Below are 56,157 nucleotides of genomic sequence, written 5' to 3' on the forward strand. Positions count from 1 at the left end.
GGCATCTTGAACTTCAGGCCCGGCTCCGAGATGGCGGATTGAACGGCACCGAAGCGCAGCACCAGGGCATACTGGGTCTGCTGGACGATGAAGACCGAGCTGTAGAGCACGATGGCGGCCAGGGCCACGAGGATCAGGAGGCCCGTGCGAAGAGTCGAACCGTTCATCGCGTAGCTCCCTGCGGGTTCGCGGCATTGCCCTGCGGCTGCGGGCGCTGGGTTTGCTGGTTGAGAGGCAGGAAGGGCACGACGCCTTGGCCGTTCTGGTCGACGATGATCTTGTCGACGCCGCCGTAAACGCGCTCCATCGTCTCGAGGAAGATGCGCTCGCGGCTGACCGCCGGAGCCTTGCGGTACTCCTCGTAGACCTGGCGGAAACGCGCCGCCTGACCGGTCGCGTCGGCGACCGACTGCTCCCGATAGGCTTCGGCCTGCTGCACCGTTCGGGCCGCTTCGCCTCGGGCTTCGGGAACGACGCGGCTGGCGAAGGCACCGGCCTCGTTCTGGACGCGAACCGCATCCTGCTGGGCGGCGTTCACGTCGAAGAAGGCCTGACGGACGTCGGCGGGGGGCTGGGCCGCCTGAAGCTGGACCACGTTGATCAGGACGCCGGCGCCATAGGCATCCAGGGCCTCCTGCATGATCTGGCGCACTTCCTGGGCGACGCTGGCCTGTTCAGTGGTCAGGATGGCCTGGATGTTGCGACGGCCGATCACCTCGCGCATGGCGCTTTCGGCCACGGACTTGATGGTGCCCTCGGGGTTCTGGAGATTGAAGACGTAATCCTGCGGACGCGCGGGATTGATCTGCCAGACCGCATCGAAGTCGATGTCGACGATATTCTCGTCGGCGGTCAGCATCAGGCTCTCCTCGAGCACGTCGCGAGCACGGCCCTGCCCCGTCGGCGTGGAGCGATAGCCGACCTCGACCCGCTGCTGAGCCGTGACGTTGGGCTTCATGACGCGGCCGATCGGATACGGCAGGTTGTAGCGCAGACCCTCGCCCGCAGTTCCCGTGTACTTGCCGAAGATCATGTTGATGCCGACCTCGTTGGGCCGCACCGTGTAGAACCCGGTCAGAAGCCAGACGGCGATCACGCCCAGGACCAGGATGATGAGGCCTCTGCCTCCCATGGAGCCACCGGGAATGAAATCCTTCAGGCGATCCTGGCTGCGGCGCAGGATATCTTCAAGGTCGGGGGGATTTCCATTCCCTTGTGGGCCACCGGAGCCCCATGGGCTCTTGCCGCCTCCCGATCCGCCACGCTGACCCCAGGGGCCACCGCCGCCGCTTTGGTTACTCCAAGGCATTAGACGCCGTTCCTCGCATTATCATGATCGGCCTGGACGGCCGTTGAGAGATCAAGACGGTTGTGGGTGCTGCCTCTTCCGCCTGTCAAGCCTGCGACTTGGGGATTATGCGAGCCTTCGTCAACCTTGGACAAGGTCAACGGCGCCTTTCGAAGTCAATAAAGGTAAACGGATGCTCGTCATCGGGTCCTTTGGGATGATCCTCCCGCTTCGTCTCACGAAACTGTGACCGGTCGAAATCAGGAAAGACCGCATCGCCTTCCGGGGCAACCTGAACCTTCGTCATAAAGATGCTCCGGACATGCGGCAGGGCCAGGGCATAGATTTCCGCCCCGCCGGCGACGGCAACGGAATCGGACCCCATCCGGGCTGCAAGCTCCTCCCCCTTGGCAACCGCCTCGTCCCAGGTGTGGACCACATGCACGCCCTCTGCCGCAAAGCCGGCATCGCGGGTCAGCACGATCGTCTCCCGTCCGGGCAGGGGCTTGCCGATGGACTGGAAGGTCTTGCGGCCCATGATCATCGGCTTGCCCATAGTCAGCCTGCGAAAGCGCCCAAGATCGGTCTTGATGCGCCAGAGAAGCTGGTTGTCGCGCCCGATGGTGCCGTTCTCGGCGACCGCGACGACGAGAATAAGGGGTATGGTCATGGCTCCTCCGCCAGTTGCCTCAGGGCATCACCGGTCATCCGCTGCACGGTCCATTCGTCCATCGGAACGGCGCCGATGGAGCGGTAGACCCGCAGGGCCGGTTCGTTCCAGTCGAGCACCCACCATTCGAGACGGGTCAGGCCCTCATCGAGGCAGCGGCGGGCGAGATGCTTCAGCAAGGCCTTGCCGATTCCCTTGGAGCGGAAGGCAGGCCTGACGAAGAGGTCCTCCAGATAGATCCCGTGGCGCCCGCGGAAGGTCGAGAAATTGTAGAACCAGAGCGCGAAGCCGACGGGCTCTCCGTCCCATTCGGCGATATCCGCGAAGACCCGCCGGTTCTCGCCGAAAAGCGCCTTTGCGATATCGCCCTCGGTGGCATCGACCTCATGGGCCAGACGCTCGTATTCGGCGAGTTCGCGAATGAAACTGAAGATCACCGAAGCGTCGCATATTTCGGCTTTGCGGATGATGAGGCTCATGCGGCTGTTGTGTCGGATGTGAGCGTTGCTGTCGAGCCTATTCGAGCTCGTCTTCGGCCTGGACGCGCCGGGGAGAGCCCCATTCCTCCAGAACGGCATTCATGTCGTCGAGGACGAAGAAGCGAGCGCTCTCCACGTCGTAACCATCATTCAGAAGATCGTCGTAATCGGTCAGCCTGTGCCGGATATATGCCGTGAGGGACAGCCACGCGGCCGTCTCTGGCGCGGCGGCATGCAGGCCGCGGCTGCCCAGGGCATGATCGGTCACCGCCTCGAATTCATGTCGCGGAATGCGCGGGGCAAGAATCCGGACGGCACTTTCGATGGCTTCGCGCCTGCTCATGTCAGGTCAGACTGCGACGGGTGCCTTGATGGCCGGATGCGGATCGTAGTCCTCAATGGCGATGTCGTCGTAGGTAAAATCGAAGAGCGAGCGCACCGCCGGATTGAGCCGTAGCTTCGGCAGCGGACGCGGCTCGCGCGACAGCTGAAGGCGCGCCTGCTCCAGATGGTTGAGATAGAGGTGCGCATCTCCGAAGGAATGGACGAAATCGCCCGGCTGCAGCCCCGTCGCCTGCGCCATCATGTGCGTGAGCAGCGCATAGGACGCGATGTTGAACGGCACACCGAGGAACACGTCAGCCGAGCGCTGATAGAGCTGGCAGGAAAGCCGCCCTTCCGCCACGTAGAACTGGAACAGGCAGTGGCAGGGCGCAAGCGCCATCTTGTCGAGATCTGCCGGGTTCCAGGCGGACACGATCAGGCGGCGGCTGTCGGGGTTGCGGCGGATCTCGTCGAGCACCCAGCGGATCTGGTCGACCGTGCCGCCGTCGGGCTTCGCCCAGGAACGCCACTGCTTGCCGTAGACGGGACCGAGATCGCCGTTCTCGTCGGCCCACTCGTCCCAGATCGAAACGCCGTTCTCCTTGAGATAGCGGATATTGGTGTCGCCCTTCAGGAACCACAGAAGCTCGTGGACGATCGAGCGCAGGTGCAGCTTCTTCGTGGTAACAAGCGGAAAGCCCTGGCTGAGATCGAAGCGCATCTGGTGACCGAAGACGGAAATCGTCCCAGTTCCCGTCCGGTCGTCCTTGCGGACTCCCTCATCCATGATGCGGCGGATCAGATCGAGATAAGCTTGCATGCGGTGCTCCTGCCTTCATCATAGGACAGGGAGAGTGCTCGTCCGAGTCAGATTCCGCCCCGAGGGCGATATGACAGTGGATTATGAACTAACCTTTTCCAATCGCATTGTCTGAACGCCTTTGGCAGCGCAGAATGCGCAATGATGAGGAAGGTCGAAGTTTGGACCTTCGACCTTGTGAGGTTTGGAGCCTCACATCCTTATCATGGTAAAGCCGTCAGTTTTGGAAGCTGACGGCGTCGGCTAGGTCGTAGGGATGGACCCCTATGACCTTCCTTAGTGCAGAGCCGGAGAGACAGGGTGCCGCCGGCAAGCAAATCACCCTGTCTCATCTCTGCTTTAACGATAATACGACAGCCCTTCCGTTCCGCCGAGTCGGCACTTCTCCACTTCTGTGGATCGGTTAACCTCCCCGCGAGTGATAAAGGAACATGCTGTCGGAGCCGGCATGCGCCTCACTTTTCATGGTAATCCCGACGATCGCCACCCTTCCAAAATCCGCCTGTGCCACCTATATTGGCCATGTCGGTCGCAAGACCGACTATGGCGATAAACGGCTATCGGAATAAACCCATCGGACCCGGGGGCGGTACCCGGCGCCTCCACCAAAACCCAGGCTACGCTTGGGTTTCGGCGGGGGCGAAATAGGATCGACGAGGGCGTAAAGGGTGGACTTTCGCTCGGCATGGTTCCGCCGTTATCGGGCCGAATCTATAGTTGCCAACGACAACTATGCTCCGGTTGCAGTGGCTGCGTAAGCGGTCCCTAAAGCCGAATCAAAGCCCTTGCGGGTAGCACCGTAAGGCGGGGTCCGGAGGCACCTGGCAACAGAAGCCTCCACTTTTGTTTCTGCAAGGGCTCGCTTATGGCCGGTGGTAAAGACCTGATCCGTTACGATCTTCTGGTGCAGGACGCGCTCAAGGGCGTCGTGCGCAAGGTGCTGATCGATTCCAAGGACGGGCTGCCAGGCGAGCACCATTTCTACATCTCCTTCCAGACGGATTTTCCCGGCGTTCGCCTCTCGAACCGCCTGCGCGAAAAGTACCCTCAGGAGATGACCATTGTCCTCCAGCACCAGTTCTGGGACCTCAACGTCACCGAGCACACCTTCGAGGTCGGGCTGTCCTTTTCCGGCATTCCGGAGCGGCTGCTCATCCCCTTTGATGCGCTGACCGGCTTCTTCGATCCCTCCGTCCAGTTCGGCCTCAAGTTCGATAGCCAGGACGATGCTGAGGAGGATGAGGACGAGGAGGCTCCTCCCGCGCCTCAGCCGATCCGCGGCAATGCCTCGGAACCGATGGAGCTTAAGCAGCCCCGCAAGCCCCAGCCTGCCCCGGACAGGAACCCCGCCCCCGAGACGGCTCCGGCGGCCAAGGCCGAGACCGAGGTGTCGGCGGAGGACGACAAGGCCGATGCGGCCGAGGGCGGTGCAGGCAGCGCCGAAGTCGTCAGCCTCGACGCCTTCCGCAAGAAGAACTGAGTCCTGCTGCCCCCTGCCTCTTTCAAGCCGTCGCAAATGCCTCCTTCGGAGCGCGTCGCGTCAGGCGCATGGGCAGGCCACCCTGTGGCCGCAGGGTGATCCGCTGCACGGGCGTGACCGCGTGCCCTTCCACCAGATCGAGACGCACGGAGCGAGCGATGGTCGCCAGGACGATTACGGCCTCCTGCAGGGAGAAGCTCGCCCCGATGCAGACCCGCGGCCCGGCCCCGAACGGCAGATAGGCGAAACGGTCGATCCGGCCGCGGTTCTCGGGCAGGAACCGTTCCGGCCGGAAGGCATCCGGCTCGTTCCACAGCCTGCGGTGGCGATGGAGCAGATAAGGCACGATCGCCACCATCGAGCCCGCCGGGATCTCCAGCTCTCCGATCTGGTCATCGCCGATGGCCGCCCGGCTCATGTAGGGCGCCGGCGGATAGAGCCGGATCGCCTCGTCGATGACGGCGCGGGTGTAGACGAGCTTTTCCAGATGATGCGGCTCGAGCGTCCCCTCCCCTAAAACCTCGTCCACCTCCCGCTCCACATGGGCGCGGGCCCGCTCTTCCTGGGACAGGAGATAAAGTGACCAGGAGAGCGCATTGGCCGTTGTCTCGTGTCCCGCTCCGATGAACGTGACGATGTTGGTTCGCACATCGATCTCGCTCAGGCCCTTGCCGGTCTCAGGGTCTGCCGCCTCCAGAAGCAAGGTCAGCAGGTCGCGGGGAGCCGGTTGGCCGCGATCGAGCAGTTCTTTCCGGGCAGCGATCAGTTCGTTGACCGTCTCCTCGAAGAACCGGATCGCCGGCCTCGCGCGCAGACGGCCGATCCTGGGCACCCAATCGGGAAACCCGAAGATATCGAGCGGGTCGACGCGCCCTATGCTGTTGAAATAGCGGGTGATGGCACGTCCCAGCGCATCGGGATCCTTCGGCACGCCTTGCGTGAAGATCGTCCGCTCCAGCACGTCGAGCGTGACGCGGGTCATCTCCAGCGAAGCGTCGACCACCCGGCCCGCCGGACGGCGCTGCCAGCGCCTCACGAGGCGCTCGGCCGCCTCGACCATGGCCGGGAAGAAGCTGCCCACATGGCGCGGCGTGAAGAGTGGCGCGATGGTGCGGCGCTGGAGCCGCCATTCGTCCCCCTCGGCCGTGACGAGTCCCCGCCCCAGGCCCGGGGCCAGGATCCGGATCTGGAGATCGTCCTTCCGGTAGTTGGCGGCGTTGTCTACGAGGATATGCCGGATGGCGGCGGGATCGCTCACCACGGTCATGCGGCCGAGCGCTCCGTCCCCCGTGATGATCGGCTCCTCGAAATGGGCCTCCATCCAGGTGTTCAGGGGGTTCTCGCGCACGGCCCGCAGGAACGCCAAAGTGCCGAGCGGCTCGGTGCGGGGCTTCGGGTGAGGCGGGTGGAACGAGGGGGCTTCCAGGGTGTCGCTCATGCGATTTTACAAGGCCTCCATGCGCGTTCGCAGTTGCGAGCGCCACCATTTGAGATAAGAACACGCAACTCCATCGAAAGAGGTCAGGATGTCGCCCTCAACCCGCATCGAAACAGATACCTTCGGCCCCATCGACGTTCCCGCCGACAAGCTCTGGGGCGCCCAGACGCAGCGTTCCCTCCAGAACTTCCGCATCGGGACGGATCGGATGCCGATTCCGCTCGTTCACGCACTGGCCATCGTGAAGCAGGCCGCCGCTCTGGTGAACAAGGATCTGGGCAAGCTGGAGCCGCGCCTCGCCGACGCGATCGCGAGCGCCGCCGCCGACGTGGTGCAGGGCAAGTATGACGACGAATTCCCGCTCGTGGTCTATCAGACGGGCTCGGGCACCCAGTCCAATATGAACATGAACGAGGTTCTCTCGAACCTCGCCATCGAGCGCCTCGGGGGCGAGCGCGGCAGCAAGAAGCCGGTTCACCCGAACGACCACGTGAACATGGGCCAGTCGTCGAACGACTCGTTCCCCACCGCCATGCACATCGCGGTCGCCCGCGAGATCCACGACCGGCTGGTCCCCGCTCTCAAGCACCTGCACAAGGCGCTGAATGATAAGGCCGAGGCCTTCAAGGACATCGTTAAGATCGGCCGCACGCACCTGCAGGATGCGACCCCGGTTACCCTCGGCCAGGAATTCTCCGGCTATGCTGCCCAGGTGCAGCTCGGCATCGCCCGCATCGAGCAGACGCTTCCCGGCATCTATGCCCTCGCGCAGGGCGGCACCGCCGTCGGCACGGGCCTCAACGCCCATCCGGAATTCGCGGATCGCTTCGCCTCGAAGGTGGTGGAACTGACGGCCCTGCCCTTCACCTCGGCGCACAACAAGTTCGAGGCCCTCGCGTCCAACGACGCTCTCGTCTACACGCACGGCGCGCTGGCGAGCCTTGCGGCCGGCCTGTTCAAGATCGCCAACGACATCCGCCTGATGGGCTCGGGCCCGCGCTCGGGCATCGGCGAGATTTCGCTGCCTGAGAACGAGCCCGGTTCGTCGATCATGCCCGGCAAGGTCAACCCGACCCAGGCCGAAGCCATGACGATGCTGTGCTGCCAGGTGGCCGGCAACCAGACGACCGTGACCTTCGCCGGCAGCCAGGGCCATTTCGAGCTCAACGTGTTCAAGCCGGTGATCGTCAACGCGGTGCTGCAGTCGATCCGTCTGCTGGCCGACGGCGCGATCAGCTTCACGGACAACTGCGTCGTCGGCATCGAGCCGAACCGCGAACGCCTCAACGAGCTGGTGCAGCGCTCGCTGATGCTCGTGACGGCGCTTGCTCCGTCCATCGGCTACGACAAGGCGGCGGCCATCGCCAAGTCGGCGCACAAGAACGGCACGACCCTGAAGGAAGAGGCCCTCAAGGCCGGCGTCGCGGAAGACCATTTCCATGCCGTCGTGCGCCCCGAGACGATGCTTCAGCCGGGCGAGTGATGTAAGTTCGCGCCATGGCTGAGATCATCAATCTGCGCCAGGCGCGCAAGCAGAAGGCGCGGGCCGAGAAAGAAGCCCGCGCCGACGAGAACCGCATCGCGTTCGGCCGCACCAAGGCCGAGAAGAACCTGACGAAAGCCCAGCAGGATCTGGCGCAAAGCCGCCTCGACCAGCACAAACGTGACGACAGCGAGAAGCCGTGAATGGGCTTCGCCGTCGTCAAGCGCTCCGTCTCCATCGCCGGCCATCGGACGAGCATTTCCCTTGAGGAGCCCTTCTGGGCATCGCTGCGGGAAATCGCCGAGCGGGACAGGATGTCCGTCCAGGCGCTGATCGGGCGCATCGATGCAGCACGGGGCGAACAGAACCTCTCCTCCGCGATCCGGGTCTTTATTCTGAACGATCTGCGCCAGCGGCTGGAGACGGCGTCACCGGATCGCGCCGCGTCGGTTTAAACACCTTTCACCCGCCTCCAGTGTCATGGCCGGCCTTGTGCCGGCCATCCCGCTTTTCTGTAGCATTGCGCCTCTCCACTCGAGATCACCGGCACAAGACCGGTGATGACGTAAGCGGGTATGACATCGCGCTGCTTGCCCTACCGTGTCGGCGGAGCCTCATAGACCGATGGCGGCGGGCCGATCTGGACCGGCGGGTTCAGAGGCGGCGCGGAGGTCCGCGATGGAGCCGCCTCAGGCTCCTCCGGCTGGTTCTGCTGCTCGGATTGCAGCCGCTCCGCATCCCGGCGCGCGCGTTCGGCCTCGGCTCTGGCTCGCGCCTGGCGAAGCGCCTCTTCCTCGGCAGCCTTGGCTCTCTGACGCTCGGCCTCCCGCTGCGCATCGATCTGGCGCTGGCGCTCGGCGGCAGCCCGCTCGAAGGCTTCGATCTTTTCCAGCTCGCGCTTAAGTACGATGGCGGCAAGCCCGTTGCGGAAGGGACCGGCATCGATCTGGCGAACGGGAGCCGAAAGGGAACCCTGCCAATTGAGTCCGACCGAGGGTGGCGCGCCCACCCATTCGGGCGGCGATGACTTGGCCGTGAGGGCGCCACGGGCGTCGAGCTGAAGGTTCTTCAGGTCGTAGGTGACGGCCCCCTGCCAGTTGGCCGCCCCACTCTCGGCCACGAAGGGGGAGAGGCGCAGCAGGCCGCCGACAAGCGCTGCCGAGGTCCTGACGGGCGCGGCGTTGAACGGCCCCCGTCCGAGCTCGATCCCGAAGATCGTCTCCACCTTGCCCTCGGCCAAGGGATCATTCTCTGCCAGAGCCCGCTTGAACGCCCGGTCGAACACGGATGGATCGGCCGCGGGCAGGCGAAGGTTCGTGACCTGCCACTCGCCCGCGCCGCCGAGATTGGCCACGAGTTCGGACAGGCTCGTGCCCGCAGCCCCGAACCGTAGCGGACCGGACAGGACCGCCTCGAACGGCGAGGCTCCGGTGAGCGCCCAGAGGGGCACCTTCTCCAGGGCTCCGTCGCCGACGATGGTCGCCATTCCCTCCTGCCGGGTGATGGTGGTCGAGCCCGTGATCCGTCCGGAGCCGATGACGGCATCGAGGTTCCGGATGGAGATGCCGTCCGGTTGCGCGCCGAGCACGAAGGACGCGCGACTGGCCTGGAGACCGCGCCCGAGTTCGAGCGTTCCGACCCGGAAGTTGACCTGCCCGCCGGTCACGAGGCGCCCGCTTTGACCGAAGCGGGCCGTGGACCAGATGGCGGTGGCGGTGGCATCGCCCGGCACGTTCAGCGACAGGGCCGCCACGAGCCATGGCAGCGACAGCCGCCCGAGGGACACGTCGCCGCTGATGTCCGATCGGGACGCCATCACGAGGCGAGCCTGCACGTTGTCGTTCGACACCCTGCCGTTGACATCGAGGAGGGTCGCGCCGCGCTCCCGGCCGAGGGACACGCGTCCGGTCACGGGGACTGGCGGGGCGACGCCCGCGCCGTCTCCCAAGAGGAGCAGGAAGGGGGTGATGTCCGGTGTCGAAACCTCGACCTCGCCGCTGTCCACCACGTCGTCCGCTTCGCTCAGGGCAAAGGGACGCGTCGTCGCCACCTTGGCGCCGGCGATATCGCCGGCGAGCGTGACGTTGAACAACCCGGACCCGACGCGGACCCCGCGCAGATCGACGCGGGAAGGCCGGTTGAGCCCCGCCATGTTCGCCCGGTTGACCCAGCGTCCCGTGTTGTCGGCAGACAGCGTGATCGTGAGGCTCTGGGTCCGCCCGTCGACCGACTCGACCTGCCCTTCGAACGGGCCGCCGGCCACGCGTCCCTTGGCGGTCGTGCGAAGGCGCAGTTCGGTGGAACCTGCAGGCGGCACAACCCGCTCCGACGTGACGTCGAGGTCGAGCGCGCCCTCGCGCACGAAGGTGGGCACGAGCTTGGAGATCCCGCCGATCCACACGCTTCCCATCAGGTCGACCAGGGGGCTGGCGCGCTGAGCGGTGACCTTGCCGGTGATCTGTCCCGAGCCGTCCGGTGCGATGCGTCCCCTTACCCGGGCGTTGGCACCCGCGAGATCGACGATATCCAGTGTCTCGACGAGAAGCGCCGGTCCGTCGGACAGGATCCGGGCCGAGATCCGCCCCGTGGGAGGGCTCTTCCCGGCGCTGACGCCGCGCGCATCGAGGATGAAGCCGACATCGAGATTCTCGGTGGCCTGGAAGACGCTGGACACCTGCGGCAGGTCGTCGAGATTCAGGCTCTGGATCGCAACCTGGGCTTCGAGCTTGCCGCGCTCGTCAGCCTCGGGCGCGGTGTAGCGGGCATTCCCGGTCAGGATCGACTCGCCCGTCTTCAGCCGCAGGCGGTTGAAGGAGAGCACCGGGTTCGAGAAGGCGATTTCCGACGATGCCTCGACCGGACGACCGTCGAGCGCTCTCAACAGGGGCGATTTGATGCCGATGCGGTCGAGATAGCGCGCCAGGCGGTCCGATGCTTTGGAGGCCAGCGCCACCTTGCCGTTGATGCCGCCCTGGCTGGTCAGGCCGAGCTCCCCCTCGAGAGCGACCCGAGTCTCGCCCGGCGCATTGAACTCGATCCGGTCGAGGATCGCCCTGCCCCTGTCGAGCGACAGGCGCAGGGCGGCATTCGACAGGTCCTCCTGGCCGAGGCCGATGCTGTCGATCTTCAGGTTGAGGTCGATCGGCACCCGAACCAAGGGGAGCGACCATTGGTCGATCCGGCTCTTAAAATCCTGTCCGTTTCCGGACAGTATGAAGCTGTCCGCATCAAGCCGGCGGCCTTCGAGCCTGAGGGAAATGCGCGGCTCGTTGAGCCCGACGCGGCCCTCACCAGTCATGCGCAGACTTGCCCCGCCCTCTCCGGCCTCCAGGCTGACCTGGCCGAGCTCGACGGCGCCCGGCACCGTCTTGAACGCGGTCTCGACCACGATGGGGATCGGGATGCCCGCAGCCGCGATTTGCGCCGGTGGGCCGAACAGGACCTTCGCCTTGCCCGAGACCTGCGGCGTCGTAGCCTCCCCGGTTCCCTCGGCAAGCCCGAGCCGGGCGTCGAGATCGAAACGCGGATAGATGTCGCCCCCGCCCGAAAGCTTGACCTGGACGCTCTTGTCCTCGGCGAGTTCTCCCGTCACGAGCCGGAAAGGCACGCCGGAGGTCGTCCCCTCGACCCGCCAGGGGCCGATCAGCTTCTGGCCCTCGATGGTGACGTTCTCGGCGAAGGCCTGGTTCGTGCGTCCCGTGCTCGCGCTCTGGGTCGTCACGAGAAGCTGGGCCACGCTGAGATTTTCGATGGCCCATTCGCGCGCCCGGCCGCTGCCCGACACCAACTCCGGCGGCAGGCGCCATTCGCCGTCGCCGGCAACCGGAATGCGGATGTCGGCCCGCCCGACCCGCGTCTCCGTAAAGCGCACATCGCCCTTCAACAGCGGCGTCAGGGCCACCTCGGCGCGGACCCCATCGGCCGTCAGAACCGGTGAATCCGGCGTCTTGCCGCCGAGCCTCAGGCGCCCGAGGGTGACCTTCGGTGCGGGCAGAAGGCGGATGCGGATATCGCCCTCGGTCCGCGCCTCCGTGCCGGAGGCGCGCGAGATCATCCCGTCGATCGTGTCGCGGTACGCCTCCCAGTTGACGAAGGGAGGGGCCGCAACGGCAATCGCCAGAATCAGGATCACGATGGAGGCGATGATCGTCAGGATGTCGCGCAAGAGGCCGCCTTCTCTCCGTTACAGTAACACTGTCCTTATCTCATGACGCCGGGAACCGGGAGCGCCGATCCATGTGTTCCACCGTCAAAGCGCAACGATCTTGCCCGGATTCATGATGTTGAGGGGATCGATGGCCTGTTTCAAGACGCGCATGAGGTCGAGCGCGGCCTGTCCATGCTCCACTTCCAGGTATTTCATCTTCTTCTGGCCTACGCCGTGCTCGCCCGTGCAGGTCCCCTCCATGGCGACCGCCCGGCGCACCAGCCGGTCGACAAAGGCCTCGCAGGCCTCGATTTCCGCAGGGTCATCCGTATTCACGAGCGGCTGGACATGGAAATTGCCGTCGCCCACATGGCCGACGATGGGCGCCACGAGACCGCTCTCCAGGATGTCCTGCTTGGTGGCATCCACGCATTCGGCCAAACGAGAGATCGGCACGCAGACATCGGTCGCCACCGACTGGGCGCCGGGCCGCAGACCCTTGGCCGCCCAATAGGCGTCGTGCCGGGCCTGCCAGAGGCGTGAGCGCTCCTCGGGCTTCGTCGCCCAATCGAACGGTCCGCCGTCGAACTCGGCCGCGATCTCGCCGAAGCGCTCCGCCTGCTCGTGCACGCCGGCCTCGGAACCGTGGAACTCCAGCAACAGCAGCGGGCTCTCCGGCAGGGTCAGCTTGGAGTGAAGGTTGACCGCCCTCACCTGGACCTCGTCGAGCAGTTCGATGCGTGCCACCGGGATGCCGGTCTGGATCGTCATGATCACCGCGTCGCAGGCGGCCTTCACGGAAGGGAACGGGCAGATGCCGGCCGAAATCGCCTCCGGGATCCCGTGAAGTTTCAGGGTGATTTCGGTGACGACGCCCAGCGTTCCCTCCGAGCCGATGAGGAGGCGTGTTAGGTCGTAGCCCGCCGAGCTCTTCTTGGCCCGGCTCGCCGTCTTCACGATCTCGCCGTTGGGCAGCACGACGGTGAGCGCCAGGACCACATCCTTCATGGTCCCGTAGCGGACCGCATTGGTGCCGGATGCCCGCGTCGCGACCATGCCGCCGATGGAGGCATCTGCGCCCGGATCGATCGGGAAGAACAGCCCCTTGTCGCGCAGGTACTCGTTCAGCTCCTTGCGGGTCACTCCCGCCTCGACCACGCAGTCCAGATCCTCGTCGTGAACGGCGATGATGCGTTTCATCAGGCTGAGATCGACGGAAACTCCGCCATAGGGCGCATTGATATGCCCTTCCAGCGATGTGCCGGTGCCGTAGGGAATGACCGGAACCCCGTGGGCCGCGCAGAGTTTGACGATCTCCGAAACTTCTTCCGTCGTGCGCGGATAGACCACGATATCCGGCGGCTGGTTCTTCACCCAGGTCAAGGTATGGCCATGCTGCTCGCGCACGGCAGCCGAGGTCGCGACCCGGTCGCCGAAACGCCGCGAGAGTTCGCTCGACAGGGCGGTAATGGAGGCATCCGTCGTCTTCAGGCGGGCATTCGCTTGGGGGGCATTCATGGAGGCTTCAGATCCGGTTGTGATGCTCGTTCCACCCATAGCTACCAGAACCGTTGCAAAGGCAACACTCCGGATGAGAAAGATGCCGCACCCCTGCTGCACAAGCCATACGAACGTGCTAACGTTTATTCCTTTTCGAGGAAAGGACAGTCATCTGAGCGGCATCGAGGGACGAGCCTGACCATGGAGAAGCGGACACCCGTCTTTTTCTTTGCACCCTTCGTATCGTCCACGATGCGGGTTGAACCCGCATGGATCGACTATAACGGCCACATGAACATGGCCTATTACCATGTGCTCTTCGACCGTGCCGTGGAGGAAGGCTTCAGCCTCGTTGGACTAGGGCACGAATACCTGGAGAAGCACCAGGCATCCTTCTTCGCGGCCGAGGTTCACACCGTCTACAAGCGAGAACTGAAGCTGCATGACCGAGTGCGCGTCACGCTCCAGCTCGTCGATTTCGACGAGAAGCGGATCCACTACTACCTGGAAATCCGTCACGCCAATGAGGGCTGGGTTGCCGCCTCGATGGAAGGCCTTTCGCTCCATGTGGACATGGAAACACGGAAGGTCTGTCCCTTCCCGGACGATATTGCGGCCAATCTCGCCGTCATGAAGACCACACATGCCCGGCTGTCGCGGCCTCAAGCGCTGGGCCGCATCATCGGCATCCCCCACAAGCCCGAGTTTCAGGACGCCTTATCGGCATCGGGCACGCGCCATTAGCAGATTCTCCCGGGCCCGCAGCCGGAGCGCGGCATCGGAGGGATATACCGGGGAGCGAAAAGCCGATCCCGGTCCACGTTCTGCCGGATCTGGTTGCTTTTGCTCTGAACATCCTGCTCGACACCCAGGATGCGCTGATCCTGCTGGATGCGCCGGTTGATCTGGTCCGTGCTCTGCTCCGCAGGGCTCGTGCGCGGCAGGCGGGTCTGCGCCTCGGCCGCGACAGCCATTGGCAGGGAAAGGCTTGAGACGACGGCAAGGGCCACCATAAAACGCATGGAACATTCCTCTTCAGGCCTATGACACCCATATGGCGATCAGCGCCTTTTTCGACAATGAGGTCGAAGCCTGGAAGTTGGCCCCTGCGGCAGGATCGACAGGACTTCAGGCTCGACGCCGTTCGCCTTTTGATCCATGGTCCCGCTGATGAATCACTCCGATAACCGCCCCGACCCGCAGGACAGTCTCGCCCATGAGCCGGCGTCCGGCTCCTTGAGCGCCCGCGCCCGTGCAGCTGTCGCGCCCCAATCGCCTTACCTGAACGGCCTGAACCCGGAGCAGCGTGCCGCCGTCGAAGCCACGGAAGGGCCCGTTCTGGTGCTGGCGGGCGCCGGCACCGGCAAGACCCGCGTGCTGACCACCCGGATCGCGCACCTGATCGCCACCGGCAAGGCCTATCCGTCCCAAATCCTTGCCGTGACCTTCACCAACAAGGCCGCGCGTGAGATGCGGGAGCGCATCACTTCCGTGATCGGTCCGGTAGCCGAGGGGATGCAATGGCTTGGCACCTTCCACTCCATCGGCACCAAGATCCTGCGCCGCCATGCGGAGCTTGTTGGCCTGCGCTCCGACTTCACGATCCTCGGAACGGACGATCAGCTGCGCCTGATGAAGCAGGTGATCGAAGCCGAGGGGATCGACGAGAAGCGGTGGCCCGCGCGCCAGCTCGCCGCCCATATTGACGGCTGGAAGAACCGAGGCCTCGGGCCCGATCAGGTTCCTGCCGGTGAAGCCGGCGCCTTCGCCAACGGCAAGGGCGGGCGGCTCTACCGCGCCTATCAGGAGCGGCTGAAGGTCCTCAACGCCGTCGATTTCGGGGATCTCCTGCTCGAATGCCTGCGTCTATGGCGCGAGCACCCGGACATTCTGGAGCAATACCAAAACCGGTTCCGCTACATGTTGGTGGACGAATACCAGGACACCAACGTCGCCCAGTATCTCTGGCTGAGGCTGCTCGCCCAGGCACGCAAGAACCTGTGTTGCGTCGGCGACGACGATCAGTCGATCTATGGCTGGCGCGGTGCGGAGGTCGACAACATCCTGCGCTTCGAACACGACTTCCCGGGCGCGACCGTGATCCGCCTGGAGCGCAATTATCGCTCCACCGGCCACATTCTCTCCGCCGCCTCCGGTCTCATCGCCAAGAACCAGGGCCGTCTCGGCAAGACCCTGCGCACGGAGGACGAGGCCGGTGAAAAGGTGACGATCACCGGCGCCTGGGATTCCGAGGACGAAGCCCGCCTTATCGGCGAGGAGATCGAGGCCTTCCACGCCAAGAAGCACCCGCTCTCCGAGATCGCGATCCTGGTGCGCATCTCCGCCCAGATGCGCGAGATCGAAGACCGGCTGGTGACGCTCGGCGTCCCCTATCGCGTCATCGGCGGTCCGCGCTTCTACGAGCGCGCGGAAATCCGCGATGCGCTTGCTTATCTTCGAGTCGTCAACCAGCCGGCGGACGATCTCGCCTTCGAGCGGATCGTGAATGTGCCCAAGCGTGGCCTGGGCGATGCCACCATCCAGGTGCTGCACAACCATGCCCGCGCCGCCCGCGTGCCGCTCATGGAGGCCGCGCGCTTCATCGTCGAGACCGACGAGCTGAAGCCGAAGCCTCGGGCCACTTTGCGCGACCTTCTGATCTCCTTCGGCCGCTGGTCGAAGCTCTCCGAGACCATGACGCAGTCGGAGGTCGCGCAAACCGTGCTGGAGGAATCCGGCTACACCGACATGTGGCAGAAGGACAAATCGGCCGATGCCGCGGGACGCCTGGAAAACCTCAAGGAGCTCGTGCGCTCCATGGAGGAATTTCCCGACCTGCAGAGCTTCCTCGAGCATGTGTCCCTGGTCATGGAGGCCAACGAGAGCGACACGACCGAGCGCGTGAGCCTCATGACGCTTCATGCGGCGAAAGGTTTGGAGTTCGACACGGTCTTCCTGCCCGGTTGGGAGGAAGGTCTGTTCCCGAACCAGCGCGCGCTCGACGAGAGCGGCCGCGCCGGCCTCGAAGAAGAGCGTCGCCTCGCCCATGTAGGCCTCACCCGTGCGCGGCGCCGGGCCAAGATCTACTTCGCCTCCAACCGTCGCATCCATGGCCTGTGGAACTCGACCGTTCCCAGCCGCTTCGTCGACGACCTGCCCGAGACCAACGTGGAGATCGTCGAGGCTCCTGCGAACTTTTCCTATGGCGGCTACGGCGGCGGCTCACGCTTCGACCGCATGCAGCCTTTCAGCGGCTCGTCGTACCAGACGCCCGGTTGGCAGCGCGCCCAGGCGCATCGCGCCTCGACCGACGATGGCGGCTATTCCGCGCGTCGCTCGGGCGACAGACGTGGGCCCATGCTGATCGAGGGTGAATTGGTGGCCAAGTCCACCGGCGGTTCGGGCTTTGCCGTGGGCGGGCGCGTCCTGCACACCAAGTTCGGCCCGGGCACCATCGAAGCGGTCGACGGCAACAAGCTCACGGTCGAGTTCGACAAGGCCGGACGGAAAATGGTGCTGGACAGCTTCGTCGAGGCATTGGGGTAACACCCTGGGCCTCCGTCATCACCGGCCTTGTGCCGGTGATCTCGACAGAGGTTTGAGGCGCAGCGCTTCATGGAATCGGGATGGCCGGGACGAGCCCGGCCATGACGTGATATCACGTTGGTACTTTACTCCGCAGCCGCCGGCGGCACCGGCGCAGGCGGCGTGCCGTAGGTACGCGGATCGATCGGGTTGAGCTGGCCTTCGTCTTCCGTGTAGGCCGGCGGGCGGTCGACATAGGTGAAGGTGCCCTTCCCGTCCGGCGCAGGCCCCTGCGCCCAGCGGCCCTGCTGGCTCTCCACGCCCTCGGAATGGTTGAGGAATTGGTAAGCGACCTCGGTCTTCTCCAGGCCCTGCGGGAAGTTCGACGGGACCGGGGTCGTTTCGAGGCCGTCCTCCTCCAGTTCCTTGATCGCCGCGAGCCACTGGTTCTGGTGCATGGTGTCACGGGCGAGCATGAAAGAGAGCATGTCGCGTACGCCTGTGTCGTTCGTCATGTTGTAGAGGCGGGCGACCTGCAGACGTCCCTGGCTTTCGGCGGTCACGTTGAAGCGGAAATCGGCGAGGAGGTTGCCGCTTGCAATCGTATAAGCCGCATTCCAGGGATTGCCGACGCTGTCCGACGGACGGGATCCGAGGCCGGCCACAATGTATTGCTGCGGGTTCATGCCGGCCACGATGGCATCCTCGACACGGGCTCCGCCCATGACGGCGCCGACCACGGAGTTCTTGGCCATCTCTTCCTGCTGCTCGATCGGAGATGTTTCGAGCAGGCGCGCAATCATGGTGGCGAGCATTTCGACATGGCCGATTTCCTCGGTGCCGATGTCCATGATCATGTCTTTGTACTTCTGAGGACCGCGACAGTTCCAACCCTGAAACAGGTAGGTCATCATCACGCTCATCTCGCCCCATTGGCCGCCGAGGGGCTCCTGCAGCATCTTGGCGAAAAGCGGGTCGGGTCTTTCGGGCTTGGCATGATACGCCATCTGCTTCTGACGGAAGAACATCGGCTGCTCCTGTTCGATGGATTGAATGGCGGCGCTCGGCCCCACGAGCGTCAGGCTTCCAACAAGAGCGATTCCCGGTTGTTCCCGAATTCGGCTGTCTTTCCTGTACTTTAGACTTATTATGATTTGGCCTTTTAGCCTCTAGCCACCCGCGCGCAACTGTGGAACCATCCGCGCCCGACGAACAATCATCAGAGATGCCGATGTTCCCGTTGTCCCATATGCTGAAATCCTTCATTCGCACCGGCACCTTAAAGGTCGTCGATGCGGAGGGCGGCGTGCACGTGTTCGGCGGCGCCAAGCCAGGGCCGAGCGTCACCATGCGCCTGACGGACCGTTCGCTTTACCATAAGCTCTTCCTCAATCCGGAGCTGCATGCAGGCGAAGCTTATATGGACGGGCGTATGAGCTTCGAGGACGGCTCGACCTTGCGGGACTTCCTCAATCTCTTTTCGATGAATCGCTCGACCCTGGCAAACTACCCGCTCCAGAACGTGCTGAAGCGCATCTCACGGACCGTGAAGCGCTTCCAGCAGGCGAACCCGGTCGGCAAGGCGCAGCAGAACGTGGCGCATCACTACGATCTCGGAAACGATTTCTACAGGCTCTTCCTCGACAAGGGCATGCAGTATTCCTGCGCCTACTTCGTCAACGATGACGACACGCTGGAAGAGGCGCAGCAGAACAAGCTTCGGCTCATTGCCTCGAAGCTGCAGCTCAAGCCCGGCTTGAAGATCCTCGATATCGGCAGCGGCTGGGGTGATCTCGCCCTCTATCTTGCCGCAATGGAGGACGTGGACGTGACAGGCGTCACGCTGTCGAAGGAGCAGTATGAACTCTCCAACGAGAAGGCACGGCGCGCCGGCCTCTCGAACCGCGTGCGCTTCGAGCTGCTCGATTACCGCAAGGTGGAGAAGAAGTTCGACCGCATCGTATCAGTGGGCATGTTCGAGCATGTGGGCGTTCATCATTACGGCGAGTTCTTCAAGAAGATCAACGCACTGCTCGATGATGACGGGCTCATGGTGCTGCACTCCATCGGCAAGATGAGTCCGCCCGGCACCGCGAGCCCCTGGCTGCGCAAGTATATCTTCCCCGGCGCCTATTCCCCTGCCCTGTCGGAGGTGTTTCCCGTCGTCGAGCAGAACCAGCTATGGGTGACTGATTTGGAGTTCCTGCGTCTTCACTATGCCAAGACGCTCAACCATTGGCATCGGCGCTTCGAGGCCAACCGGGAGAAGATCGCTGCGATGTACGACGAGCGGTTCTGCCGGATGTTCGAATTCTATCTCATCAGCGCCGAGACCATGTTCACGACCGGAAGCCAGCTGGTCTTTCATATGCAGCTGGCCCGCAAGCGCGATGCCGCGCCCATCGTGCGCGATTACATCACGGATACCCAGCGTGCCTACAAGGCCAAGGAAACCGAGAAGCTGCATGTGCTCGCACCTGCAGAGACGGTTCTGCAGGCCGGCTGACGAGGCTATTAAGCTGGCGTTTCTACCGAGCTGGAGAGTCGGCCGGATTCAGCATGACAGGTTTCCCCTCTCGTGCAGCTTGGTACACGGCCTGCAGGATGCGGATATCGCGCAGGCCCTCCTCGCCGGGTGTCTTGCGTTCGCGGTTGTCCATCACGGCTTTGAGGCAAGGCGAGCCCGCCTCCTCCGCTTTGCGCGAAAGCTGGGCGCGGCGGCAAGTGCGGAGTCCAGGAGGAGCCCTCCGCCCGTGCCGCGCAGGAAGAGCCGGCGGGACAGGTCCGCATCGAAATACATCGTCATGGTACATACCCGAAACGCGGTCAGGTGAGGGTCTCGTAATCCTTGTTCTTCAGGCCGTCATGGGAATGGCGCGTCGGCAGCTTACCCTGTGGCTGCTTCTTGAAGTTCGATGCGGCTTTGGTGCCCACGGGCCCCTTTGAGATCGTGATGCCGCCGTCCACCATGTAAAGCGCACCTGTGACGAAGCTTGCTTCGTCCGATGCCAGGAAGCAGAACACGTTCGCGACTTCCTCAGGCGTGCCGCGCCGGCCCATGGGAGTGGCCTGGGTGATCATCGTGGCAAGCTCCGCATCCATCGGGCCCGTGGATTTATGCGTCCAGGCCGTATCGATAGGACCAGGGCACACGCAATTGGCTCGTACGCCATACGGCACCTGCTCGGCCGCGACGCCACGGATGAAGGAATGGATGAAGGCCTTCGTGCCGCCATAGGGTGTATTCTTCGGATGTCCGAGCACACCGGCTTCGGATCCTGTAGCGATGATGTTGCCGTGCGTCTCCTGGAGATGAGGCAGGGCGAACTTCGTCATCAGGAAGACCGAGCGCACATTCGAGCGGAATGTCTCGTCGAACTTGTCGATGGGATAATCCTGCGTCTCGGCCACAGCGAGAAAGACGCCGGCATTGTTGACGAGGACATCGATCCGGCCATAGGCGTCCACGCAGGCTTCGACGGCCGCCTGAGCATGGCGCTCCTCGGCGATGTCGCCGAGGTAGATCTCCGCGAAGCCGCCGGCCCCATTGATTGTCCGGGCCACATCCTCCACCGGATCGTCCGGCAGACCGACGAGGAGAAGGCGCGCGCCTTCGTGGGCGAACTTGAGCGCAATGGCTTCGCCGATACCGGTGCCGGCACCCGTCACGATGGCAACCTTGTCGAAAAGACGTCCAGTCATGGGAATCTCCTGGAAGAACAATCGCAGCCGCCGGCGGGGGACCGCGGCCGACATCAGGTGAGGGCACAACGGGACGCCATCCTGCCGGTTCCAGACAAAGCCCGATCTCACGGACAGGTGACCTCGGGCACGAGGGATGCTAAGGCGACGGCATGCTTGAAGGTCTGCACCCCAATCGCCCCACTCACGTGTTCCGCATCACCACGGACGAGCGCTCCGCGCGCGCCATGACCGACATGATCGGCGAGATCTTCGATCCGGCCGAGACGGCGGTCGCCTCCTTCGAGACGGAGGATGGCGGACCCTGGATGCTGGAGGCTTATTTCGCCCACCAGCCCGATGAGGCAGCGATCCGCAACCTGCTGCGCCCCATCGTCGGCGCGGAGGCGGACAAGGGTGTGTTCCTGCCGCTCGAGCAGAAGGATTGGGTGAAAGCTTCGCTGGAAGGCCTCAAGCCCGTCCGTGCGGGCCGGATCTTCGTCCATGGCTCGCACGACCGTCACGAGCGTCGCCCGAGCGACGTCGCCATCGAGATCGAGGCGGGCTTGGCCTTCGGCACGGGCCATCACGGCACGACGAAGGGCTGCCTGCTCGCATTCGTGGATGAGTTGAAGACGCGCACCCCTCGCCACGTGCTCGATGTCGGCACCGGTACGGGCATCCTGGCTTTTGCGGCCGCGAAGACCCTGAAACGGCCCGTCGTAGCGGGCGATATCGATCCGGAAGCCGTGCGCGTGGCGCGCGAGAATGCGCGGCTGAACGGGATCGGGTCTTTCATGAAGCTCTATGTGGGTCCCGGCATCCGTCATGCGGAAGCGGACCGTGCAGGCCATTTCGACCTGGTGTTCGCCAACATCCTGGCGAGGCCCCTTCGGATGCTGGCGCCGTCGCTGGCGCGCGTGGCGAGCCGGGACGGTACGATCATCCTGTCAGGGCTGCTGGCCCGGGACGTTCCGGGAGTGTTGTCGACCTACGCCCATCAGGGCTGGTACCTGCAGCGCCGCTACGATCTCGACGGATGGGCCGCGCTGGTCCTGAAGCGGGGCAGCGCACGTCCGCAGCCCCGCTGATAGTGATCTTACTCGGCCAGAACGCCCGGATAGCGCTTGGCGAGTTCGCGGCGCAGCTCGATGCTTTCGGCCCAGATCTCGCGGATGGCCTTCATGGCGGTGATGATGATCATGGTATCGTCTCGCTTTGGAAAAAGTGTTGGTCAGATCTTGGCAGGCAACAGGTCGGCTTGATCGAGGAACTCTGCTGAATGATCCTGCCTGCGGCTCAGGTCGCTGATGAAAGCCTCGTGGCGGCGCAGTTCCTGGGCAGCGCTTCTGGCGCGGCTCTCGACGAGCGCGCTCACGAAACGGTTGACCCACTGCGAAAGCCTGGACGGAGCTTTCTCGTGGCTGAGGAGGGCGGAAGACAAAACAGCTGTGATCATGGGCTCATCTCCAACAGATTGGTGCTGAGACCCTTCAGCGTTCCTCTGTTATCGTTGACAGGAAGATACGCATGATCCGACTTTAGTTGGAGTCACAAGATCACATGCTCGCCATGCACCAGTTGCAGAGCGTCATCACAAAGCGTTAACTTCCAGGCACTCGGCGCATATTTCCTGAGCAAGCTGCCGCGGAGCGCGGCAGCCCCTGTCGGAGATCTCAGCAGCCGCCGCCCCAGACGCGTCGATCCGAAAAGTGGTTTCCCGTTCTGGTCCGATGCTCTAGCGTGACGCCGTTTTCACGCTCGACCTTCGGTGACCGTTTTCCATGGCTCAGTTCCAGTTCTTCGACGATACGACCTCCCCCGCCCAAGGACCGAAGCACATCGCCAAGCTGCGAACCGAGATGGCCCGGCGCGGATTCGACGGCTTCATCGTTCCTCGCGCCGACGAGCATCAGGGCGAATACGTGCCGAAGAGTGCCGAGCGCCTGTCATGGCTCACCGGCTTCACGGGCTCGGCCGGCACTGCCGTGATCCTCCAGAGCGAAGCGGCTCTCGTGGTCGACGGGCGCTATACGGTCCAAGCCGCCGAACAGGTGGATACCTCGGTCATCACTCCGGTCCAACTGGCGAACTCCACGCCCGAGGACTGGATCGCCGACCACCTGCCGCCGGGCGGGATTATGGCCTACGACCCATGGCTCCATACGAGCGACGGTTTGAAGAAGCTCGAGCAGGCCGTGAGCCGTGCCGGGGGAAAGCTTTGTCCCGTCGACATCAATCTGGTCGACGTGATCTGGATCGACCGCCCGGCTCCGCCGCAGGCTCCCGTCAAGCCGCATCCCCTCGAATACGCAGGCGAGGCCGCGACCGCTAAGCTGGAGCGCATCCGGAAGAAGATGGCGGAGGCGAAGCTCGACGCGCTGGTCATCTCCGATCCGCATAATCTCGCCTGGGCCTTCAACCTTCGCGGCGGCGACGTGGGGCACACGCCTCTGCCCCTCGGCTATGCCATCCTTCCGAAGGAAGGTCGCGCCAGCCTGTTCTTCGATCCCGCGAAGGTGACGAACGAGGCTGGTGCGGCGGTGGGCGATCTCGCCGACTTCGCTCCCATCGCGACATTCCAGGGCGCCCTCGACACGCTGGGTCAGAGCGGCGGCAAGATCCGCATCGATGCGGCCACCGGAGCGGTCGCCCTGATCCGGCGGATCGAGGCGGCTGGCGGCACGGTCGACGTCGGAACCGATCCGATTGCCCTGATGAAGGCCATCAAGAACGAGGCCGAGATTGCAGGCTCCCACGCGGCGCATCTGCGCGACGGCGTCGCCGTCGCCCGCTTCCTCGCCTGGCTCGACCGCGAGGCTCCGTCGGGCCAGCTGACGGAAACCGACGTCGTCGAGGCTCTGGAGTCCTTCCGGGTCGAAACGGGCGCCTTGAAGAACGTTTCCTTCCCAAGCATCTCGGGAGCAGGCCCCAATGCCGCTCTCCCCCATTATCGCGTGACGACCTCAAGCAACCGCACCCTTGAGCCGAACCAGATCTTCCTGATCGATTCCGGCGCGCAGTACGAAGACGGCACGACGGACATCACCCGCACCGTCATCGTGGGCGAGCCGACGGACGAGATGAAGGACCGCTTCACCCGCGTCCTCAAAGGCCATATCGCCATCGCGCAGGCCGTGTTCCCGAAGGGCACGACGGGTGCGCAGATCGATGCCTTCGCGCGCAAGCCCCTGTGGGACGCCGGCCTCGATTTCGATCACGGCACGGGCCATGGCATCGGCAGCTATCTGTCGGTGCACGAGGGCCCGCAGCGCATCGCCAAGACCGGACACACGCCGCTGGAAGTGGGCATGATGCTCTCCAACGAGCCGGGCTTCTACAAGCCGGGCGATTACGGCATCCGCATCGAGAACCTGATCCTCGTGGAACCGCGCGCCATCCCCGGTGGAGACCGCGAGATGATGGGCTTCGAGACGCTGACCTTCACGCCCATCGACCTGCGTCTCGTCGAGCCCGCCATTATGACGGCCGACGAGATCGCATGGCTCAACGCCTATCACGCCGAGGTGCGCGAAAAGATCGGTCCGAAGCTCGATGCCGAGACGCGGACGTGGCTGGAGAATGCGACCCGGGCGATCGGTTAGAGCACGCTCCGCAGCAGCACGACGGATATCACGCCGACCGCGACCGTTGCGAGCAGCGGCAGCCTGAAGGCCGCCAATGCCGTGATGGCGGCCGCGATGGCTTCCGCCCAGCCTGTCGTGAGTGCCGTCGGCGCAATCACGGCAACCAGCACCGCCGGTGGAATGGCGTCGAAGGCGGCCTTGGCCCGGCCCGTGAGCACGAGGCGGTCGGCCACGAACAGGCCCGCGATGCGGGTGAAATAGGTCACGACCGCCATACCCAGGATGGCGAGCAGGGTCGTTGCATCGAGGTTCATGTACGCGCCTCCTCGGGAGCGGCCAGATAGGCGGCGGCGATGCCGGCGAGGGCTCCCGAGGCCACGTGCCAGGGCGCACCGATGAAGTGATGCACGAGAGCCGCCACGACGGCGCTGACCGCAACCGTGATCAGGGTCACCCGGCTCCGCCCGAAGCCTGCGACGAGACCGATGAACAGGGCCGTAAAGGCGAAATCGGCGCCGATGCGGGCCGGGTCGCCGAGGAACGAGCCGAGGATGGCTCCGAGGCTCGAGAAGATCGTCCAGTTCGCCCACAGCACGATGCCCATCGCGGCCCAATAGGCTCCTGTCACCGGACGCTCCAGGGCCCGGCGCTCGGACAGGGCCCAGGCCTCATCGGTCAGAAAGAAGAAGGACAGGAACTTCTGGACCCGCGACATCCGAACCTTGGGGGACAGGGACGCCCCCATCAGCACATGGCGCGCATTGATCAGCAGCGTCGCGAAGGCGAGCGTGAGGATCGGCGCGGGCTGGATCCAGGTCTCGATGGCGGCGAACTGGGCGCCGCCGGCGAACACCAGGGCCGACATCACCGTGACCTCCAGCGGCGACAGACCCTTGGCGGCCGCCACCGCGCCGAAAAGCAGGCTGATCGGAATGGCCGCCACGGTGACGGGCGCGATATCGCGCAGGCCCGCTCGGATTTCGCGGCGGTAGCTGACAGTGAAGGGATTTGCTTGATCCATGGCAATGCTCGTTTTCACGCCTTATGCAGGACGGATCGCAAGCAGTCTTGGATGAAAGTGCGGTGTCAGGCTGCGCGATATGCCCCTGGCGTCACGCCCATGCGGGCCTTGAAGACGCGGTTGAGATGACTCTGGTCGAAGAACCCGCAGGCGGCAGCCACGTCGCCTGGGGCCTGTCCCTGGCTCAGCAGCTTCGTGGCCGCGCGGAAGCGTCGGTCCAGCAGATAGGCATGGGGCGTCAGGCCCGTTTCCTTGGCAAAGGCGCGGATGAAATGGCTACGCGAGAGCCCAGCCATGGTGGCGAGATCGGCCAGGTCCGCCTCCTCGCTCATGTGGGCATCGAGATAATCCCGAACCCGCAGGATGCCCTTGGAGCCATAGCGCAGGGTCGGCAGGGCATCGAGATCGGCCCAGCGGGCGATCAGGCGGCTCAGGAAATCGATGAGCCGGGTGTCCTGCTCCATCTCGGAAGTCCAATGCCCATCCTGGGACAGGCAGGCATGGAGCCTGACCTGGGCCTGGAAAAGCTCGGGATCGTGGATGACCGAATGCGGGAACCAGGGGGCACGGGCGAGCGGCCGCCCGGCCACGTCCTCGGCGACTTCCTGCATCAGCCCGGACGATGGATAGAAGGTGCGGTACTCGAACCAGCCGCCATGGGGCTCGCCGTCATGGATTTCGTCGGGGCAGACGACGGCGACCGAGCCGGGCGGAGCATAATGCTGCTCGCCGCGATGATAGAAGGTCTCGCAGCCCGTCAGGATCGCCGCGATGGCATAGGTATCGTGGCTGTGGCGGGCATAGGCGTGACGGCGGAAGGTCGCGCGCAGGCAATCGAGGTCGCGGTAGCGCGGCACTCGCCAGAAATGCGTCACGTCACCCGCTCCGACCTGGGCACGATCGAGCGAGATCTCAGGAGGGATCACCGTCATGCGCGCCACCATGCCACATCATTGCGTCCAAGTCTTGGACAGGAGTCTCACCGTCGCCCGACGAGGGCGAACCAGCCGTCCTCGTCCATGACCTGGAGCCCTAGCTCGGCTGCCTTGGCGAGCTTGGAGCCGGCACCCGGCCCCGCCACCACGATGTCCGTCTTCTTCGACACCGATCCCGCCACCTTGGCCCCGAGCCGTTCGGCCATGGCCTTGGCCTCCTCGCGGGTCATCTGCTCCAGGGATCCCGTGAACACGACAGTCTTGCCTGCCACCGGCGAGTTCGCGGCAGCGGGTGCCTCCATCGGCTCGACGGTGACTTCGCTAAGGAGTGCATCGAGCATCTCCTCGTTGTGCCCCTCCTTGAAGAACTCGACCACTGCTTCCGCCACCACCGGCCCGATGCCGCCGATGGCGGTGAGTTCCGCATGGGCCTCCGATGTCGCATCGGCCGCGGCCTTCGCGGTTTCGCGCAGGTGTTCGAAGGTGCCAAAATGACGCGCGAGGAGGCGCGCCGACGTCTCGCCGATATGCGGGATGCCGAGCGCGAAGATGAAGCGGTTCAGCGCGATCGAACGGCGTGCCTCGATGGCGGCGAAGAGATTCTTGGCGCTCGTCTCGCCCCACCCTTCGCGGTTCTCCAGGCGCTTGAGGCTGCGTGCATTGCGCGCCTGCAGGATGAAGATGTCCTGCGGCCGCTGCACGAGGCCCTCTTCATAGAACTCGTCGATGCGCTGCTCGCCCATGCCCTCGATGTCGAAGGCGTTGCGCGACACGAAATGCTTCAGGCGCTCGCGAGCCTGCGCCGGGCAGATGAGGCCGCCGGTGCAGCGGCGCACCGCATCCTCCTTGCCGGTGCGCGGATTGACCTCGCGCACCGCGTGGCTGCCGCAGGCCGGGCACGTGGTCGGAAACTCATACGGCTTCGCGTCGGCCGGGCGCTTCTCCAGCACCACGTCGAGCACCTTCGGGATCACGTCGCCTGCGCGGTTGATGACGACCGTGTCGCCGATGCGGATGTCGACGCCGTTGCGGATCTTCTCGCCGTTGCCGCCGATGCCCTTGATGTAATCCTCGTTGTGCAGGGTTGCGTTCGACACGACGACACCGCCCACGGTGACGGGCTTCAGACGCGCGATGGGATTGAGCGAGCCGGTGCGGCCGACATTGATCTCGATGTCTTCGAGCACCGTCACGGCCTTCTGCGCCGGGAACTTGTGCGCGAGCGCCCAGCGCGGCGAGCGCGACACGAAACCGAGGCGCTGCTGCAGGCTCAGGTCGTCGACCTTGTAGACGACGCCGTCGATGTCGTAGCCGAGATTGGCGCGGTCGGTCTCGATAGCGTGGTAGTGCTCCAGCATCTCGGCGACGCTCGTGCAGCGGCGCGTGAGCGGATTGACCTTGAGGCCGAAGCTCCGGAAGCACTCCATCATGCCGTGTTGCGTATCCGCCGGCATTGCGCTCACCTCGCCCCAGGCATAGGCGAAGAAGCGCAAGGGACGCGAGGCGGTGATCGCCGGATCGAGCTGGCGCAGGCTGCCCGCCGCCGCGTTGCGCGGATTGGCGAAGAGCGCCTTTCCGGCCGCCTCCTGGCGCGCGTTGATGGCGGCGAAATCCTCGTGCGACAGATAGACCTCGCCGCGCACTTCGAAGATCTCGGGAACCTTAGACCCTTTCAGCCGGTGCGGAATGTCGCCCACCGTGCGGGCGTTGTTCGTCACGTCCTCACCCACCGTGCCGTCGCCGCGGGTGGCGGCGGATACGAGCCTGCCGCCCTCATAGCGCAGGCTCAGGGAAAGGCCGTCGATCTTCGGCTCGGCCGTGAAGGCCAGAGGCGCATCGGCCTTCCATTGCAGGAAGCGGCGGATGCGCTCGACGAATTCCTCCACCTCCTCGTCGGCGAAGCCGTTGGCGAGCGAGAGCATCGGCACCCGGTGCCGGATCTTGCCGAACTTCTCCGACACCTTGGAGCCGACCTTCTGGGTCAGGCTCTCGGGGGTCTTCAACTCGGGAAACTGGTCTTCCAGCGCCTCGTAGCGCTTGCGCAAGGCGTCGTACTCGGCGTCCGAGATGCTCGGCGCATCCTCTTCGTAATAGCGCCTGTCGTGCTCCCTGATCTCGGCGCCGAGCGCTTCGTGCTCGCTGCGCGCCTCATCGGGCGTCAGGTGGTCGACGGGGGTCTCGGAGAAGGATTTGCGTGGGGGCATGGTCGAATCGTGTTTGAGGGTGCTTGAACCATAGCGCTCCGGGACGGAGTCTCCAGGGGTCGAGCCGCCATTCGCCCCGCCCGTCCACTGTCATACCGGCGCAGGCGGGGATCCGGAAGCGATGAGGGTTTCGTCATGAGCGAGCAGCGTTGGCGGTGATGGATCCCAGGCTCCGCGAAAGCGGCCCTGTCTGACAACCCGTGAGAATTCTCCCCGTCATGCCCGCGCTTGTCGCGGGTATCCACGTCTTCTTCTGCGCGAGGGGATAAGACGTGGGTGGCCGGGTCAAGCCCGGCCATGACGCGGCGGTGGTGGCCCGGGATCGGGTGCCAGCTGTGGCACCGGCACCTGCGCCTTGTCATTCCCGCGAAGGCGGGAACCCATGACCGCCATGTCTCAAGACAGGGCGAGCCGCGTCGCGTCTCCTCCTGCATCGTCGGCGGCTCTGGATCCCGGATCTCCGCTGCGCTTCGTCCGGGATGACATTTCATGTCAAAGAGCCAGCACCTGCGGGCCCGCAGCTTGCGCTGCGGGCCGTCAGGGTTCGAGGGTGGCGCGTCGGGCAGCCCGGCTCGCTACTGGTGTGTTGATGGAAGAGCCGGACGGCCGCTTCGCGCACGGTTCTTTTCAGGTGGACCAACTGGCAGGGCCAAGGTCGACCTCCCGCGACCACAGGATTGCGAGGCCTGCGGCGGGACCGTGCCTGCTCCCACACTGCGACGCCTCGCGAGCGCGCCCCTCGTCAGGAGCAGATCTGCGCAATGATATAGCCAAGGTTGATGCGCCTGTCAAGAACAAAGCAAGAACATAACATTGCCCTCACCACCCCCGCGACGTCATCACCGGCCTCGTGCCGGTGATCCCGATCCGAAGAGCGCCGCGCGTCAAACAATCGAGATGGCCGGGACAAGCCCGGCCATGACAAAGAAATGCGCCTCTCTACCGAGCAGGAGAGGGATGGACGCGGCGTCGTTCTCATCAGGATTGGGTATCCGCCTCCACCTTACGCCGAAGCCGCAGGCTTCGTTCTCGAAAGCCCCGTCAATGCGCCGCGCAGATCGTCGGGATCGAGGCCCGACATGCCGGCCTCGATAGCGGCGTGGAGGCTCGTCCAGATCGGAATGGCCGAGGCCAGGATTTCCCTGCCTTTGTCGGTGAGGCTCAGGAGGCGGTTGCGGCGGTCGCCGGGATCCTTGGTGACAGCAACCAGGCCGTCGCGCTCCAGCGGCTTGAGGGCGGCCGTCAGGGTGGTCCGGTCCATGGCAAGGAGCTGCGCCACCGGGGCAATGGACGGCGGCGCGGGACGGTTGAGCGCGTTCAGCAGGGAGAATTGCCCGGACGTGAGCCCCACCGGCCGCAGAGCCTCGTCGAAGAGGCGCGACAGGGTTCGGGCGGCGCGCTGGACATGCAGGCACAGGCAGGTGTCGCGCACCAGATGGGTTGTCTCGTAGGGAACGTCTCGGGGGTTTGACATGGCCTAATTATGTTGATATCAACTCATTTGTCAAGAAGAACAGGCGTGCCAGGCGCCATGCGATCGAGCTCACCCGACTCAAACAAACCTTGGGAGATACGCGATGAAGTATGTCGATGGCTTCGTGCTCGCCGTGCCGGCGGACAAGCAGGAAGAATATCGCAAGCACGCCGCCGAGGCAGCGCCCCTCTTCAAGGAGTTCGGCGCGACCCGCATGGTGGAGTGCTGGGGCGACGACGTGCCGGACGGCAAGGTCACGGATTTCCGCCGCGCCGTGGACGCCAAGGACGACGAGATCGTGGTGTTCAGCTGGATCGAGTACCCGTCGAAGGACGTTCGGGACGCCGCGAACCACAAGATCATGACCGATCCGCGCATGCAGGCCATGGGCGAGCTGATGCCCTTCGACGGCAAGCGCATGATCTTCGGCGGCTTCATGCCGATCCTCGACGTCTGAGGTGCACCATGGCCAATCATCATGGCGATTTCATCTGGTACGAACTCCTGACCACGGATGCCGACGCGGCCGCGCGCTTCTACGGCGCGGTGATCGGGTGGCAGACACGCAAGGCGGAAGGCACCGATCGCGATTACAGGATCTTCGGGATCCGCGGCGACGATGTCGGCGGGCTGATGCCCCTGCCGTCGAACGCACAACGCGCGGGCATGCGCCCGACATGGCTCGGATATGTCGCGGTCGACGACGTCGACGCCACGGCGGACGCAATCGTTCGGGCCGGCGGCACGCAGCACATGCCGCCCGCCGACATTCCCGGTGTCGGCCGCTTCGCAATGCTCGCCGACCCGCAGGGCGTCACGTTCTACGTGATGCGCGGCGCATCGGACGGAACCAGCACGGCCTTCGACCAGAGCCAGTTCGGCCATTGCAACTGGAACGAACTTGCCACCTCCGATCCGGCGGCAGCACTCGCGTTCTACCAAGCCCTCTTCGGCTGGGAGAAGGGCGATGCCATGCCGATGGGCGAGATGGGCGAGTACCGGTTCCTGCAGCATGGCGGCCAGACCATCGGGGCCGTGATGAAGCGCATGCCGGAGGGCCCTCCCCCGGCCTGGACGTTCTACTTCGGCATCGAGGACATCGACGCGGCTGCCAAGGCCGTACCGGGCAATGGCGGCACCATCCATTACGGGCCGGCCGAAGTGCCGGGCGGCGTCTTCATCATCGTCGCCAGTGATCCGCAGGGCGCGCTGTTCGGCCTCGTCGGCCCGCGCAAGTCGTAAAGCGATGAGGAGCATGCCATGACAAAGGACCTCGTCCCTGCGGCGGAACTCGCACGGCGTTCCCCCGTGCGGTTTCCGAACGAAAGCGCGGAGTACCGCGCTGCGCGCACGGCCCTGCTGGCGGAGGAGATCGAACTGCGGCGCCACCTGGAGCGCGTTGCGGCGCAGCGGCGCGCCCTGCCGCCAGGCGGCGAAGTCATCGGCGATTATCGCTTCGAGGGTGAAAACGGCCCGGTGAGTTTCGCCGATCTCTTCGGCGACAAGCAGACGCTTGCCGTCTACAGCTACATGTTCGGCCCGCAGCGCGAGCGCCCCTGCCCCATGTGCACCAACCTGCTCGGCGCACTCGAAGGCAATGGCGCCGATATTCAGCAGCGCATGGCGCTCGCCGTCGTCGCGCGCTCGCCGGTCGAGCGGCTGATTGCCTGGAAGAAGGAGCGTGGCTGGAAAAACCTGAAGCTCTATTCGGACCTCAACGGCCATTACTCCCGCGACTATCACGGGGTGCTGCCGGACGGCTCGGAGATTCCGAGCTTCAACGTCTTCACCCGGCGAGATGGAACCATCCGTCATTTCTGGAGCGGTGAGATGACCGGCGATTCCGCCGATCCCGGTCAGGATCCGCGCGGCGCTCCCGACCTCGCGCCCCTCTGGAACGTGCTCGACATGACGCCGGAAGGACGCGGCACGGATTGGTATCCCAAGCTCACCTATGCACCATGATGGCGGCAAACGGCGCCTTAAGCATCGGATCGATCCGAACCGTGTGATAGTGGAAAGAGAGGAAGATCGACCTTCGCGATCAGGCCACTTCGATCGGGCCTGTTGCACAGCGAAAGGCGTCCTCCGGCCCGAAATGTGAGGGCCTTGACGATGGAGAGGCCGAGGCCCGTTCCTTCCTGCTCATGGTTCCCACGCACGAAGGGATCGCACACCCGCTCGAGCAGGTCGGTGGGAAGCCCCGGACCGGTATCGGCGATCTCGACCTCGGCCCTTCCCGCCGTGCATTGCGCGGTGACGACGATCCGCCCACCTGGAGGCGTGTAGCGAATAGCGTTGTCGAGAAGGTTGGAAAAAATCGTCTCGAGATCGTGCCGCTCGGCACGCACAGGAACGCTCGGCAGATCCGCCGTCGCGAGGGTGACGGGCTTGCTCTCGGCCAGGGGAGCGACACCGCGCAAGGCATCCCGCAGCACGTCGGCCAGATCGACCGGCTGCGGCGTCTCCGCCGCCGACGGCGCTTCGGCCCGCGCCAGGGCAAGAAGCTGACTCGTCAGGCTCGACATCCGCCGGAATCCGAGATCCATGTCGTCGAGAATCTCGGCCGTGACTCCAGGACTGGTCGTATGACGCAGATTGCTCGCCTGGATCCGAAGGGCCGTGAGAGGCGTGCGCAACTGGTGAGCCGCGTTGGAGACGAAGCGCCGTTGCGATGCAAGCATGTCCGCGACCCGCACGAGCGCCTTGTTCATCGCCTGGATGAGCGGCACGATTTCACCGGGCACGTCCGCCAGGGCGAGCTGCTGCGTGCTGTCGGGCTGGCGGGCCATGAGCTGGAGAGCCAGCTCGTCGACCGGCGCGAGGATCCGGCCGACGAGCCAGCGCACGAGCAGGGCCGAGATCGGGATCAGGAGTAGCGTTATGATGATCGCCGGCAATGCCGCCATCAGGGCGAGCTCGCGACGAACGCTGGACCTTTGGGAGACCTGAACGGTGCCGTCGTCCAACACCCAGGTGTAGCTGCGCCACTGCCCGCTTGGCGCATTGAAATTCGAGAATCCGGTTTGTGCCTGACGCGGCAAGTCGATGCCCGGAGGAAAGGATTTCAGCAGGTGCCCATCTTCGTCCCAAGCCTGAACGACAAGCATATCCTCGGCCTCGAGAGGCGGCGCGGGCATCTGCGCCAGATCGTCGACCGAGCTGACCACATTGAAGGCGATCTCGCGCATCTGGTCGTCGAGGAGATTATCCGGATCCTGCTGGGCGGCTATGTAGGCTCCCACACCTCCGAGCAGGCCGACGAGGATCAACAGGGCGGTGAACCAGACCGTGAGGCGCGTGCGGAGCGAGTTGCGGCGTTTCATTTCATCACCATCCAGCCGACACCACGGACGTTGCGGATGATGTCGTTGCCGAATTTGCGGCGGATGTAGTGGATCAATACGTCCACCGCGTTGCTCTCGACCTCTTCGCCCCAACCGTAGAGCGCGTCCTCGAGCTGCTGACGCGACAGGATCGTTCCGGGCCGTTCGATCAGGGCCTGCAGGAGCGCGAATTCCCGTCCCGGAAGAAGCTGCGTCGAGCCCTTGTAGGTGACTTCATGAGTCGCGAGATCGAGAACGATTTCGGAGGAGCGGATCTGCGATGTGGCATGTCCCGCATGGCGGCGGATCACCGCCCGGATGCGTGCCGCAAGCTCGTCGAAGTCGAAGGGCTTCACGATGAAATCATCCGCTCCGAGATCCAGGCCCGCCACGCGGGTCTCGATATCGTCGCGCGCCGTGACGATGAGCACCGGCGTTGCGTCCTTGCCGCCGCGCATCTCCTTGAGCACGTCGAGGCCGGCCTTGTCGGGCAGGCCGAGATCCAGCAGGACGATGGAATAGTGGTTCGCCCGTAAGGCGCCGAGCGCATCGTCTCCGGCTCGCGCCCAGTCGATCGCGGCTCCCGACCCTTCGAAAGCCCGTGTCAGACTGCGTCCGATCAGAGGATCGTCTTCGACCAGGAGAACCCGCATGATGGCCGCTCTCGATGCAGGACGAGTTCAATCCTGCGGCCGATGAAAGGCAATCGCGCAATTTGCCGCTTGGGGTGGCCATGGAGAGGCCGGGCGTTCCGCGGTCCTCATTCTCCCCTAATTCAAGCGCCGTAGGATCCACGTCAGGTACCCGCAGGTACTGGCATTGAATGGAGACGATCCATGAAGCATCTGTTGATTGCGGTGTCGACCCTGGCGTTCCTCGCAGGCGCTCCGCTGGCCGCGCAGGCGGCGACATCGTCGACGGCCAATCCCCCCAAGCACTCCACCGTCCGGCATCATACGGCTTCGAAGAAGAGCCATATGAACCAGGCGAAGAGAAACGTCTCGTGCCCGGCCGGTTCGACCAGCGCGGCCTGCCATCCGACATCGACGGGTTCGGTCCGTTAGAGCTTATACGATCGTTCGCTGACGAGCGTATCGCACGGACCCGAACGATGCGCCCGTTGACGGCATCGGGATGATCCCGGAGGTGGCGAGCGTTTGCGGGCCCGATGCGACAGAGCAGGTTCCGGCAAAAGGGGCTGGTTCGCCGGGACATGCGCCGAAGAAAAGTGGAATGCTGCTTTCGCGCAGCCGGAAACGTCACCAGTCTCGTTCCTCCGCTGGTGTTCGTATGGTGCTCCCTGAAGCGCTTCCTCTTCGGGAGCACCCTTTTTCCGGTGCCCGGCTGCGAGCAAACAAGCCTCGATCATCTGCATGGCGGCCCAATGCGCCGTGGGCAATCTTCATGGAAACATTGATTGCCACGATCGCCCTGACGATCACTCCCCTGATGCTGACCGTCGTCGTCCATTACGAGGCGCTCAGCGGGCTGTCGAAGGTGCTGCAGAAATCCACGATCCAGTCACGCCCCAAAGTTCTCGTCGTGGTGTTCGGGGTCATCACGGCGCATTTCATGGAGATCGCCATTTACGCGCTCACATACTGGATCGCGGATGTGGGCCTGAACATCGGCGATTTCGGCGGCAACAGGGCCGTCAACTTCGCCGATTACCTGTTCTTCTCGGCAGAGACCTTCAGCACGCTGGGCATCGGGGACATCTTCCCGCTCGGGATGATGCGGCTGATCGCAAGCCTCGAATCCCTGAACGGCATCGTTCTCATCGGATGGTCGACGTCCTTCACGTACCTGACCATGTCCCATTACTGGGCGGGCAACTCAGCTGAATGAGGAGGTGAGAGATTCAATGCGCCGCCGCTTCGAGCAGCCGCGCGGCGGCTGCGCGCGCTTCCTCGGTGATCGTCGCGCCGGCCAGCATGCGGGCGATCTCCTCCCGGCGCGGCGCGGCCTCGAGCGGAATCACGCGGGTCGCGACCCGGTCCTGCGCTCCGCGCACGCCTTCCTTTGCGATAAGGAAATGACTGCCGGCTTTCGCCGCGACCTGCGGCGCATGGGTCACGGCCATGACCTGCACCTTTTCTGCCAGGCGGGCGAGACGCTGGCCGATGGCGTCGGCCACCGCGCCGCCGACTCCGGTGTCGATCTCGTCGAAGACCAGGGTCGGGGCCGAGCCCTTGTCGGCCAGAACGACCTTGAGGGCCAGCATGAAGCGGGACAGCTCGCCCCCGGAAGCCACCTTCATGAGGGGACCCGGTCGGGTGCCGGGATTGGTCTGCGCCCAGAACTCGACCCGCTCGAAGCCGCTGGGGTCGCGGCTGGTCTCGTCGATCTGGATGTCCGTGATGAAGCGAGCCCGCTCCAGTTTGAGGGGCGGCAATTCGGCCTGAACCGCCGTATCGAGCGCCTGAGCGGCCTTCTTCCGGCCCGACGAGAGCGCCTTCGCGGCCTTCACATAGGCGGCATCCGCTTCCTTGAGGGCCTTTTCCAGACCGCCGAGCTGCTCCTCACCGGCATCGATGGCCGCGACATCCTCCTCGAAGCGCTTCCGCAGGGCCGCGAGTTCGTCCGCCGGAACATCGTATTTGCGGGCCGCGGCGCGCAGAGCGAAGAGGCGCTCCTCCGTCTGCTCCAGCTCGCGCGGGTCGTATTCGGTGGCGTGGATCGCCTCTTCGAGAGCCTCCCGTGCCTCGTCGATGGCGACGAGCGCGGCATCCAGCGCCTTCACGCTGGGCTCCACAAGCGATGGCGCCTGGGCCCCGCGGCGCTCCAGCTTGCGCACGGCCGCCGAGAGCTCGTTGACCGGGGACGTGTTGCCGGCGACGACCTCATAGGCTTCGTTGAGGTCCTGGGCCACCTTCTCCGACTGCATCATGACGACCCGGCGCCCGGCGAGAGTTTCCTCCTCCCCGGCCAGCGGATTGAGCTTGGTCAGCTCCTCCACCGCGTGGCGCAGGAAATCGGCCTCCTTGCGGGCCTTCTCGATACGGTTGCGATGCTCGTGCAGGGCATGCCGCGCCTCACGAACACGACGCGAGGCATCGCCCACGGCCTGGATTTCACCCGATAGGCCTCCAAAGGCATCGAGGATCGCGCGGTGCGTGGCGGGATCGACCAAGGCGCGGTCGTCATGCTGGCCATGGATCTCGACCAGGGTCGCGCCGATGGCCTTCAGCACCTGCACGCTCACGGGCTGGTCGTTGACGAAGGCGCGGGTCCGCCCGTCCGCCACCTGGACCCGGCGCAGAATCAGATCGCCGTCGACGTCGATATCGGCGTCGGACGCGATGCGGCGGGCCGGATGGTCGAGGGGGCAATCGAAGACGGCCGTCACCTGCCCTTGGGCCTCGCCATGGCGCACGAGGGAGCCGTCGCCACGGCCGCCGAGGGCCAGGGCGAAGGCATCGAGCAGGATCGATTTGCCTGCGCCTGTCTCACCCGTGAGGACGCTCAGCCCCTCATGGAAGTGCAGCTCAAGCCTGTCGATAAGGACGATATCGCGGATCGTCAGCTGGATGAGCATGGATGGTGAGGCTTAGCCCGTACGCTGACCGACCTGCGGGACGCCACGGAAGGCCTTGCTGATCCAGGACTGGGAATCCTCGCGCGGCTCGACGCCGCCCTTGGTCAGCAGAGCATGGGCGTCCTTGTACCAGGGACTGTCAGGGAAGTTGTGGCCGAGAACGGCGGCAGCGGTCTGCGCCTCGTTGACGATGCCCATGGCCATGTAGGCCTCGGTCAGACGCTCGAGGGCCTCTTCCACGTGGCGGGTCGTCTGATAGCGCGCAACGACGGTGCGGAAGCGGTTGATGGCGCCCGCATAATTACGCTTCTGCAGATAGAAGCGGCCGACCTCCAGCTCCTTGCCGGCGAGCTGATCGCTGGCGACCTGGAGCTTCTTCTTGGCGTCGGCCACGTATTCGGAACTCGGATAGCGCTGGATCAGCTCCTGCAGGGCCAGGATGGCGCGCTCGGACTTCTCCTGATCGCGGGTGATATCCGGGATTTGATCGTAATACGACGACGCCATCAGGTACTGGGCGTAGGCCGCGTCTGACGTGTTGGGGTAGCTCTGCAGATAGCGCCTGGAAGCCGTGATCGATTCCTCATAGAAGCCGCCCTCGTAATTGGCATAGGCCTCCATGATCAGCCCCTTCCGGGACCAGTCGGAATAGGGATACTGCTTGTCGAGGCTGCTGAACTTCTTCACGGCGCCGTCGAAATCGCCCTTCTGCACCCGGGCAAGGCCGTCATTGTAGATCTCTTCCGCAGGCGCGTTCGCCACGATCTCGGGCTTGTAGGTTTCGCCCTTGTCGAACGGGTTCAGCGAAGAAAGGGATTCGCAGCCCGCGAGCCCCAAGGCGCAGACGCCGAGGATCAGGGCGCGGGCGGACGCGCCTTTCATACCTGAATAAGCCTTCGCGAACGACATGCCTCGCGGTCCTCCAAAAATCGTGCCCGATGTTTTAACGATGCACCAGGGTTCTTTAGCCCAAGCATGGGGCCAGAGCCAAGCCCATACATGCGGGTTTACCCAATAGGAATTAAGAAAGCCTGCATGAAATATGCGGCCAATGGGCGCTTGGATCTGCGGCCGACATGAGATGGGCCCTGAAGTGCCTGAACTTGTCCTGCAGGCCTTGGCCGCCGAGCGATATCCAAAGACGCAAGCCCCGTTCCGGGGCCGCCGCTCAGTGCATCTCGGGGGAGAGAACGGAAGCGGCCACGCTGCCGAGATCGGCATAGGCCGGCTCGCGACGGGGAATGGCGTCCACGATGGCGTAGTTGGACCGGCTCGCGAACAGGGCCTCGAGCACCGAGAAGTTCATGCGGTGACCGCCGCAATAGGACCGGTAGGTGCCGAGCAGGGGCAGCCCGGCGAGGGACAGGTCGCCGACCGCGTCGAGCAGCTTATGACGGACGAACTCGTCCGCATAGCGCAGGCCCTCGGGGTTCATGACGCCGTCGTCACCGATGGCGACCGTGTTCTCCAGGGAGGCGCCGAGGGCGAAGCCGGCGCTCCAGAGCTTCTCCACATCGCGCATGAAGCCGAAGGTGCGGGCGCGGGAGATTTCACGGCGGAAGACGGAGGGCGAAAGGTCGATCGCCTTGCGCTGGCGGCCGATCACCGGCGTGGGGAAATCGATCTCCACGTCCAGGCGGAAGGCGCGGTCGTTGGGAAGAAGCTCGGCAAAGGCCTTGCCCTGGGTGATCCGGACCGGCTTGAGAACCTTGAGGTAGCGGCGGGTCGCGCCCTGAACCGCGACGCCGACCTGATCGATGGCGTCGATGAAGGGAGCCGAGCTGCCGTCCAGAATCGGAACTTCCGGCCCATCGATCTCGACAAGAACGTTGTCGATGCCGAGGCCGGACAGCGCCGCCATCAGGTGCTCGATCGTAGCCACCGCGCCGGTGTCGCGATCACCGATCACGGTGCAGAGCTCGGTTGCCGTCACCGCCAGATGGCGGGCATCGATCAGCCGATCCAGGCCGCCGGCCAGGCCGGTGCGCAGGAAAGCAATCCCATGGTTCGCTTCAGCCGGATGAAGGATCATCTTCACTTCATCCCCGGAATGAACTCCGGTTCCAACGAGGGTCACGGCAGCGCGAAGCGTGGTTTGCTGGCTTTGCTTCATTATTCCTGAACCTCAACTACCCTTGTCGCCAAACTGAGCCGATTTCGCCGGGGAAGCTGCAGTTGCTGCTTTTGACTTCCGACCGGCAGGCTTCTCATTAGCGCTGCCCCTTTAAACGTTGAGGCACCTTAGTCCTGCAGTCAGGCTAGGCCAAATCACGCTTTCTTACTTTGTGTTACAATTTGGATAACTCTCAAGCCATTGAAATTAATACATTTTTAACGAATAAGGCCCCCAGCCGGATGCGGCTGGGGGCCTTTTCTGTGACGGTTCTTACAGGCCGGTCAGGTCAAATCAGTTGGCCTGCCGGCGCAGGAAGGCGGGAATCTCCAGCTGGTCGTCTTCCGAATGGGCCCGGGGAGCGGGCGCCATCGGAGCCTGCTGGGGACGCTGCGCCTGAGCCGGCATGGGCCGGCGGGCGTACTCGGCATGGACCGACGACATGGCCTGACGCGGGGCTTCCTGGCGCTGCTCGACGGGAGCATGCTGAGGCTCCTCGCGGCGGCCGAAGCCGATAGTCGCGAGACGCTGGATCAGCGACGGCTTGTGCTCATGAGCCGGCTCCTCGCCACGGCTGGCGCGAATCTGGTTCTGAGCCGGCATCGGCAGCTCGTCGATTCGCGGCATCCGGGCCGGGCGCATGGCGCGCTCTGCCTGCGGCGGAATGAAGGCGCCCTGCTCCACCGGCTCCTCGTAGACCGGAGCCTGGGGGGCCGGAGCCTCGTAGGCCACGGCCTGGCGGGGCTGAGCCGGCGTGAGGACCACGTCGTCGCGGATCATGGGCTGCGGCGCGGGCTCGACCGGCTGGGCCGCGGCGATGGGCGCCGGAGCCGCAACGGGGGCCGAAGCCATGACGGGGGTGCCCTGGCTCAGGATCGGAGCCGCCTTCACCGGTTCGGCTTGGGCGGCGGAGCGAAAGGTGGGCGTTGCCTGGGGAGACGTGGCGCGGGCGCGCGCCTCGGCGCGCAGGCGCTCGGCCACCTCGGAGATGCGCTGCTCGGTGGCCGTCAGGTCGCCGCCGTTCTCCAGCATGGCGTGGTCGATGCCCGTCGCCACGACGGACACGCGGATGATGCCTTCCAGGCTCTCGTCGAAGGTCGCGCCGAGGATGATGTTGGCATCCTGGTCCACTTCCTCGCGGATGCGGGTCGCGGCTTCGTCGAGTTCGTAGAGCGTGAGGTCGTTGCCGCCCGTGATCGAGATGAGCAGGCCGCGCGCGCCCTTCATCGACACGTCGTCGAGGAGCGGGTTCGCGATGGCCGCTTCGGCCGCCCGGATGGCACGCTTCTCGCCGGAAGCCTCGCCCGTGCCCATCATGGCCTTGCCCATGCCGCGCATGACGGAGCGCACGTCGGCGAAGTCGAGGTTGATGAGGCCTTCCTTCACCATCAGGTCGGTGATGCAGGCGACGCCGGAATAGAGCACCTGGTCGGCCATGGCGAAGGCGTCCGCGAAGGTCGTCTTCTCGGTGGCGACGCGGAACAGGTTCTGGTTCGGGATCACGATGAGCGTGTCCACCGCCTGCTGCAGCTCGTTGATGCCGGCCTCCGCCAGACGCATGCGGCGCACGCCTTCGAACTGGAACGGCTTCGTGACGACGCCGACAGTCAGTATACCGAGCTCGCGGGCCGCCCGTGCCACGACGGGAGCAGCACCCGTGCCCGTGCCGCCGCCCATGCCGGCGGTGATGAACACCATGTGCGAGCCGGCGAGCTGATCGCGGATCTCGTCGATCACCTCTTCGGCGGCCGCGCGGCCGACTTCCGGCTGCGAGCCGGCGCCGAGGCCTTCCGTCACCTGAATGCCCATCTGGACCACGCGCTGTGCCTTGGACGAGGCCAGTGCCTGCGCGTCGGTGTTGGACACCACGAACTCGACGCCCTCCAGACCGGATTCAATCATGTTGTTCACGGCGTTGCCGCCGGCACCGCCGACGCCGAAAACCGTGATGTGCGGCCTGAGTTCCCGGATGTCCGGAGCTTGCTGATTGATAGCCATGACCTGTGCCTCTTCTGGCCTTATACTGATGAGCGTTTGGCGGACGCTGACCCTTGTTAACTTGAACTCATCACGATGGCCCGCCGCGCCAACGCGTTACTCGGTTTAAAAACTCTCGCGAATCCACCGGCCCACTCGCGAGAAGTAGCCGTCGGTTCCCGTACTCTGAAACAAGCCGCTGGAGCGCGGCTCGAAATACTCGATGTGTGCCACCTGCGGATAAACCAGGAGGCCGACCACTGCCGAAAAGGCAGGACCCTTTGCCGCTTCAGGCAAGCCCTTGATGCCGAGCGGACGCCCGACACGAACCTGGCCCTGCAAGATGCGGCGCGCCGTTTCCGGCAGCCCGACGAGCTGGCTCGCGCCGCCCGTCAGCACGACCCGCCGTCCGGCCTGGGCCGCAAAGCCCGCGCCTTTCAACCGGTCACGCACGAGTTCGAGGATCTCCTCGACCCGCGGCTTGATGATGCGAACGAGGTGCGACTTCGGCAGATGATTCGGAACGTCGCGTTCGTCCTCATCGACCTGTGGCACCGCGATCATGTCCCGGTCATCCGCGCTCGACGTGATGGCGGAGCCGTAGAGAGTCTTGAGCCGTTCGGCTGCGGACACGCGGGTCGTGAGACCGCGCGCGATGTCCATGGTCACGTGGTGACCGCCGACCGCGATGGCATCGGAATGAACCAGATGCCCGTTGGAGAAGATGCCGACGCTGGTGGTGCCGCCGCCCATGTCGACCACGGCGCAGCCCATGTCGGCCTCGTCGTCGACGAGAGCGGAAAGGCCCGCGGCGTAAGGCGTGGCAATCACGGCCTCGACGCCGAGATGGCAGCGCTCGACCGCGAGCATCAGGTTGCGCGCCGCCGCCGCCTCGGAGGTGACCACATGCAGGTCCGCGCCGAGGCGCTCGCCGATCATGCCGGCGGGATCGACGATGTGCTGCTGCCGGTCGAGCGAGAAGCCGGTCGGCAGGGCGTGCAGAACCGTCCTGCCGCGACGCAGGTCGTAGCTCGACGCGGCATCGAGCACGCGATGGATGTCGCCGGAGCTCACCGCGCCGCGCACCGGGATATGCGCCTCGAAATGCTCGGACGCGAGGCGTCCGCCGGTGAGGTTGACGATCACCGACTGGATCTCGACCTTCGCCATCCGCTCGGCGGCGTGAACCGCCTGACGGATCGCCGTTTCGGCCGCTTCCAGATCGACGACCACACCGCCCTTGAGGCCCATAGAGCGCTGGTGGCCGATGCCGAGGATGCGCGCCACGTGGGTGCGGCTGCGCAGCGATTCGACCTCGTCGGCCGGCTTCAGTTCCGCCACGACGCAGACGACCTTGCTCGTTCCCACGTCGAGGACCGACAGGATGGCGCTCTTGCGCGCGGAAAGCGGCTTCAAGCGTGGCGTCAAACCGTGACCCGAGAGACTCATGTATCGACCCCCTTGCCGCGCATTGGTTTCTTCTTGAGCGCCTCGGCGCGGGCCAGGGCTGCCTCTTCCGTCAAGCGGACGACGACGCGATCCGCCATGCGCAGATCGATCGCCAGCACGTCCTTTTCCAGAATCTTCTGCTCGTTCTCGAGCTTCACGAGACGGGCCAGCGCATCGGCGGCCCCGAGCTCCGGCAGGCGCACGTCCATGCCGTTATCCATCTTGAGCGTCCAGCGCCGGCCGGCCACGAGGGTGCCCGCGCGAATGCGACCCTTGAGCGGGCCCGCGGCCTCGAGCAGCGCGAGATAGTCCTTGCTGCGGGCGTTGGCGCCCTCGCCCACCACGAACGGCAGATTGAGATAGCGCTCGTCCTGCATCAGGTCGATCACCGTGCCGTCGGCGGCGATCACGAACAGCTCGCCGTTGTTCTGCCAGACCCCGTGCGCCTCGCGCTCGGTGAGCGTGATGACGAGCTCGTTCGGATAGAGCTTGCGCACGGTCGCGGTCTTGACCATCGGCACGCGCTCGAGGCGCTCGCGCAGGTCGTTCACGTCGAGAAAAGCGAGCGACAGCTTCGAGTTGATGCCTGCGGCGGCGAGAACTTCCTTCTCGGTCATCTGCGAGATGCCGGAGATCGTCACCTGATCGAGACCGAGGCCGACCGCTCGCGCCAGGGCGTGGTGCGGCTCGCCGTATTCACGGATGAAGCCGTCGATGTGGCCACCCTGCCAGAGGCCGAAGCCGACGACGGCGCCGAAGAAGCCGAGAGCAAGACCCGTTCCGAGGAAACGGGGAAGGCGCCGCTCGAGCGGAACGCCAGCCGAGCGACGGCGCACGCTGCGCGAGGGGCCGAAGAATTTTCTGATTCGCGATGGCTTCTTGAAGGGAGCGGAGCCCGCCTCCCGATGACCGGAGGCCGGGCGCGCAACGGCGAATCCGGCCGGGTAGGCCGTCATCGGTTGCAGGTAGCGTCCTCCACCATCCATTGCACAAGCTCGCCAAACGAATAGCCCGCGTGGGCTGCCAGTTCTGGCACCAAGCTCGTCTCGGTCATGCCGGGTTGGGTGTTGACCTCGAGAACGACGAGTTCTCCGGTCCCCCCGGGAGTATCGTCGTACCGCAAGTCGGCACGGCTGATTCCCCGACAGCCGAGCGCTTGATGCGCCGTTAACGCCAACTCTTGGACCTTTTGGTAAATATTCGGTTTAATTTCTGCCGGGAGGACGTGAATGGAGCCGCCCTTCACATATTTCGCATCGTAATCGTAGAAGACCCCGGTGGCGGGCTGGATGTCGATGACCCCGAGCGCCCTGTCGCCCATGACCGCGCAGGTGAGCTCACGGCCCGCAACATATGATTCCACAAGGACTTTTTCGCCGAAGGCCCAGTCCTCTCGCATCAGTTCCTGAGGCGGATGGGAGCGGTCCTCACGGACGATGATGACGCCGACGGACGAGCCCTCGTTGACCGGCTTGACCACATAGGGAGCCGGAAGAACGTGGCTTTTGGCCGCCTCCGAACGGTTAACGACTTTCCCCTGAGGCACGGGAACGCCGGCTGCGGCCATGACCATTTTGGCCTTGTCCTTCTGCATGGCGAGCGCCGAGGCGAGGACGCCGGAATGGGTATAGGGAATTCTTAAGACTTCCAGCAGACCCTGGATGGTTCCATCCTCGCCGACCCGGCCGTGGAGCGCGTTGAACACCACATCCGGCGCGACCGCCTGAAGCACGGTGGCGATGTCGGGCTGCACGTCGATGGGAGTGACCTTGTATCCGAGCCCTTCGAGCGCCTTGCAGCAGGCCCGGCCCGAATTGAGGCTCACCTCGCGCTCCGCCGACCAGCCGCCATAGAGAATGGCCACGTGCTTCGCCATGGGTCTCTCCCCGTCATGCACCCGGCGCTTCCGGGATTTTCAAAGAATGATGCGAATCAGGTCTAGAGCATCGGACCCAAAAGTGGATTTGCACTTTTGGGTCCGATGCTCATCCATTCAATGGCGCATCGCTTTGGCGGAAAACCGGATCCACTTTTCCGCGCGATGCGCTTGCGAGCCCGACCCGCTTGATTTCCCATTCAAGCTCCACGCCCGTCATCTCGCGGACGCGGCGGCGCACTTCCTCGCCTAGGCCCTCGATGTCGGCTGCGGAGGCGGAACCGTGGTTGATGAGGAAGTTGCAATGCATCTCCGACACCTGGGCGTCGCCGATGCGAAGACCACGGCAGCCCGCGGCATCGACCAGCTCCCAGGCCTTCTTGCCCGGCGGGTTCTTGAAGGTCGAGCCGCCCGTTCGCGTATTGACCGGCTGGGTGGAGGATCGCGCCTCGGTGATCGCGTTCATCTCGGCAAGAATCTCGTCCGGATTGCCAGGCCGGCCCTCGAACAGGGCTTCGGTGAAGATCACGTCGTCCGGCACGCTCGAATGGCGATAGGTGAAACCCATGTCCTTGTTCTGAAAAGTGATGGTCTCACCCATCCGCGTCACTGCATTGGCATAGACCAAACAATCCTTGACCTCACCTCCGTAAGCGCCTCCGTTCATGCGCAGCGCCCCGCCGATGGCGCCGGGAATGCCGCGCAGGAAGGACAGACCGGCAATGCCGGCCTCGGCGGCCGCCCGCGCCACCTTCACGTCGGGCGCACCGGCCCCCGCGCGAACGCGCAGGCCGGGCTCGACCGTGACGTCGGCGAAGCCCTTGCCCAGGCGAATGATCACGCCTTCCCATCCGCCGTCGCGGATGAGCAGGTTGGAGCCGAGACCCACGACGAGAACTGGAACGGCGCGGTCGAGACGCTGTAGGAAATAGGCTAAATCGTTCTCGTCCGCAGGCGTGAACAGCACCTGCGCCGGACCGCCCGTGCGGAACCACGACAGCGGCGCCGTCGGCGCATTCGCCTCCAGCTTGCCACGCAGTTCGGGCATGGCGGATTTAAGCTCGGGAACAAGATCAGGAAACATCAGCAACCCCACAGACCTCCTTCTGAGGAGCGAGCCCGGCTCGCGTCTCGGGGTCCCGGACAATGTCCGGGCACGAGGGCGTCTCCAGAGCCCACTGGAAGCGGTTTCCTCGTCCTTCGAGATGAGCGCGATGCGCTCTCCTCAGGAGGAGGAAACCTTGGGCCGTACCACGAATTATCAAGCCGCCTTCTCGCCCAGCCCTTCGAGCTCGCCCGGAAGCGCGTAGGCCCATTGGGTGATGTTGCCGGCGCCGAGGCAGATCACGTAATCGCCCGGTTTCGCAATCCCCTTCACGAGGCCCGCGAGTTCCTCGGACTTTTCGAGCGCCATCACGTTGCGGTGGCCGCGCGCTTTCAGTCCCGACACCAGGCTGTCGCGGTCGGCACCCGGAATGGGCTGCTCGCCCGCCGCGTACACGGGCGCGACGATGACCGCGTCCGCATCGTTGAAGCAGGTGCAGAACTGATCGAACAGGGAGGACAGGCGCGAATAGCGGTGCGGCTGCACCACGGCGATGACTTGGCCCTCCGTCGAGGCGCGCGCAGCCTTCAGCACCGCCGCGATCTCGATGGGATGGTGACCGTAATCGTCGAATACGGTGACTCCGTTCCAATCGCCGGTACGGGTGAAGCGGCGCTTCACACCGCCGAAGCCACCGAGCGCCTTGCGGATCGCGTCGGGCGTGACGCCGAGCTCGTGCGCGACCGCGATGGCCGCCGTGGCGTTGAGCGCGTTGTGCGCGCCCGGCATCGGTAGAACGAGATCTTCGAGTTCGAGCCGGAAGCCGGGACGGCGGTCGCGGATCATGACGCGGAAGCGGTTCTGCCCCCCGCGGGAATCCACATCCATCAGGCGCACGTCCGCCTGCGGGTTCTCGCCGTAGGTGATGATGCGCCGGTCCTCGATGCGGCCCACGAGGTCCTGCACGGTCGGATGGTCGATGCACATCACCGCGAAACCGTAGAACGGGATCGAGTTGATGAAGGAATGGAAGGCGTCCTTGATCGCGTCGTAGGTGCCGAAATGATCGAGATGCTCGGCGTCGATGTTGGTCACGATGGCCACGTCCGCCGGGAGCTTCAGGAAGGTGCCGTCGGACTCGTCCGCCTCCACCACCATCCACTGGCCGTCGCCCATGCGGGCATTGGTCCCGTAGGCGTTGATGATGCCGCCGTTGATGACCGTCGGATCGAGCCCGCCCGCATCGAGCAGCGTCGCGACGAGGGAGGTCGTGGTCGTCTTGCCGTGGGTGCCCGCCACTGCGACGCAGGACTTGAAGCGCATGAGCTCGGCCAGCATCTCGGCCCGGCGCACGACCGGCAGGCGCTTCTCGCGGGCGACGATCAGCTCCGGGTTGTCGCGCTTGATCGCGGTCGAGACGACGACGATCTCGGCATCCTCCACGTTCTCGGCCTTGTGGCCGATGAAGGTCTTGATGCCCTTATCGGACAGGCGCTTGACGTTGTAATTGTCGGCCGCGTCCGAGCCCTGAACGGTGTAACCCAGGTTGTGCATGACCTCGGCGATGCCCGACATGCCGATGCCGCCGATGCCGATGAAGTGAATGGGACCAAGCTTCGGCGGCAGTTTCATGGGTTTTTTCCGTTATTGTTCGAAGGGACAAGGGTGAGAACGGCCTGCGCCAGACGTTCCGCCGCATCCGTGATGCTGGCGCTATGTGCGGCGGCGGCGGCTTTGGTCAAGCGGTCAGGCTCTTGAAAAATGAGCCGAATTTCCTGAGCCAGTCTCTCAGGGGTGAAGTCCGATTGCGGACAAACGATGGCAGCGCCCAGATCTCCGAGGGTTCTGGCATTGGCCGCCTGGTCCTGGTCGAGGGAGCCCGGCAGGGGCACGAGGATCGACGGACGACCGATCACGGCGAGTTCCGCCACGGTCGACGCGCCGGAACGGGACACCACCAGATGAGCCTGGGCCAGCCGGTGCGGCAGGTCCTTGAAGAAGGGCTCGGCCTCGAACTCCACGCCCAGCCTCCGGTAATGCTCGCGCACCCGCTCCAGGTCCTCGCCCCGGGCCTGCTGGGTGATGGCGAGACGGGCCCGCAGGTCCGGCGGCAGGAGTTCGACGGCCGGAGGAACCACGTCGCTCATCACGCGAGCGCCCTGGCTGCCGCCGACGACGAGAAGACGGAGCTTTCCGTCCGGCTCCAGGCCCGCATAGGGCTGCCGGGCGGCTTCGAGCACCGCGGGACGGATCGGGTTGCCCGTGTGGAGGCTCCTGCCCGGCACATTCGCCGGAACGCCCTTGATGCCGGAAAAGCCCGTGGCGATCACGGTGGCGCGGCGGGCGAGCAGCCGGTTGGCGCGCCCCATGACGCCGTTCGCCTCATGGATCACCGTCGGCACCTTGAGGAAGGACCCGGCCAGCACGGGCGGCACGGTGGGATAACCGCCGAAGCCCACGACCACGGCCGGCTTCATCGCACGAATGAGAGACGCGGCCTTCAGCGTCCCCTGCCCCAGCAGCAGCGCGGCTTTCGCCATCTGCGGCAGCGACCGGCCGGATGGGGTGGCGGAGGGAATCTCGACGATCTCGTCGGCCGGGAACGAGCCCGCATAGGCATTCGCCCGTTTGTCGGTGGCGAGAGCCACCCTCGCGCCGGAAGCCTTCAGGGCATTCGCCAGCGCCTCGGCCGGAAAGAGATGACCGCCGGTCCCGCCGGCGGTCAGGAGGATGAGAGGAGCTTTCATCCGCGCGGCCAATCCTGATTGTAGGTGTCCATCATCTCGGAGCGCGGACGCCGCCGCGTGAGCGCGATGAGGAAGCCCATGCCGAGCGCGAGCGAGAGCAGCGACGAGCCGCCATAGGAGATGAAGGGCAGCGTCATGCCCTTTGCGGGCATGAGGTGCACGTTCACCATCATGTTGATGCAGGCCTGCAGGCCGAACATGAAGATGAGGCCGGTGGCCGCGAGACGGCAGAACGTGTCCTCGCTGCGGCGCGCGAGCGTCAGGCCGCGCAGCACGATGAAGGCGAAGATCAGCAGCAGCGCGATGCACACGATGATGCCGAATTCCTCCGCCGTGACGGCGAAGATGAAGTCGGTGTGGGCGTCGGGCAGGATGCGCTTGACCGTTCCCTCGCCCGGACCGCGTCCGAGCCAGCCGCCGCGCGCGAAGGATTCCATCGCGGTGTCCACCTGGAAGGTGTCGCCGGAATCCTTGTCGAGGAAGCGCTCGATGCGGGCGCGCACGTGCGGCAGGAACTCATAGGCCGCCACGATGCCGACGAGTCCGGCGCCGCCGAGTCCCATCACCCAGAACCAGTGCAGGCCTGCGATGAAGAACAGCCCGCACCACACGATGGTCACGAGCATGGTCTGGCCGAAATCGGGCTGGAGGATGAGCGGAACGATGGTGGCGGGCAGGAGAAGGAGCGCCAGGAGCGTGCCCGGCACGTCCTTGCGCCGCGCGCCTTCCGAGAAGGCCCAGGCCGAGAGGACCACGAAGGCGGGCTTCACGAATTCCGACGGCTGCAGGCCGAGCGGTCCAATCATGATCCAGCGGTGGGCGCCCTTGATCTCGGGGCCGTACTGGAACGCCAGCAGGATCAGCGCCATGCCGATCGCATAGACCAGCAGTGCCAGACGGCGGATGTGGCGCAGCGACAGGAACGAGACCGGGATCATGATGAACAAAGCCGGGATGAGGAACATCACCTGCCGGTTCACGAAGTGGAACGTGGAGAGCCCGAGGCGCTCCGCCACGGGCGGGCCGCCCGCCATGAGAAAGACGAGGCCTGCCAGCATGAGGATGGCGAGGCCTGCGAGAAGTAGGCGGTCGACAGTCCACCACCAATCGCCGAAAGCCGAGCGTTCCGCGCGTGACACCATCTTCAAGCCCCCTTGGCTTCGATGCCGGGTAATGCCCGGACCAGATCGCGGAAATGGTTTCCGCGCACTTCGTAATTCGGAAACTGATCGTAGGACGCGCAGGCCGGCGAGAGCAGGACGACGGCGTGACCGCCCAGTGCCTGCGCATCCGCGGCCGCCTGGGCCACGGCCTTGTCGAGGGTGCCGCAATGGACATGCGCGACGTCATTGTCGAGCGTCCTAGCAAACTCATCCTCAGATGCGCCGATAAGATAGGCTTTACGGATCTTCGGGAAATAGGATTTTAGCGGCTCGATGCCGCCTTCCTTCGCCTTGCCGCCGAGGATCCAGAAAATATCGTCGAAGGATTTCAGCGCCTTCTCAGTTGAATCCGCATTGGTGGCCTTCGAGTCGTTGATGAAGAGGGCATCGCGGATGCGGCCGACCTCTTCCATGCGATGCGGCAAGCCGGGGAAGGTGTGCAGACCGGAACGAATTTGCTCCGGAGAAACATTCAGGGCCAGGGCAACTGCAACCGCCGCAGCGGCGTTCTGCGCATTATGGGCGCCGCGCAGCGAGCCGATGCCCGCCAGATCGGCAATGGGCGCAGCATCGGAATCCATCACGCCGACGAGCGTTTCTCCATCCGCATAGACGCCCCTCCTGCCGAGCGGATCGACCGAGATCCGGGCCACGTTCACGCCTCTCGCCTCGCAGGCCTCAGCAATCGCGCGGCTCGTCGGATCATCGACGCCGATGACGGCAAGACCCGCCTTCGCAACCAGCCGCTCCTTGATGGCGGCATAAAGCTCCATTGTCCCATGCCGGTCGATGTGATCGGGCGAGAGGTTGAGATGAACGCCGATGGTGGGAGCCAGCGAGGGTGCGAGATCGATCTGGAACGAGGAGCACTCGATCACGTGAATGCGGTCGTCTGAGGGTGGCTCCAGCGACAGGATCGCCGTGCCGATATTGCCGCCCATCTGCACGTCGCGGCCAGCCTCGCGCAGGATATGCGCGATCAGGGCCGTCGTGGTGGACTTGCCGTTGGTGCCGGTGATGGCGATGAACGGCGCATTCGGGGCGATCTTGGCCCGCTCGCGGCAGAATAGTTCGATGTCGCCGATGATCTCGACGCCTGCTTCCTTGGCGAGCTTCGCCGACCAATGCGGCTCGGGATGGGTCAGCGGCACGCCCGGCGAGAGGATGAGGGACGAGAAGCGCGACCAATCCGCATGGCGCAGATCGGCCGTCTCGATGCCCTTCGCGCCTGCCTCCGCCATCTTCGCCGGATTGTCGTCGCAGGCGATCACATGCGCCCCGCCCGCCCTCAGGGCAAGCGCCGTCGCCAGCCCCGATCCGCCGAGGCCGAAAAGCGCAACCGTTTTGCCTGCGAACGTGGTGACGGGAATCATGCGCGTTACCGCAGCTTGAGGGTGGCGAGGCCGGTGAGCGCCAGCACGACGGCGATGATCCAGAAGCGGATCACGACCTGCGGCTCGGTCCAGCCCAGCTGCTCGAAATGGTGGTGGATCGGCGCCATCTTGAAGACGCGCTTGCCCGTGAGCTTGAACGACGTGACCTGGATGATCACGGACATGATCTCCAGCACGAAGAGGCCGCCCACGATCGCGAGGACGAATTCGTGCTTGGCCGCCACCGCGATCGTGCCGAGAAGCCCGCCGAGAGCGAGCGAGCCGGTATCGCCCATGAAGATCTGGGCCGGAGGCGCGTTGAACCAGAGGAAGCCGAGGCCTGCGCCGATGAGTGCGCCGCAGATGACGGCAAGCTCGCCGGTGCCGGGCACGAAATGGATCTGCAGGTAATTGGAGAACACCGCGTTGCCGGTCAGATAGGCGATGAACCCGAAGGTGCCGGCCGCGATCATCACGGGCACGATGGCGAGACCGTCGAGACCGTCGGTGATGTTGACCGCATTGCCGGCGCCGACGATCACGAAGCCTGCGAAGACGATGTAGAACCAGCCGAGATTGAAGATCAGTTCCTTCGAGAACGGGAGAGCCAGCTTGTTCGCGAGTCCCGGCGTCGCCATGTAGGAGATCGCCAGGCAGGCAACCGCCGCAATGAGCGCCTCGATCGCGAGGCGCGACTTGCCGGAGAAGCCCTTGTGCGACTGCTTCGTCACTTTCAGGTAATCGTCGTAGAAGCCGATGGCGCCGAAGCCCACGGTGACGAACAGCACCACCCAGACGTAATGGTTTGCGAGATTCGCCCACAAGAGTGTCGAGATCAGCACGCCCGCCAGGATCATCAGGCCGCCCATGGTCGGCGTGCCGCGCTTGGTCAGAAGGTGCGATTGCGGCCCGTCTTCGCGGATCGGCTGCCCCTTGCCCTGGCGCAGACGCAGAAGAGAGATCATCCACGGGCCGAAGAGGAAGACGATCAGCAAGGCGGTCGCGGTCGCGCCGCCGGTGCGGAACGTGATGTAGCGGAAAATATTGAGCGGACTGAAATAGGGGCTGAGCTCAGCCAACCAGGTTAACATCGATCATCCTTTCAGCGCGTTTGCCAATGGGCTCGCGCCGTAACGTTCTTTCAAAACTTTGACAACCAGGGCCATCTTCATGCTGAGCGAGCCCTTGACCATGATGGCATCACCGGGCCGGACTGCCGCGCAGACGGCATCGACCAGCTCGGCCGAGGTTTCGGCGTGGGCGGCGACCTTGGCTTTCGGCAGCGCGTCGACGAGGTTCTGCATCAGGGGACCGGCTGCGAACAACAGGTCGATCTTGTTCGCCTCGATGGCCTCCGCGAGTTCCGCGTGCAGGCGAGGTCCCGTTTCGCCCAGCTCCTTCATATCCCCCAGAACGGCGATCCGCCGCGCGCCGCGGCCGAGTTCCACGGCGCCCAGGTTGGCGAAGGCCGCGCGCATCGAGGCCGGATTGGCGTTGTAGCTCTCGTCGATCAGCAGCGCCTCATGATCGCCCATCGTGAGCATCGTCCGCTCGCCACGCCCGACCGGCGGCTTCAGCTCGGCGAAGGACAGCGCCACCAGCGCGAGGTCGGCACCCAGCGCATGGGAGGCGGCCAGCACGCTCAGGGAGTTGAGCGCGATATGCCGGCCTGCCGTGCCGATCCTGTAGGTCAGGGGCTGGCCGAAGATCGTCGCATCCACGACCGAATGATCCGGCTTCACGATGATGCGGTGCGCGCGGATGTCGGCCGCCTCATGCTCGCCGAAGGTGACCACGCGGCCCGCCGCGGACGCATAAGCATGGGCGCGCATGCGTTCGAAATAGGCGTTGTCGCGGCTGATGACCGCCGTGCCGCCGGGCTCCAGCCCTGAAAAGATCTCGCCCTTCGCATCGGCGATGCCCCAGAGCGAGGGGAAGAACTCGATATGGACCGGCTCCACGGTGGTGATCACGGCCACATGCGGGCGCACCATGCCGGTCAGCGGCAGGATTTCATACGCATGGTTCATGCCGATCTCGAACACGCCGTAGGCGGTCTCGCGCGGCATGCGGGCAAGGGTCAGCGGGACGCCCCAATGATTGTTGTAGGATGCAACCGAGGCATGGGTCGCGCCCTGTCGGGCGAGTGCGAGGCGCATGGCCTCCTTGGTGCCGGTCTTGCCGACGGAACCGGTGATGGCGACGATCTTTGCATCCGTGCGCTTGCGGGCCGCGCGCCCGAGCTGGCGCATGGCTCCGAGCACGTCCGGCACGACGATGAGCCTGTCGGAATCCTTGAAGGCAGGAGCCTTCTCGTCCGACACGACAGCCGCCGCTGCGCCTTTGTCCAGCGCCGCCGCCACGAAATCGTGCCCGTCGTGCACATCGCCCCTGATGGCGAAGTAGAGATCGCCGGGCTCCAGCGTGCGCGTGTCGATGGACGCGCCTGTCGCCTGTGCGAAGCCACCACCGACGCGGGCGCCGGTGGCGGCTAGGATTTCATCCAAGGTCCAAAGGGGCGAATTCATCCCTGCCTCTCCGCAATGGCCGCCCGGACCTCGTCGTGGTCCGAGAACGGCAGGGTCCGGTCGCCGATGATTTGGCCCGTTTCATGACCTTTGCCGGCCACGACCAGAATATCGCCTTCCCGAAGCTCCTTCACGGCCGTGCGAATGGCCTCGGCCCGGTCACCGATCTCCCGCGCGCCGGGCGCGGCCTTCATGATCTCGGCCCGGATGGCGGCCGGATCCTCCGAGCGAGGATTATCGTCCGTGACGATGACCATATCGGCCTTGTCGAAGGCGATGCGTCCCATGAGCGGACGCTTTCCCCGATCCCGGTCGCCGCCGCATCCGACGACGCAGAAGAGACGTCCCTTCACGAAGGGGCGCAGGGCGTCGAGCACATGGGCGAGCGCATCGGGCTTGTGCGCGTAGTCGACGATGCAGATCGCGCCATCGACCTCTCCCACCTGCTCCAGGCGACCCGGCACGCCCTTGAGGGACTCGAAGCCTCCGAGCACTTCCTCGACCCTGCCCTCGCCTTCGACGGCGAGAACGAGGCCCGCCGCCACAAGAGCGTTCTCGACCTGGAAGGCTCCAAGCAGTGGAAGCGTCGTCCGGATGGTCCTCCCGAACGCCTCGACGGTGAGCGCCTGCGTGAAACCCTCAGTGCGGGCCTCGACGAGACGGATGGTCTCGCCCATGCTGCCCGTCGTGATGAGCTTCAGCCCGCGCTCGCGCACGCCCTGAAGGAAGACGTCCGCATAGGGCCCGTCCGCATTGATGATGGCAGGCGCATCGTCGGGCAGAAGCGTGTCGAACAGGCGCATCTTTGCCTTGGCATAGGCCTCCGTCGTGGCGTGGTAGTCGAGATGATCGCGCCCGAGATTGGTGAAGCCGGCAGCCTGAAGACGCACGCCGTCGAGACGGCGCTGATCGATGCCGTGCGAGGAAGCCTCCATGGCAAGCCGCGTGACGCCGTCCTGGGCGAGGCGATCGAAGCTCTCGTGCAGGGAAATCGGGTCCGGCGTCGTGAGAGAGCCATAGGCGGCGCCGTCGGACGTGATGATGCCCAGCGTGCCGACGCTCGCGGACTTGTAGCCCAGATGTGCGAAAAGCTGGCGCGTGAAGTCGGCCACCGAGCTCTTGCCGCTCGTCCCCGTGACGGCGACGACCTTCTCCGGCTGTCTCGGATAGAAGCGTGCTGCCGCGAGAGCGAGCGTGCGGCGCACGTCGGCGACCTGAACATAGGCGACATGGCCCGGCAGATCGGACGGGCGCGCCGCCTCGCCGACGATTGCGACCGCGCCGGCCACTACCGCCTGCGGCACGAAGCTCATGCCGTCCACCTTCGTGCCGGGCACGGCGAAGAACAGGGTTCCCTGCTCCACCTTGCGGCTGTCGGAGGCGATCTTCGAAACGGCGAGAGGGGCATGCTCATGCCCCCGTGCTTCAACGATCAGGTCGCCGAGTTGCTTGGTCTGTGCGCTCATCGGTTGCTGCCCCAGGCGCCGAGGCGCGACATCAACGGGAAAGGCTGCGACGGCGGCTCGAAGCGCGGCGGCACGCCGAGCAGCGGTGCCACACGCTCGACGATGTTTCCGGTCACGGGACCGGCGTTCCAGCCTGCGGTCGAGAAACCGTAGGTTCCCTCCACCGCCTGGGGTTCGTCCATGATCGTGAGGAACACGTATTTCGGCTTGTCGGCCGGCACCACCGCCGTGAAGGTGGTGAGGTTCTTGTTCTTGGAGTAGCGGCCGTTGATCACTTTCTCGGCCGTACCGGTCTTGCCGCCCACGAAGAAGCCCGCGATGGCTGCCGCGCTCGCCGAGCCTTCCGGCACCGATGCGTTGAGACGCATCACGTAGCGCATGGCTTCGCTCGTCTCGGGCTTGATCACCTGAAGGGCGTTCTGGCGCGCTTCCGCCTCCGTGCGCTTCAGGAAGGTCGGCTTGATCATCACGCCGCCATTGACCAGAGCGCCGACGGCCATGAGTGCCTGCAGCGGCGCGACCGCGAGGCCGTGGCCGAACGCGATGGTCATGGTGTTGAGTTCGCCCCAGCGCGGCGGAATGATCGGAAGGGCGTTTTCCGGCAGCTCGGTTTCGAGGCGCGAGAGCTGCCCCATCTTGCGCAGGAACGCCTTGTGTCCATCGACGCCGATGCCGAGCGCCATGCGCGCGGTGCCGATGTTCGACGAGTGAACGAAGACTTCCGGCGTGGTGAGCACCCGGTGCGTGGCATGGTAATCACCGATGGTGAACTTGCCGTAGCGCAGGCCGGAACGCGCATCGAAGCTCGAATTGATGTTGTACTTTCCGGAATCGAGCGCCATCGCGACCGTCAGCGCCTTGAAGGTCGAGCCCATCTCGAACACGCCGACATTGATGCGGTTGATCCGGTCCTTGTCGAGCGCATCCACCGGATTGTTCGGGTCGTAGTCCGGCAACGACACAAGGGCGATGATCTCGCCCGTGTTCACGTCCAGGATCGCGCCCGCCGTCGCCTTGGCCTTGTACTTGGCCATGCCCTTCACGAGCTCGTCGCGCAGGGCGTGCTGCACGCGCAGGTCGAGGGACAACTGGACGGGCTTCAGATCGGCGGCGGAAATGTTGAAGCCTGCGCCGTTGAGATCCTGCAGGCCCATGCTGTCGATGTATTTTTCCATCCCGGCGATGCCGACGTTGTCCACGTTGGCGAAGCCGAGCACGTGAGCGGCGGCTTCCGCATTGGGATAGATGCGCTTGTTCTCCGGCAGGAACCCGATTCCGGGAATGCCGAGGCGATGCACTTCCGCCTGCTGGCGCGGCGTGATCTCGCGCTTGACCCAGACGAAGCCCTTCTTGGTGCCGAGCTTGTTGCGAAGATCCGTGGCGTCGAGATCGGGCAGGACGGCGGTGAGAAGTTCGACCGCCTCGTCCTTGTCGATGATGTTGCGGGGCTCCGCGAAGACCGACACCATCTTCACGTCGGTCGCCAGGATCTCTCCGTTG

The 56,157-nt window shown here is 64.8% G+C and carries 50 protein-coding genes and 1 other RNA gene (2 of these 51 only partly in view); 15 read left to right on the plus strand and 36 right to left on the minus strand.

What is annotated here, in order from left to right; all coding sequences use genetic code 11:
* The 6 genes from hflC to DDF70_RS00760 all read right to left on the minus strand — a co-directional run.
* Positions 1-167: the 5' end (the start) of a protease modulator HflC gene (hflC, locus tag DDF70_RS00735; RefSeq protein WP_114942954.1), read on the minus strand. Its footprint begins 769 nt before the window's first position; only the first 167 of its 936 coding nucleotides appear in the window; the start codon lies at positions 165-167; its stop codon lies beyond the left edge, outside the window.
* Positions 164-1,309, minus strand: coding sequence for an FtsH protease activity modulator HflK (gene hflK, locus DDF70_RS00740; RefSeq protein WP_114942955.1), 1,146 nt, complete (start codon positions 1,307-1,309; stop codon positions 164-166). The genes hflC and hflK overlap by 4 nt, the downstream gene beginning before the upstream one ends.
* A 136-nt stretch (positions 1,310-1,445) precedes the next feature.
* The gene (locus DDF70_RS00745; RefSeq protein ID WP_114942956.1) at positions 1,446-1,958 is read right to left on the minus strand and encodes a dihydrofolate reductase; all 513 of its coding nucleotides are present in this window, start codon (positions 1,956-1,958) and stop codon (positions 1,446-1,448) included.
* The gene (locus tag DDF70_RS00750) at positions 1,955-2,437 is read right to left on the minus strand and encodes a GNAT family N-acetyltransferase (RefSeq protein ID WP_114942957.1); all 483 of its coding nucleotides are present in this window, start codon (positions 2,435-2,437) and stop codon (positions 1,955-1,957) included. Before DDF70_RS00750 ends, DDF70_RS00745 begins: the two co-directional genes overlap by 4 nt.
* Before the next feature lie 37 nt (positions 2,438-2,474).
* A complete protein-coding gene (locus DDF70_RS00755) occupies positions 2,475-2,780 on the minus strand; it encodes a DUF2293 domain-containing protein (RefSeq protein WP_114942958.1) in 306 nt (101 codons plus the stop codon).
* A 6-nt stretch (positions 2,781-2,786) separates the two neighbouring features.
* On the minus strand, positions 2,787-3,581 hold the full coding sequence (locus tag DDF70_RS00760) for a thymidylate synthase (RefSeq protein WP_114942959.1): 795 nt from the start codon (positions 3,579-3,581) through the stop codon (positions 2,787-2,789).
* 485 nt (positions 3,582-4,066) lie between these two features.
* On the opposite strand from DDF70_RS00760, the gene ssrA reads away from it, so the two are divergent.
* Positions 4,067-4,423, plus strand: a transfer-messenger RNA (tmRNA) gene (gene ssrA / locus DDF70_RS00765).
* 23 nt (positions 4,424-4,446) lie between these two features.
* Positions 4,447-5,061, plus strand: coding sequence for an SspB family protein (locus tag DDF70_RS00770; RefSeq protein ID WP_114942960.1), 615 nt, complete (start codon positions 4,447-4,449; stop codon positions 5,059-5,061).
* A gap of 22 nt (positions 5,062-5,083) precedes the next feature.
* Here the strand turns inward: DDF70_RS00770 and DDF70_RS00775 are convergent, their stop codons facing one another.
* Positions 5,084-6,499 carry a cytochrome P450 gene (locus DDF70_RS00775; RefSeq protein WP_114942961.1) on the minus strand — a complete coding sequence of 472 codons (1,416 nt, stop codon included), beginning with the start codon at positions 6,497-6,499 and terminating at the stop codon, positions 5,084-5,086.
* Between the two features lie 88 nt (positions 6,500-6,587).
* Here DDF70_RS00775 and fumC point away from each other — a divergent pair, with 88 nt between their 5' ends.
* From fumC to DDF70_RS00790, 3 genes are read left to right on the plus strand one after another with little or no spacing between them, the layout of a single operon-like run.
* Complete coding sequence (gene fumC, locus DDF70_RS00780; RefSeq protein ID WP_114942962.1) at positions 6,588-7,982, plus strand: class II fumarate hydratase; 1,395 nt, start codon at positions 6,588-6,590, stop codon at positions 7,980-7,982.
* A 14-nt stretch (positions 7,983-7,996) separates the two neighbouring features.
* Entirely contained in the window at positions 7,997-8,185 is a 189-nt protein-coding gene (locus DDF70_RS00785) for a DUF4169 family protein (protein WP_114942963.1), read from the plus strand.
* Positions 8,186-8,437, plus strand: coding sequence for a ribbon-helix-helix domain-containing protein (locus DDF70_RS00790; protein ID WP_114942964.1), 252 nt, complete (start codon positions 8,186-8,188; stop codon positions 8,435-8,437).
* 140 nt (positions 8,438-8,577) lie between these two features.
* Here the strand turns inward: DDF70_RS00790 and DDF70_RS00795 are convergent, their stop codons facing one another.
* Both DDF70_RS00795 and DDF70_RS00800 read right to left on the minus strand, forming a co-directional pair.
* A complete protein-coding gene (locus DDF70_RS00795; protein ID WP_114942965.1) occupies positions 8,578-12,147 on the minus strand; it encodes an AsmA family protein in 3,570 nt (1,189 codons plus the stop codon).
* Positions 12,148-12,231: 84 nt separating this feature from the next.
* Positions 12,232-13,647 carry an FAD-binding oxidoreductase gene (locus DDF70_RS00800; protein ID WP_114942966.1) on the minus strand — a complete coding sequence of 472 codons (1,416 nt, stop codon included), beginning with the start codon at positions 13,645-13,647 and terminating at the stop codon, positions 12,232-12,234.
* Between the two features lie 183 nt (positions 13,648-13,830).
* Here DDF70_RS00800 and DDF70_RS00805 point away from each other — a divergent pair, with 183 nt between their 5' ends.
* A complete protein-coding gene (locus DDF70_RS00805; RefSeq protein ID WP_114942967.1) occupies positions 13,831-14,373 on the plus strand; it encodes a thioesterase family protein in 543 nt (180 codons plus the stop codon).
* Here the strand turns inward: DDF70_RS00805 and DDF70_RS00810 are convergent.
* Positions 14,370-14,651, minus strand: a complete 282-nt coding sequence (locus tag DDF70_RS00810) for a hypothetical protein (RefSeq protein WP_162820169.1) — start codon at positions 14,649-14,651, stop codon at positions 14,370-14,372. The genes DDF70_RS00805 and DDF70_RS00810 overlap by 4 nt on opposite strands.
* A gap of 148 nt (positions 14,652-14,799) precedes the next feature.
* Between DDF70_RS00810 and DDF70_RS00815 the strand changes: the two genes are divergently transcribed.
* On the plus strand, positions 14,800-17,175 hold the full coding sequence (locus DDF70_RS00815; RefSeq protein WP_170316009.1) for an ATP-dependent helicase: 2,376 nt from the start codon (positions 14,800-14,802) through the stop codon (positions 17,173-17,175).
* Positions 17,176-17,300: 125 nt separating this feature from the next.
* Here the strand turns inward: DDF70_RS00815 and DDF70_RS00820 are convergent, their stop codons facing one another.
* Positions 17,301-18,182, minus strand: a complete 882-nt coding sequence (locus tag DDF70_RS00820; RefSeq protein WP_114943272.1) for a manganese catalase — start codon at positions 18,180-18,182, stop codon at positions 17,301-17,303.
* 203 nt (positions 18,183-18,385) lie between these two features.
* Between DDF70_RS00820 and DDF70_RS00825 the strand changes: the two genes are divergently transcribed.
* A complete protein-coding gene (locus tag DDF70_RS00825; protein WP_114943273.1) occupies positions 18,386-19,660 on the plus strand; it encodes an SAM-dependent methyltransferase in 1,275 nt (424 codons plus the stop codon).
* 320 nt (positions 19,661-19,980) lie between these two features.
* On the opposite strand, the gene DDF70_RS00835 is transcribed toward DDF70_RS00825, so the two are convergent.
* The gene (locus DDF70_RS00835) at positions 19,981-20,856 is read right to left on the minus strand and encodes an SDR family NAD(P)-dependent oxidoreductase (protein WP_114943274.1); all 876 of its coding nucleotides are present in this window, start codon (positions 20,854-20,856) and stop codon (positions 19,981-19,983) included.
* A 152-nt stretch (positions 20,857-21,008) separates the two neighbouring features.
* Between DDF70_RS00835 and DDF70_RS00840 the strand changes: the two genes are divergently transcribed.
* The gene (locus DDF70_RS00840) at positions 21,009-21,926 is read left to right on the plus strand and encodes a 50S ribosomal protein L11 methyltransferase (RefSeq protein ID WP_114942969.1); all 918 of its coding nucleotides are present in this window, start codon (positions 21,009-21,011) and stop codon (positions 21,924-21,926) included.
* Positions 21,927-22,069: 143 nt separating this feature from the next.
* Here DDF70_RS00840 and DDF70_RS00845 read toward each other — a convergent pair whose 3' ends face one another.
* Complete coding sequence (locus DDF70_RS00845; RefSeq protein WP_114942970.1) at positions 22,070-22,294, minus strand: hypothetical protein; 225 nt, start codon at positions 22,292-22,294, stop codon at positions 22,070-22,072.
* 325 nt (positions 22,295-22,619) lie between these two features.
* Here DDF70_RS00845 and DDF70_RS00850 point away from each other — a divergent pair, with 325 nt between their 5' ends.
* Positions 22,620-24,440: an aminopeptidase P family protein gene (locus DDF70_RS00850; protein ID WP_114942971.1), complete on the plus strand. Its 1,821-nt coding sequence runs from the start codon at positions 22,620-22,622 to the stop codon at positions 24,438-24,440.
* Here DDF70_RS00850 and DDF70_RS00855 read toward each other — a convergent pair.
* From DDF70_RS00855 to DDF70_RS00880, 5 genes are all read right to left on the minus strand, one after another.
* Positions 24,437-24,736, minus strand: a complete 300-nt coding sequence (locus DDF70_RS00855) for an AzlD family protein (protein ID WP_114942972.1) — start codon at positions 24,734-24,736, stop codon at positions 24,437-24,439. The genes DDF70_RS00850 and DDF70_RS00855 overlap by 4 nt on opposite strands.
* On the minus strand, positions 24,733-25,443 hold the full coding sequence (locus DDF70_RS00860) for an AzlC family ABC transporter permease (RefSeq protein WP_114942973.1): 711 nt from the start codon (positions 25,441-25,443) through the stop codon (positions 24,733-24,735). Before DDF70_RS00860 ends, DDF70_RS00855 begins: the two co-directional genes overlap by 4 nt.
* Before the next feature lie 65 nt (positions 25,444-25,508).
* On the minus strand, positions 25,509-26,375 hold the full coding sequence (locus DDF70_RS00865) for an AraC family transcriptional regulator (RefSeq protein ID WP_162820170.1): 867 nt from the start codon (positions 26,373-26,375) through the stop codon (positions 25,509-25,511).
* Positions 26,376-26,422: 47 nt separating this feature from the next.
* A complete protein-coding gene (gene ligA / locus DDF70_RS00870; protein ID WP_114942975.1) occupies positions 26,423-28,582 on the minus strand; it encodes an NAD-dependent DNA ligase LigA in 2,160 nt (719 codons plus the stop codon).
* A 1,003-nt stretch (positions 28,583-29,585) separates the two neighbouring features.
* Positions 29,586-30,056: a MarR family winged helix-turn-helix transcriptional regulator gene (locus DDF70_RS00880; protein WP_114942977.1), complete on the minus strand. Its 471-nt coding sequence runs from the start codon at positions 30,054-30,056 to the stop codon at positions 29,586-29,588.
* A gap of 103 nt (positions 30,057-30,159) precedes the next feature.
* Between DDF70_RS00880 and DDF70_RS00885 the strand changes: the two genes are divergently transcribed.
* The 3 genes from DDF70_RS00885 to DDF70_RS00895 are packed head-to-tail and all read left to right on the plus strand — an operon-like array spanning position 30,160 to position 32,021.
* Positions 30,160-30,513, plus strand: coding sequence for a DUF1428 domain-containing protein (locus tag DDF70_RS00885; RefSeq protein WP_114942978.1), 354 nt, complete (start codon positions 30,160-30,162; stop codon positions 30,511-30,513).
* An 8-nt stretch (positions 30,514-30,521) separates the two neighbouring features.
* A complete protein-coding gene (locus DDF70_RS00890; protein WP_114942979.1) occupies positions 30,522-31,298 on the plus strand; it encodes a VOC family protein in 777 nt (258 codons plus the stop codon).
* Positions 31,299-31,316: 18 nt separating this feature from the next.
* A complete protein-coding gene (locus DDF70_RS00895) occupies positions 31,317-32,021 on the plus strand; it encodes a DUF899 family protein (RefSeq protein WP_114942980.1) in 705 nt (234 codons plus the stop codon).
* A gap of 17 nt (positions 32,022-32,038) precedes the next feature.
* Here the strand turns inward: DDF70_RS00895 and DDF70_RS00900 are convergent, their stop codons facing one another.
* Entirely contained in the window at positions 32,039-33,382 is a 1,344-nt protein-coding gene (locus DDF70_RS00900) for a sensor histidine kinase (protein ID WP_114942981.1), read from the minus strand.
* Positions 33,379-34,035, minus strand: coding sequence for a response regulator (locus tag DDF70_RS00905; RefSeq protein ID WP_114942982.1), 657 nt, complete (start codon positions 34,033-34,035; stop codon positions 33,379-33,381). Before DDF70_RS00905 ends, DDF70_RS00900 begins: the two co-directional genes overlap by 4 nt.
* Before the next feature lie 183 nt (positions 34,036-34,218).
* Here DDF70_RS00905 and DDF70_RS00910 point away from each other — a divergent pair, with 183 nt between their 5' ends.
* A complete protein-coding gene (locus DDF70_RS00910) occupies positions 34,219-34,446 on the plus strand; it encodes a hypothetical protein (RefSeq protein WP_114942983.1) in 228 nt (75 codons plus the stop codon).
* 340 nt (positions 34,447-34,786) lie between these two features.
* The gene (locus DDF70_RS00915) at positions 34,787-35,230 is read left to right on the plus strand and encodes an ion channel (protein WP_205772378.1); all 444 of its coding nucleotides are present in this window, start codon (positions 34,787-34,789) and stop codon (positions 35,228-35,230) included.
* 13 nt (positions 35,231-35,243) lie between these two features.
* Here DDF70_RS00915 and recN read toward each other — a convergent pair whose 3' ends face one another.
* From recN to DDF70_RS00995, 16 genes are all read right to left on the minus strand, one after another.
* Complete coding sequence (gene recN, locus DDF70_RS00920; protein WP_114942984.1) at positions 35,244-36,920, minus strand: DNA repair protein RecN; 1,677 nt, start codon at positions 36,918-36,920, stop codon at positions 35,244-35,246.
* Positions 36,921-36,932: 12 nt separating this feature from the next.
* Complete coding sequence (locus DDF70_RS00925; RefSeq protein WP_114942985.1) at positions 36,933-37,829, minus strand: outer membrane protein assembly factor BamD; 897 nt, start codon at positions 37,827-37,829, stop codon at positions 36,933-36,935.
* 259 nt (positions 37,830-38,088) lie between these two features.
* Entirely contained in the window at positions 38,089-39,033 is a 945-nt protein-coding gene (lpxC, locus tag DDF70_RS00930) for a UDP-3-O-acyl-N-acetylglucosamine deacetylase (RefSeq protein ID WP_114942986.1), read from the minus strand.
* 294 nt (positions 39,034-39,327) lie between these two features.
* Positions 39,328-41,031 carry a cell division protein FtsZ gene (ftsZ, locus tag DDF70_RS00935; protein ID WP_114942987.1) on the minus strand — a complete coding sequence of 568 codons (1,704 nt, stop codon included), beginning with the start codon at positions 41,029-41,031 and terminating at the stop codon, positions 39,328-39,330.
* 105 nt (positions 41,032-41,136) lie between these two features.
* A complete protein-coding gene (gene ftsA / locus DDF70_RS00940; protein WP_114942988.1) occupies positions 41,137-42,459 on the minus strand; it encodes a cell division protein FtsA in 1,323 nt (440 codons plus the stop codon).
* Positions 42,456-43,445 (minus strand): cell division protein FtsQ/DivIB, encoded by a 990-nt coding sequence (locus DDF70_RS00945; protein WP_114942989.1) that lies wholly within the window; start codon positions 43,443-43,445, stop codon positions 42,456-42,458. Before DDF70_RS00945 ends, ftsA begins: the two co-directional genes overlap by 4 nt.
* Positions 43,412-44,335: a D-alanine--D-alanine ligase gene (locus DDF70_RS00950; RefSeq protein ID WP_114942990.1), complete on the minus strand. Its 924-nt coding sequence runs from the start codon at positions 44,333-44,335 to the stop codon at positions 43,412-43,414. The genes DDF70_RS00945 and DDF70_RS00950 overlap by 34 nt, the downstream gene beginning before the upstream one ends.
* 109 nt (positions 44,336-44,444) lie before the next feature.
* Positions 44,445-45,422 carry a UDP-N-acetylmuramate dehydrogenase gene (gene murB / locus DDF70_RS00955; protein ID WP_205772384.1) on the minus strand — a complete coding sequence of 326 codons (978 nt, stop codon included), beginning with the start codon at positions 45,420-45,422 and terminating at the stop codon, positions 44,445-44,447.
* A 174-nt stretch (positions 45,423-45,596) separates the two neighbouring features.
* A complete protein-coding gene (gene murC, locus DDF70_RS00960) occupies positions 45,597-47,012 on the minus strand; it encodes a UDP-N-acetylmuramate--L-alanine ligase (RefSeq protein WP_114942992.1) in 1,416 nt (471 codons plus the stop codon).
* Positions 47,009-48,127, minus strand: coding sequence for an undecaprenyldiphospho-muramoylpentapeptide beta-N-acetylglucosaminyltransferase (murG, locus tag DDF70_RS00965; RefSeq protein WP_114942993.1), 1,119 nt, complete (start codon positions 48,125-48,127; stop codon positions 47,009-47,011). The genes murC and murG overlap by 4 nt, the downstream gene beginning before the upstream one ends.
* Positions 48,124-49,269, minus strand: a complete 1,146-nt coding sequence (locus DDF70_RS00970; RefSeq protein WP_114942994.1) for an FtsW/RodA/SpoVE family cell cycle protein — start codon at positions 49,267-49,269, stop codon at positions 48,124-48,126. Before DDF70_RS00970 ends, murG begins: the two co-directional genes overlap by 4 nt.
* Before the next feature lie 2 nt (positions 49,270-49,271).
* On the minus strand, positions 49,272-50,663 hold the full coding sequence (gene murD / locus DDF70_RS00975; protein ID WP_114942995.1) for a UDP-N-acetylmuramoyl-L-alanine--D-glutamate ligase: 1,392 nt from the start codon (positions 50,661-50,663) through the stop codon (positions 49,272-49,274).
* Positions 50,664-50,668: 5 nt separating this feature from the next.
* The gene (gene mraY, locus DDF70_RS00980; RefSeq protein WP_114942996.1) at positions 50,669-51,754 is read right to left on the minus strand and encodes a phospho-N-acetylmuramoyl-pentapeptide-transferase; all 1,086 of its coding nucleotides are present in this window, start codon (positions 51,752-51,754) and stop codon (positions 50,669-50,671) included.
* A gap of 3 nt (positions 51,755-51,757) precedes the next feature.
* Complete coding sequence (locus DDF70_RS00985) at positions 51,758-53,191, minus strand: UDP-N-acetylmuramoylalanyl-D-glutamyl-2,6-diaminopimelate--D-alanyl-D-alanine ligase (RefSeq protein WP_114942997.1); 1,434 nt, start codon at positions 53,189-53,191, stop codon at positions 51,758-51,760.
* Complete coding sequence (locus DDF70_RS00990) at positions 53,188-54,657, minus strand: UDP-N-acetylmuramoyl-L-alanyl-D-glutamate--2,6-diaminopimelate ligase (RefSeq protein WP_114942998.1); 1,470 nt, start codon at positions 54,655-54,657, stop codon at positions 53,188-53,190. Before DDF70_RS00990 ends, DDF70_RS00985 begins: the two co-directional genes overlap by 4 nt.
* Positions 54,654-56,157, minus strand: the 3' portion of a protein-coding gene (locus DDF70_RS00995) for a peptidoglycan D,D-transpeptidase FtsI family protein (protein WP_425374042.1). 284 nt of this gene lie beyond the right edge of the window; only the last 1,504 of its 1,788 coding nucleotides appear in the window; the start codon falls outside the window, past its right edge — the gene reads right to left on this strand; the stop codon is at positions 54,654-54,656. Before DDF70_RS00995 ends, DDF70_RS00990 begins: the two co-directional genes overlap by 4 nt.

Origin of the sequence: Microvirga calopogonii (assembly GCF_003347665.1) — a bacterium.
Classification (GTDB): domain Bacteria; phylum Pseudomonadota; class Alphaproteobacteria; order Rhizobiales; family Beijerinckiaceae; genus Microvirga; species Microvirga calopogonii.

What these genes read in the sequence shown, in the direction of transcription:
- lpxC (WP_114942986.1), bottom strand. Translation starts at nt 39,033, where the DNA reads ATGAAGCAAAGCCAGCAAACCACGCTTCGCGCTGCCGTGACCCTCGTT.
- DDF70_RS00945 (WP_114942989.1), bottom strand. Translation starts at nt 43,445, where the DNA reads ATGGATGGTGGAGGACGCTACCTGCAACCGATGACGGCCTACCCGGCC.
- hflK (WP_114942955.1), bottom strand. Translation starts at nt 1,309, where the DNA reads ATGCCTTGGAGTAACCAAAGCGGCGGCGGTGGCCCCTGGGGTCAGCGT.
- DDF70_RS00815 (WP_170316009.1), top strand. Translation starts at nt 14,800, where the DNA reads ATGAATCACTCCGATAACCGCCCCGACCCGCAGGACAGTCTCGCCCAT.
- ftsZ (WP_114942987.1), bottom strand. Translation starts at nt 41,031, where the DNA reads ATGGCTATCAATCAGCAAGCTCCGGACATCCGGGAACTCAGGCCGCAC.
- DDF70_RS00855 (WP_114942972.1), bottom strand. Translation starts at nt 24,736, where the DNA reads ATGAACCTCGATGCAACGACCCTGCTCGCCATCCTGGGTATGGCGGTC.
- DDF70_RS00785 (WP_114942963.1), top strand. Translation starts at nt 7,997, where the DNA reads ATGGCTGAGATCATCAATCTGCGCCAGGCGCGCAAGCAGAAGGCGCGG.
- DDF70_RS00800 (WP_114942966.1), bottom strand. Translation starts at nt 13,647, where the DNA reads ATGAATGCCCCCCAAGCGAATGCCCGCCTGAAGACGACGGATGCCTCC.
- DDF70_RS00910 (WP_114942983.1), top strand. Translation starts at nt 34,219, where the DNA reads ATGAAGCATCTGTTGATTGCGGTGTCGACCCTGGCGTTCCTCGCAGGC.
- DDF70_RS00805 (WP_114942967.1), top strand. Translation starts at nt 13,831, where the DNA reads ATGGAGAAGCGGACACCCGTCTTTTTCTTTGCACCCTTCGTATCGTCC.
- DDF70_RS00970 (WP_114942994.1), bottom strand. Translation starts at nt 49,269, where the DNA reads ATGGTGTCACGCGCGGAACGCTCGGCTTTCGGCGATTGGTGGTGGACT.
- DDF70_RS00840 (WP_114942969.1), top strand. Translation starts at nt 21,009, where the DNA reads ATGCTTGAAGGTCTGCACCCCAATCGCCCCACTCACGTGTTCCGCATC.
- DDF70_RS00770 (WP_114942960.1), top strand. Translation starts at nt 4,447, where the DNA reads ATGGCCGGTGGTAAAGACCTGATCCGTTACGATCTTCTGGTGCAGGAC.
- DDF70_RS00810 (WP_162820169.1), bottom strand. Translation starts at nt 14,651, where the DNA reads ATGCGTTTTATGGTGGCCCTTGCCGTCGTCTCAAGCCTTTCCCTGCCA.
- DDF70_RS00985 (WP_114942997.1), bottom strand. Translation starts at nt 53,191, where the DNA reads ATGAATTCGCCCCTTTGGACCTTGGATGAAATCCTAGCCGCCACCGGC.
- DDF70_RS00860 (WP_114942973.1), bottom strand. Translation starts at nt 25,443, where the DNA reads ATGGATCAAGCAAATCCCTTCACTGTCAGCTACCGCCGCGAAATCCGA.
- fumC (WP_114942962.1), top strand. Translation starts at nt 6,588, where the DNA reads ATGTCGCCCTCAACCCGCATCGAAACAGATACCTTCGGCCCCATCGAC.
- DDF70_RS00775 (WP_114942961.1), bottom strand. Translation starts at nt 6,499, where the DNA reads ATGAGCGACACCCTGGAAGCCCCCTCGTTCCACCCGCCTCACCCGAAG.
- DDF70_RS00865 (WP_162820170.1), bottom strand. Translation starts at nt 26,375, where the DNA reads ATGACGGTGATCCCTCCTGAGATCTCGCTCGATCGTGCCCAGGTCGGA.
- DDF70_RS00895 (WP_114942980.1), top strand. Translation starts at nt 31,317, where the DNA reads ATGACAAAGGACCTCGTCCCTGCGGCGGAACTCGCACGGCGTTCCCCC.
- DDF70_RS00845 (WP_114942970.1), bottom strand. Translation starts at nt 22,294, where the DNA reads ATGATCACAGCTGTTTTGTCTTCCGCCCTCCTCAGCCACGAGAAAGCT.
- recN (WP_114942984.1), bottom strand. Translation starts at nt 36,920, where the DNA reads ATGCTCATCCAGCTGACGATCCGCGATATCGTCCTTATCGACAGGCTT.
- mraY (WP_114942996.1), bottom strand. Translation starts at nt 51,754, where the DNA reads ATGTTAACCTGGTTGGCTGAGCTCAGCCCCTATTTCAGTCCGCTCAAT.
- murG (WP_114942993.1), bottom strand. Translation starts at nt 48,127, where the DNA reads ATGAAAGCTCCTCTCATCCTCCTGACCGCCGGCGGGACCGGCGGTCAT.
- DDF70_RS00880 (WP_114942977.1), bottom strand. Translation starts at nt 30,056, where the DNA reads ATGTCAAACCCCCGAGACGTTCCCTACGAGACAACCCATCTGGTGCGC.
- DDF70_RS00820 (WP_114943272.1), bottom strand. Translation starts at nt 18,182, where the DNA reads ATGTTCTTCCGTCAGAAGCAGATGGCGTATCATGCCAAGCCCGAAAGA.
- DDF70_RS00890 (WP_114942979.1), top strand. Translation starts at nt 30,522, where the DNA reads ATGGCCAATCATCATGGCGATTTCATCTGGTACGAACTCCTGACCACG.
- DDF70_RS00990 (WP_114942998.1), bottom strand. Translation starts at nt 54,657, where the DNA reads ATGAGCGCACAGACCAAGCAACTCGGCGACCTGATCGTTGAAGCACGG.
- DDF70_RS00745 (WP_114942956.1), bottom strand. Translation starts at nt 1,958, where the DNA reads ATGACCATACCCCTTATTCTCGTCGTCGCGGTCGCCGAGAACGGCACC.
- DDF70_RS00950 (WP_114942990.1), bottom strand. Translation starts at nt 44,335, where the DNA reads ATGGCGAAGCACGTGGCCATTCTCTATGGCGGCTGGTCGGCGGAGCGC.
- ligA (WP_114942975.1), bottom strand. Translation starts at nt 28,582, where the DNA reads ATGCCCCCACGCAAATCCTTCTCCGAGACCCCCGTCGACCACCTGACG.
- DDF70_RS00835 (WP_114943274.1), bottom strand. Translation starts at nt 20,856, where the DNA reads ATGACTGGACGTCTTTTCGACAAGGTTGCCATCGTGACGGGTGCCGGC.
- ftsA (WP_114942988.1), bottom strand. Translation starts at nt 42,459, where the DNA reads ATGAGTCTCTCGGGTCACGGTTTGACGCCACGCTTGAAGCCGCTTTCC.
- DDF70_RS00925 (WP_114942985.1), bottom strand. Translation starts at nt 37,829, where the DNA reads ATGTCGTTCGCGAAGGCTTATTCAGGTATGAAAGGCGCGTCCGCCCGC.
- DDF70_RS00790 (WP_114942964.1), top strand. Translation starts at nt 8,186, where the DNA reads ATGGGCTTCGCCGTCGTCAAGCGCTCCGTCTCCATCGCCGGCCATCGG.
- DDF70_RS00825 (WP_114943273.1), top strand. Translation starts at nt 18,386, where the DNA reads ATGTTCCCGTTGTCCCATATGCTGAAATCCTTCATTCGCACCGGCACC.
- DDF70_RS00885 (WP_114942978.1), top strand. Translation starts at nt 30,160, where the DNA reads ATGAAGTATGTCGATGGCTTCGTGCTCGCCGTGCCGGCGGACAAGCAG.
- DDF70_RS00900 (WP_114942981.1), bottom strand. Translation starts at nt 33,382, where the DNA reads ATGAAACGCCGCAACTCGCTCCGCACGCGCCTCACGGTCTGGTTCACC.
- DDF70_RS00905 (WP_114942982.1), bottom strand. Translation starts at nt 34,035, where the DNA reads ATGCGGGTTCTCCTGGTCGAAGACGATCCTCTGATCGGACGCAGTCTG.
- murD (WP_114942995.1), bottom strand. Translation starts at nt 50,663, where the DNA reads ATGATTCCCGTCACCACGTTCGCAGGCAAAACGGTTGCGCTTTTCGGC.
- DDF70_RS00750 (WP_114942957.1), bottom strand. Translation starts at nt 2,437, where the DNA reads ATGAGCCTCATCATCCGCAAAGCCGAAATATGCGACGCTTCGGTGATC.
- murC (WP_114942992.1), bottom strand. Translation starts at nt 47,012, where the DNA reads ATGAAACTGCCGCCGAAGCTTGGTCCCATTCACTTCATCGGCATCGGC.
- DDF70_RS00915 (WP_205772378.1), top strand. Translation starts at nt 34,787, where the DNA reads ATGGAAACATTGATTGCCACGATCGCCCTGACGATCACTCCCCTGATG.
- DDF70_RS00755 (WP_114942958.1), bottom strand. Translation starts at nt 2,780, where the DNA reads ATGAGCAGGCGCGAAGCCATCGAAAGTGCCGTCCGGATTCTTGCCCCG.
- DDF70_RS00760 (WP_114942959.1), bottom strand. Translation starts at nt 3,581, where the DNA reads ATGCAAGCTTATCTCGATCTGATCCGCCGCATCATGGATGAGGGAGTC.
- DDF70_RS00850 (WP_114942971.1), top strand. Translation starts at nt 22,620, where the DNA reads ATGGCTCAGTTCCAGTTCTTCGACGATACGACCTCCCCCGCCCAAGGA.